This is a genomic window from Micromonospora sp. NPDC049240, from assembly GCF_040647835.1.
Taxonomy (GTDB): domain Bacteria; phylum Actinomycetota; class Actinomycetes; order Mycobacteriales; family Micromonosporaceae; genus Micromonospora.
This window is the reverse complement of record NZ_JBEZCX010000004.1, coordinates 1-54,244: the sequence shown is the minus strand read 5'-3', so window position 1 is coordinate 54,244 and position 54,244 is coordinate 1. Positions and strand designations below refer to the sequence as shown.

Annotated in this window: 58 protein-coding genes and 2 pseudogenes (1 of these 60 cut by a window edge); 27 read left to right on the top strand and 33 right to left on the bottom strand. The window is 71.8% G+C overall.

What is annotated here, in order from left to right:
- Window positions 1-81, top strand: partial view of a hypothetical protein gene (locus tag AB0B02_RS07370; RefSeq protein ID WP_357297826.1) — the final stretch only. It extends 351 nt beyond the left edge of the window; 81 of the gene's 432 nt are visible here — the last part of the coding sequence; the start codon falls outside the window, past its left edge; the stop codon is at window positions 79-81.
- A 131-nt stretch (window positions 82-212) separates the two neighbouring features.
- Here AB0B02_RS07370 and AB0B02_RS07365 read toward each other — a convergent pair whose 3' ends face one another.
- From AB0B02_RS07365 to AB0B02_RS07345, 5 genes are all read right to left on the bottom strand, one after another.
- Window positions 213-1,241 carry a dipeptide ABC transporter ATP-binding protein gene (locus tag AB0B02_RS07365; protein ID WP_281937953.1) on the bottom strand — a complete coding sequence of 343 codons (1,029 nt, stop codon included), beginning with the start codon at window positions 1,239-1,241 and terminating at the stop codon, window positions 213-215.
- Complete coding sequence (locus AB0B02_RS07360) at window positions 1,225-2,262, bottom strand: ABC transporter ATP-binding protein (RefSeq protein WP_281937952.1); 1,038 nt, start codon at window positions 2,260-2,262, stop codon at window positions 1,225-1,227. Before AB0B02_RS07360 ends, AB0B02_RS07365 begins: the two co-directional genes overlap by 17 nt.
- Window positions 2,263-2,269: 7 nt before the next feature.
- Complete coding sequence (locus AB0B02_RS07355) at window positions 2,270-3,226, bottom strand: ABC transporter permease (RefSeq protein ID WP_107158965.1); 957 nt, start codon at window positions 3,224-3,226, stop codon at window positions 2,270-2,272.
- A complete protein-coding gene (locus AB0B02_RS07350) occupies window positions 3,219-4,157 on the bottom strand; it encodes an ABC transporter permease (protein WP_281937951.1) in 939 nt (312 codons plus the stop codon). The genes AB0B02_RS07355 and AB0B02_RS07350 overlap by 8 nt, the downstream gene beginning before the upstream one ends.
- Window positions 4,158-4,247: 90 nt before the next feature.
- Window positions 4,248-5,846 (bottom strand): ABC transporter substrate-binding protein, encoded by a 1,599-nt coding sequence (locus AB0B02_RS07345; RefSeq protein WP_357297819.1) that lies wholly within the window; start codon window positions 5,844-5,846, stop codon window positions 4,248-4,250.
- A 246-nt stretch (window positions 5,847-6,092) separates the two neighbouring features.
- Between AB0B02_RS07345 and AB0B02_RS07340 the strand changes: the two genes are divergently transcribed.
- The gene (locus AB0B02_RS07340) at window positions 6,093-6,956 is read left to right on the top strand and encodes a bifunctional methylenetetrahydrofolate dehydrogenase/methenyltetrahydrofolate cyclohydrolase (RefSeq protein WP_281937948.1); all 864 of its coding nucleotides are present in this window, start codon (window positions 6,093-6,095) and stop codon (window positions 6,954-6,956) included.
- Window positions 6,957-7,055: 99 nt separating this feature from the next.
- On the top strand, window positions 7,056-8,006 hold the full coding sequence (gene mdh, locus AB0B02_RS07335; protein WP_107158973.1) for a malate dehydrogenase: 951 nt from the start codon (window positions 7,056-7,058) through the stop codon (window positions 8,004-8,006).
- Window positions 8,007-8,074: 68 nt separating this feature from the next.
- On the opposite strand, the gene AB0B02_RS07330 is transcribed toward mdh, so the two are convergent.
- Complete coding sequence (locus AB0B02_RS07330) at window positions 8,075-8,866, bottom strand: MBL fold metallo-hydrolase (RefSeq protein ID WP_281937945.1); 792 nt, start codon at window positions 8,864-8,866, stop codon at window positions 8,075-8,077.
- Between the two features lie 100 nt (window positions 8,867-8,966).
- Between AB0B02_RS07330 and AB0B02_RS07325 the strand changes: the two genes are divergently transcribed.
- Entirely contained in the window at window positions 8,967-10,184 is a 1,218-nt protein-coding gene (locus AB0B02_RS07325) for an NADP-dependent isocitrate dehydrogenase (protein WP_107158977.1), read from the top strand.
- A 282-nt stretch (window positions 10,185-10,466) separates the two neighbouring features.
- Here AB0B02_RS07325 and galT read toward each other — a convergent pair whose 3' ends face one another.
- From galT to AB0B02_RS07305, 4 genes are all read right to left on the bottom strand, one after another.
- Window positions 10,467-11,540 (bottom strand): galactose-1-phosphate uridylyltransferase, encoded by a 1,074-nt coding sequence (gene galT / locus AB0B02_RS07320; RefSeq protein ID WP_281937942.1) that lies wholly within the window; start codon window positions 11,538-11,540, stop codon window positions 10,467-10,469.
- Window positions 11,537-12,325 carry a DeoR/GlpR family DNA-binding transcription regulator gene (locus AB0B02_RS07315; protein WP_281937940.1) on the bottom strand — a complete coding sequence of 263 codons (789 nt, stop codon included), beginning with the start codon at window positions 12,323-12,325 and terminating at the stop codon, window positions 11,537-11,539. Before AB0B02_RS07315 ends, galT begins: the two co-directional genes overlap by 4 nt.
- A gap of 142 nt (window positions 12,326-12,467) precedes the next feature.
- A complete protein-coding gene (gene cysC / locus AB0B02_RS07310; RefSeq protein WP_281937939.1) occupies window positions 12,468-13,997 on the bottom strand; it encodes an adenylyl-sulfate kinase in 1,530 nt (509 codons plus the stop codon).
- Window positions 13,998-14,110: 113 nt separating this feature from the next.
- Window positions 14,111-14,692: a DM13 domain-containing protein gene (locus tag AB0B02_RS07305; RefSeq protein WP_357297806.1), complete on the bottom strand. Its 582-nt coding sequence runs from the start codon at window positions 14,690-14,692 to the stop codon at window positions 14,111-14,113.
- 143 nt (window positions 14,693-14,835) lie between these two features.
- Between AB0B02_RS07305 and AB0B02_RS07300 the strand changes: the two genes are divergently transcribed.
- Genes AB0B02_RS07300 through AB0B02_RS07285 form a run of 4 tightly spaced genes read left to right on the top strand, consistent with a single transcriptional unit; the run spans window position 14,836 to window position 18,290 of the window.
- On the top strand, window positions 14,836-15,750 hold the full coding sequence (locus AB0B02_RS07300) for an ABC transporter ATP-binding protein (RefSeq protein WP_281937937.1): 915 nt from the start codon (window positions 14,836-14,838) through the stop codon (window positions 15,748-15,750).
- Entirely contained in the window at window positions 15,743-16,624 is an 882-nt protein-coding gene (locus tag AB0B02_RS07295; protein ID WP_281937936.1) for an ABC transporter permease, read from the top strand. Before AB0B02_RS07300 ends, AB0B02_RS07295 begins: the two co-directional genes overlap by 8 nt.
- Window positions 16,621-17,580: an ABC transporter ATP-binding protein gene (locus AB0B02_RS07290; protein WP_107158991.1), complete on the top strand. Its 960-nt coding sequence runs from the start codon at window positions 16,621-16,623 to the stop codon at window positions 17,578-17,580. The genes AB0B02_RS07295 and AB0B02_RS07290 overlap by 4 nt, the downstream gene beginning before the upstream one ends.
- On the top strand, window positions 17,580-18,290 hold the full coding sequence (locus AB0B02_RS07285; protein WP_357297797.1) for an ABC transporter permease subunit: 711 nt from the start codon (window positions 17,580-17,582) through the stop codon (window positions 18,288-18,290). The genes AB0B02_RS07290 and AB0B02_RS07285 overlap by 1 nt, the downstream gene beginning before the upstream one ends.
- Window positions 18,291-18,384: 94 nt before the next feature.
- On the opposite strand, the gene valS is transcribed toward AB0B02_RS07285, so the two are convergent.
- From valS to AB0B02_RS07270, 3 genes are read right to left on the bottom strand one after another with little or no spacing between them, the layout of a single operon-like run.
- Window positions 18,385-20,949, bottom strand: a complete 2,565-nt coding sequence (gene valS / locus AB0B02_RS07280) for a valine--tRNA ligase (RefSeq protein ID WP_357297794.1) — start codon at window positions 20,947-20,949, stop codon at window positions 18,385-18,387.
- Window positions 20,942-21,238 carry a hypothetical protein gene (locus AB0B02_RS07275; protein WP_357297791.1) on the bottom strand — a complete coding sequence of 99 codons (297 nt, stop codon included), beginning with the start codon at window positions 21,236-21,238 and terminating at the stop codon, window positions 20,942-20,944. Before AB0B02_RS07275 ends, valS begins: the two co-directional genes overlap by 8 nt.
- Window positions 21,235-21,528 (bottom strand): hypothetical protein, encoded by a 294-nt coding sequence (locus AB0B02_RS07270; protein WP_357297788.1) that lies wholly within the window; start codon window positions 21,526-21,528, stop codon window positions 21,235-21,237. Before AB0B02_RS07270 ends, AB0B02_RS07275 begins: the two co-directional genes overlap by 4 nt.
- Window positions 21,529-21,722: 194 nt before the next feature.
- Between AB0B02_RS07270 and AB0B02_RS07265 the strand changes: the two genes are divergently transcribed.
- The 3 genes from AB0B02_RS07265 (at window position 21,723) to AB0B02_RS07255 (ending at window position 23,577) form a co-directional block, all read left to right on the top strand.
- Window positions 21,723-22,490, top strand: a complete 768-nt coding sequence (locus AB0B02_RS07265; RefSeq protein WP_357297785.1) for a DUF5753 domain-containing protein — start codon at window positions 21,723-21,725, stop codon at window positions 22,488-22,490.
- A complete protein-coding gene (locus AB0B02_RS07260) occupies window positions 22,487-22,681 on the top strand; it encodes a DUF397 domain-containing protein (RefSeq protein ID WP_357297779.1) in 195 nt (64 codons plus the stop codon). Before AB0B02_RS07265 ends, AB0B02_RS07260 begins: the two co-directional genes overlap by 4 nt.
- Before the next feature lie 221 nt (window positions 22,682-22,902).
- Complete coding sequence (locus tag AB0B02_RS07255) at window positions 22,903-23,577, top strand: HAD family hydrolase (RefSeq protein ID WP_357297776.1); 675 nt, start codon at window positions 22,903-22,905, stop codon at window positions 23,575-23,577.
- A gap of 241 nt (window positions 23,578-23,818) precedes the next feature.
- Here AB0B02_RS07255 and AB0B02_RS07250 read toward each other — a convergent pair whose 3' ends face one another.
- The 4 genes from AB0B02_RS07250 to AB0B02_RS07235 are packed head-to-tail and all read right to left on the bottom strand — an operon-like array spanning window position 23,819 to window position 29,480.
- On the bottom strand, window positions 23,819-25,672 hold the full coding sequence (locus tag AB0B02_RS07250) for an ABC transporter ATP-binding protein (protein WP_357297773.1): 1,854 nt from the start codon (window positions 25,670-25,672) through the stop codon (window positions 23,819-23,821).
- Window positions 25,669-27,483 (bottom strand): ABC transporter ATP-binding protein, encoded by a 1,815-nt coding sequence (locus AB0B02_RS07245; protein ID WP_357297771.1) that lies wholly within the window; start codon window positions 27,481-27,483, stop codon window positions 25,669-25,671. The genes AB0B02_RS07250 and AB0B02_RS07245 overlap by 4 nt, the downstream gene beginning before the upstream one ends.
- A 36-nt stretch (window positions 27,484-27,519) precedes the next feature.
- Window positions 27,520-28,032 (bottom strand): methylated-DNA--[protein]-cysteine S-methyltransferase, encoded by a 513-nt coding sequence (locus tag AB0B02_RS07240; RefSeq protein WP_281937927.1) that lies wholly within the window; start codon window positions 28,030-28,032, stop codon window positions 27,520-27,522.
- A complete protein-coding gene (locus AB0B02_RS07235; protein ID WP_357297767.1) occupies window positions 28,029-29,480 on the bottom strand; it encodes an AlkA N-terminal domain-containing protein in 1,452 nt (483 codons plus the stop codon). Before AB0B02_RS07235 ends, AB0B02_RS07240 begins: the two co-directional genes overlap by 4 nt.
- Window positions 29,481-29,689: 209 nt before the next feature.
- Here AB0B02_RS07235 and AB0B02_RS07230 point away from each other — a divergent pair, with 209 nt between their 5' ends.
- Window positions 29,690-30,166, top strand: a complete 477-nt coding sequence (locus AB0B02_RS07230; protein WP_281937924.1) for a hypothetical protein — start codon at window positions 29,690-29,692, stop codon at window positions 30,164-30,166.
- 53 nt (window positions 30,167-30,219) lie between these two features.
- On the opposite strand, the pseudogene AB0B02_RS07225 reads toward AB0B02_RS07230, so the two are convergent.
- Window positions 30,220-31,038, bottom strand: a pseudogene (locus AB0B02_RS07225) (EamA family transporter); the annotation flags it as partial.
- Between the two features lie 93 nt (window positions 31,039-31,131).
- On the opposite strand from AB0B02_RS07225, the gene AB0B02_RS07220 reads away from it, so the two are divergent.
- From AB0B02_RS07220 to AB0B02_RS07200, 5 genes are all read left to right on the top strand, one after another.
- Entirely contained in the window at window positions 31,132-31,662 is a 531-nt protein-coding gene (locus tag AB0B02_RS07220) for a MarR family transcriptional regulator (RefSeq protein WP_357297764.1), read from the top strand.
- Window positions 31,663-31,692: 30 nt separating this feature from the next.
- Window positions 31,693-32,454, top strand: coding sequence for a peptidase E (locus AB0B02_RS07215; RefSeq protein WP_281937921.1), 762 nt, complete (start codon window positions 31,693-31,695; stop codon window positions 32,452-32,454).
- An 11-nt stretch (window positions 32,455-32,465) separates the two neighbouring features.
- Entirely contained in the window at window positions 32,466-33,551 is a 1,086-nt protein-coding gene (gene ychF, locus AB0B02_RS07210; RefSeq protein ID WP_281937919.1) for a redox-regulated ATPase YchF, read from the top strand.
- A 68-nt stretch (window positions 33,552-33,619) separates the two neighbouring features.
- Window positions 33,620-33,859, top strand: coding sequence for a hypothetical protein (locus tag AB0B02_RS07205; RefSeq protein ID WP_357297760.1), 240 nt, complete (start codon window positions 33,620-33,622; stop codon window positions 33,857-33,859).
- Window positions 33,856-34,251 carry a PIN domain-containing protein gene (locus tag AB0B02_RS07200; RefSeq protein ID WP_281937915.1) on the top strand — a complete coding sequence of 132 codons (396 nt, stop codon included), beginning with the start codon at window positions 33,856-33,858 and terminating at the stop codon, window positions 34,249-34,251. The genes AB0B02_RS07205 and AB0B02_RS07200 overlap by 4 nt, the downstream gene beginning before the upstream one ends.
- 83 nt (window positions 34,252-34,334) lie before the next feature.
- Here AB0B02_RS07200 and AB0B02_RS07195 read toward each other — a convergent pair.
- From AB0B02_RS07195 to AB0B02_RS07185, 3 genes and pseudogenes are all read right to left on the bottom strand, one after another.
- Window positions 34,335-34,433: pseudogene (locus tag AB0B02_RS07195) on the bottom strand (GntR family transcriptional regulator); the annotation flags it as partial.
- Window positions 34,434-34,558: 125 nt separating this feature from the next.
- Window positions 34,559-34,825, bottom strand: coding sequence for a superoxide dismutase (locus tag AB0B02_RS07190; RefSeq protein WP_357297755.1), 267 nt, complete (start codon window positions 34,823-34,825; stop codon window positions 34,559-34,561).
- Window positions 34,822-35,448, bottom strand: a complete 627-nt coding sequence (locus tag AB0B02_RS07185) for a superoxide dismutase (RefSeq protein ID WP_281937911.1) — start codon at window positions 35,446-35,448, stop codon at window positions 34,822-34,824. The genes AB0B02_RS07190 and AB0B02_RS07185 overlap by 4 nt, the downstream gene beginning before the upstream one ends.
- 330 nt (window positions 35,449-35,778) lie before the next feature.
- Here AB0B02_RS07185 and AB0B02_RS07180 point away from each other — a divergent pair, with 330 nt between their 5' ends.
- The 3 genes from AB0B02_RS07180 (at window position 35,779) to AB0B02_RS07170 (ending at window position 37,428) form a co-directional block, all read left to right on the top strand.
- Entirely contained in the window at window positions 35,779-36,108 is a 330-nt protein-coding gene (locus tag AB0B02_RS07180) for a metalloregulator ArsR/SmtB family transcription factor (RefSeq protein ID WP_281937909.1), read from the top strand.
- Window positions 36,108-36,842, top strand: a complete 735-nt coding sequence (locus AB0B02_RS07175) for a cation transporter (protein ID WP_357297748.1) — start codon at window positions 36,108-36,110, stop codon at window positions 36,840-36,842. Before AB0B02_RS07180 ends, AB0B02_RS07175 begins: the two co-directional genes overlap by 1 nt.
- Before the next feature lie 100 nt (window positions 36,843-36,942).
- Window positions 36,943-37,428, top strand: a complete 486-nt coding sequence (locus AB0B02_RS07170) for an SRPBCC family protein (RefSeq protein ID WP_357297742.1) — start codon at window positions 36,943-36,945, stop codon at window positions 37,426-37,428.
- 21 nt (window positions 37,429-37,449) lie between these two features.
- On the opposite strand, the gene AB0B02_RS07165 is transcribed toward AB0B02_RS07170, so the two are convergent.
- The gene (locus tag AB0B02_RS07165; protein ID WP_357297740.1) at window positions 37,450-38,031 is read right to left on the bottom strand and encodes a Uma2 family endonuclease; all 582 of its coding nucleotides are present in this window, start codon (window positions 38,029-38,031) and stop codon (window positions 37,450-37,452) included.
- Between the two features lie 270 nt (window positions 38,032-38,301).
- On the opposite strand from AB0B02_RS07165, the gene AB0B02_RS07160 reads away from it, so the two are divergent.
- From AB0B02_RS07160 to AB0B02_RS07145, 4 genes are all read left to right on the top strand, one after another.
- A complete protein-coding gene (locus AB0B02_RS07160; RefSeq protein ID WP_281937902.1) occupies window positions 38,302-38,820 on the top strand; it encodes a ribbon-helix-helix protein, CopG family in 519 nt (172 codons plus the stop codon).
- Between the two features lie 82 nt (window positions 38,821-38,902).
- A complete protein-coding gene (locus tag AB0B02_RS07155; RefSeq protein ID WP_281937900.1) occupies window positions 38,903-39,742 on the top strand; it encodes a DUF4097 family beta strand repeat-containing protein in 840 nt (279 codons plus the stop codon).
- Between the two features lie 12 nt (window positions 39,743-39,754).
- Complete coding sequence (locus tag AB0B02_RS07150; RefSeq protein WP_281937898.1) at window positions 39,755-40,726, top strand: ATP-binding cassette domain-containing protein; 972 nt, start codon at window positions 39,755-39,757, stop codon at window positions 40,724-40,726.
- Window positions 40,723-41,565 (top strand): ABC transporter permease, encoded by an 843-nt coding sequence (locus AB0B02_RS07145; protein ID WP_281937896.1) that lies wholly within the window; start codon window positions 40,723-40,725, stop codon window positions 41,563-41,565. The genes AB0B02_RS07150 and AB0B02_RS07145 overlap by 4 nt, the downstream gene beginning before the upstream one ends.
- 27 nt (window positions 41,566-41,592) lie before the next feature.
- Here the strand turns inward: AB0B02_RS07145 and AB0B02_RS07140 are convergent, their stop codons facing one another.
- The 5 genes from AB0B02_RS07140 to AB0B02_RS07120 form a co-directional block, all read right to left on the bottom strand.
- A complete protein-coding gene (locus AB0B02_RS07140) occupies window positions 41,593-42,087 on the bottom strand; it encodes an N-acetyltransferase family protein (protein ID WP_357297730.1) in 495 nt (164 codons plus the stop codon).
- A gap of 74 nt (window positions 42,088-42,161) precedes the next feature.
- Entirely contained in the window at window positions 42,162-42,893 is a 732-nt protein-coding gene (locus AB0B02_RS07135) for a class I SAM-dependent methyltransferase (RefSeq protein ID WP_281937893.1), read from the bottom strand.
- Window positions 42,894-42,943: 50 nt separating this feature from the next.
- A complete protein-coding gene (locus AB0B02_RS07130) occupies window positions 42,944-43,660 on the bottom strand; it encodes an ElyC/SanA/YdcF family protein (protein ID WP_281937892.1) in 717 nt (238 codons plus the stop codon).
- Window positions 43,661-43,682: 22 nt separating this feature from the next.
- Window positions 43,683-44,045, bottom strand: a complete 363-nt coding sequence (locus tag AB0B02_RS07125) for a PH domain-containing protein (protein ID WP_089155136.1) — start codon at window positions 44,043-44,045, stop codon at window positions 43,683-43,685.
- Between the two features lie 31 nt (window positions 44,046-44,076).
- A complete protein-coding gene (locus AB0B02_RS07120) occupies window positions 44,077-44,385 on the bottom strand; it encodes a 4a-hydroxytetrahydrobiopterin dehydratase (RefSeq protein ID WP_281937889.1) in 309 nt (102 codons plus the stop codon).
- A 238-nt stretch (window positions 44,386-44,623) separates the two neighbouring features.
- Between AB0B02_RS07120 and AB0B02_RS07115 the strand changes: the two genes are divergently transcribed.
- Window positions 44,624-45,010 (top strand): (deoxy)nucleoside triphosphate pyrophosphohydrolase, encoded by a 387-nt coding sequence (locus AB0B02_RS07115; protein WP_281937887.1) that lies wholly within the window; start codon window positions 44,624-44,626, stop codon window positions 45,008-45,010.
- A 110-nt stretch (window positions 45,011-45,120) separates the two neighbouring features.
- Here the strand turns inward: AB0B02_RS07115 and AB0B02_RS07110 are convergent, their stop codons facing one another.
- From AB0B02_RS07110 to AB0B02_RS07085, 6 genes are all read right to left on the bottom strand, one after another.
- Complete coding sequence (locus tag AB0B02_RS07110; protein ID WP_281937886.1) at window positions 45,121-46,191, bottom strand: succinate dehydrogenase/fumarate reductase iron-sulfur subunit; 1,071 nt, start codon at window positions 46,189-46,191, stop codon at window positions 45,121-45,123.
- On the bottom strand, window positions 46,191-48,101 hold the full coding sequence (locus AB0B02_RS07105) for a fumarate reductase/succinate dehydrogenase flavoprotein subunit (protein ID WP_281937885.1): 1,911 nt from the start codon (window positions 48,099-48,101) through the stop codon (window positions 46,191-46,193). Before AB0B02_RS07105 ends, AB0B02_RS07110 begins: the two co-directional genes overlap by 1 nt.
- A gap of 11 nt (window positions 48,102-48,112) precedes the next feature.
- Window positions 48,113-48,934 (bottom strand): hypothetical protein, encoded by an 822-nt coding sequence (locus tag AB0B02_RS07100; protein ID WP_281937884.1) that lies wholly within the window; start codon window positions 48,932-48,934, stop codon window positions 48,113-48,115.
- Window positions 48,935-49,114: 180 nt separating this feature from the next.
- The gene (locus tag AB0B02_RS07095; RefSeq protein ID WP_357298361.1) at window positions 49,115-50,524 is read right to left on the bottom strand and encodes a metallopeptidase TldD-related protein; all 1,410 of its coding nucleotides are present in this window, start codon (window positions 50,522-50,524) and stop codon (window positions 49,115-49,117) included.
- A 110-nt stretch (window positions 50,525-50,634) separates the two neighbouring features.
- On the bottom strand, window positions 50,635-52,068 hold the full coding sequence (locus AB0B02_RS07090) for a TldD/PmbA family protein (protein ID WP_281937883.1): 1,434 nt from the start codon (window positions 52,066-52,068) through the stop codon (window positions 50,635-50,637).
- A gap of 33 nt (window positions 52,069-52,101) precedes the next feature.
- Window positions 52,102-52,650 (bottom strand): Uma2 family endonuclease, encoded by a 549-nt coding sequence (locus AB0B02_RS07085; RefSeq protein WP_281937882.1) that lies wholly within the window; start codon window positions 52,648-52,650, stop codon window positions 52,102-52,104.
- Between the two features lie 241 nt (window positions 52,651-52,891).
- Between AB0B02_RS07085 and AB0B02_RS07080 the strand changes: the two genes are divergently transcribed.
- Window positions 52,892-53,998 carry an ABC transporter ATP-binding protein gene (locus AB0B02_RS07080; RefSeq protein WP_281937881.1) on the top strand — a complete coding sequence of 369 codons (1,107 nt, stop codon included), beginning with the start codon at window positions 52,892-52,894 and terminating at the stop codon, window positions 53,996-53,998.
- Window positions 53,995-54,244: ABC transporter ATP-binding protein (locus tag AB0B02_RS07075; protein WP_357297716.1), on the top strand; the 250-nt coding region annotated here is incomplete at its 3' end. The genes AB0B02_RS07080 and AB0B02_RS07075, both read left to right, overlap by 4 nt.

Sequence of the window (54,244 nt, the reverse complement as noted above, 5' to 3'; positions counted from 1 at the left end):
CTCACGCCGGGCCGCCGGCCGCCGGCCCTGTCGCTGCCGCCGCGTGGCGCGCTGGCCGCGCGGGCGCCGCCCACCGCCTGAGTCGCGCCGGAGCCTGCCGCGTCGACCCGGCGGTTCCACCGCGCGCTGCCGTCGCCCACGGGGGCGCCCCTCACGCACCCCGTCCACGTCCCGCTGCGGCCCCGCCCCTCCTTCCTCCGGGGGACGGGGCCTCAGACGTCCGGGCGCACCTCGGCGAAGTGGCAGGCGCTGGGGTGCGGGTCCGCGGCGCGGGGCACGGTCTGCGGGTCCTGGACGGCGCAGACCTCCTCCGCCTTCCAGCACCGGGTGCGGAACCGGCAGCCCGACGGCGGGTCGGCCGGGCTGGGCACGTCGCCGCTGAGCCGGATGATCGTCCGGCGGTCGCGGGCCTCCGGGTCGGGCACCGGCACCGCCGAGAGCAACGCCTGGGTGTACGGGTGGGTGGCGCGCTGGTAGATCTGCTCCTCGGTGCCGATCTCCACGATCCGGCCCAGGTACATCACCGCCACCCGGTCGCAGATGTGCCGGACCACGGACAGGTCGTGCGCGATGAAGATGTACGACAACCCGAACTCGTCCTGGAGCTGCGCCAACAGGTTGATCACCTGGGCCTGGATGGAGACGTCAAGCGCCGACACCGGCTCGTCGCAGACGATGATCTCCGGGCGCAGCGCGAGCGCGCGGGCGATGCCGATGCGCTGCCGCTGGCCGCCGGAGAACTGGTGCGGGTAGCGGTTCACGTGCTCCGGGTTGAGCCCGACCACGTCCAGCAGCTCCTGCACCCGCTGCCGCCGGCTGCCCTTCGGCGCGGCGTCCGGGTGGATCGCGAACGGCTCGCCGACGATGTCGCCGACCGTCATCCGCGGGTTCAACGAGGTGTACGGGTCCTGCATCACCATCTGCATGTTCCGCCGCAGCCGCCGCAGCTCCCCGCCGGACGCCCGGAACAGGTCCCGCCCCTCCAGCGTGGCCCGGCCGGCGGTCGGCGTCTCCAGCCGCATCAGCAGCCGGGCCAGCGTGGACTTGCCGCAGCCGGACTCGCCGACCACGCCGAGCGTCTCGCCCCGGCGCAGCTCGAAGCTCACCCCGTCGACCGCCCGCACCGCGCCGATCTGCCGTTTGAACAGCACGCCCTGGGTGATCGGGAAGTGCTTGACCAGCTCGTCGACGGCGAGGACGGTCTCGCCGCGGACCTTGGCCGGGCTAGCGGGCGCGGTCATCGTGGACCTCCTGCGCGAAGTGGCACGCGCTGGTCCGGCCGTCGCCGAGCACCAGGTCGTGCGGCACCTCGTCGACACAGACCTGCTGCGCGTACGGGCAGCGGGGGTGGAACGGGCAGCCGGGCGGGATCCGCATCAGGTTCGGCGGCAGCCCCGGAATGGTCGACAGCGCCTGCCCGCGCACGTCGAGCCGGGGGATCGACTCCAGCAACCCCTTGGTGTACGGGTGGGCCGGCGCCCGGTACAGCGAACGCACGTCGGCGTGCTCGATGATCCGGCCGGCGTACATGACCGCGATCCGGTCCGCCACGCCGGCGACCACGCCGAGGTCGTGGGTGATCAGGATGAGCGCCATGCCGAGGTCCCGGCGCAGGTCGGCCAGGAGGTCCATGATCTGCGCCTGCACGGTGACGTCGAGCGCGGTGGTGGGCTCGTCGGCGATCAGCACCTTCGGGTCCAGCGCCAGCGCCATGGCGATCATGACGCGTTGCCGCATCCCGCCGGAGAACTGGTGCGGGTAGTCGCCGAGCCGGCTCGCCGCGGCCGGGATGCGGACCAGGTCCATCAGCTCGACCGTGCGCCGGCGCGCGTCGGCGCGGGACAGTCCGGCCCGCTGCCGCAGCGACTCGCCGATCTGCCAGCCGACCGGGAAGACCGGGTTCAGCGCGGACAGCGCGTCCTGGAAGATCATCGCGATCTCCGTGCCCCGGACCTGCCGGCGTTCCTCCTCCGACCGGGTGAGCAGGTCCCGCCCCCGGTAGCGGATCTGACCGCCCCGCACGTACGCGGGCGGGGTGTCCAGGATGCCCATGATCGCCTGGGCGGTGACCGACTTGCCGGAGCCCGACTCGCCGAGCACGGCAAGCGTCTCGCCGGCGTCCAGGTGGTACGTCACCCCGTTGATCACCCGGGCCACGCCCTCCCGGGTGCGGAACTCGACGTGCAGGTCCCGCACCTCCAGCAGGTGCCCCTCGGGCGGGGTGGGGGAGGCCGGCGTGGGCCGGATCGCGGACTCGGTCATGGGGAACTCACCGCAGCTTCGGGTCGAAGGCGTCGCGGACCGCGTCGCCGAGCATGATGAACGCGAGCACGGTCAACGCGAGGAAGACCGACGGCACGATCAGCGGCGTGGCCGACTCGCGCATGTGCACCCGGCCGGCGTCGATGTCGATGCCCCAGGAGATGGTCGGCGCCTTCAGCCCGATGCCGAGGAAGCTCAGCGTCGCCTCGGCCGCGATGAACGACCCGAGCGCGATGGTGAGCACCACGATGGCCGGCGCGAGCGCGTTCGGCAGGATGTGCCGCCACATGATCCGGCCGTCGCCGGCGCCGAGCATCCGGGCCGCGGCCACGTAGTCCTGCTCGCGGGCGGTGATCACCGAGGAGCGCACCACGCGGGCCGCGGTGGTCCAGCCGAGCAGCGCCAGCACCAGGATGACCGCGAACAGGCGTACCGTCTCGCCGCTGGTGCTCACGCGCTTGAGCAGCACGATCGCGGCCAGCAGCAGCGGGATGCCGAGCACGATGTCGATCACCCGGGAGAGCACCGCGTCGACCCACCCGCCGAAGAAGCCGGCGAGCATGCCGACGACCAGCGCGATCACCCCGGTGATCACCGCGGAGAACGCGCCCACCAGCAGCGAGGCCCGGGCGCCGTAGACCGCTCGGGCGAACGTGTCGCAGCCCTGGAAGTCGTACCCGAAGATGGCCCCGCCGGACGGTCCGGCGTGCTGCCGGGAGAGCACGCAGTCGCGCGGGTCGTTGGCGGTGAACAGCCCGGGGGCGACGGCCATCGCGGCGACCAGCAGGACCAGCAGCAGGCTGAGCCAGAACACCGGGTTGCGGCGCAGGTCCCGCCAGGCGTCGCCGGCCAGGCTGCGGGACCTGCCGGGCCGGCCGGCCCGGTCCGGGGTGCCGGGCTCGCCGGAGACGCCGCGCCGCGCCGACTGGTCCTCCGTCGCCGCCACCGTCTCGAAGTCACTCATATCTGATCCTCGGGTCGAGTACGGCGTAGAGCACGTCCACCACCAGGTTGGACAGTAGGTAGACCACGACGAGGACGCTGACGATGCCCACCACCAGCGGGCCGTCCTCGGTGCGGATGCCGCGGAACAGGTTGAAGCCGACGCCGGGAATGTTGAACACGCCCTCGGTGATGATCGCGCCGCTCATCAGGTTGCCCAGCTCGACGCCGAGGAACGTGACCACCGGGATGAGCGAGTTGCGCAGCACGTGCACGCCGACGATCCGGCGACGCACCAGGCCCTTCGACCGGGCGGTGCGCACGTAGTCGGCGCGCAGGTTCTCGGTCACCGAGGTGCGGGTCAGCCGCAGCGCGGTGGCCAGCGACAGCGAGCCGAGCACGATGCCGGGCAGCAGCAGCGCCCGGAACGAGGGCTGGGCGCCGGCGGTGGGCGGGAAGATCGGCCAGCGTACGCCGAGGAAGTACTGCGCCAGCGGGGCCAGCACGATGGTGGGGATGCCGAGCACCAGCAGCGTGAGCACCAGCGTGGCGTGGTCGAAGACGCCGGAGCGGCGGATGGCCGCGATGACGCCGGCGGTGACCCCGAAGATTACGGTCACGGCCAGCGCGATCAGCGCCAGTTTCACGGTGACCGGCCAGGCTGCGGCCAGGATGTCGCCGATCTGCCGGCCGGTGAGCGACTGGCCGAGGTCACCGCGGAGCAGGCCGCCGAGATAGTTCAGGTAGCGGTAGAAGAAGCCGCCGACCCCGGTCGCGTCCAGGTGGTACTTCTCGGTCAGGTAGGCGCGTTGGGCGGCGGTGACCGGCCGTTCCCCGGCGAGCGCCTGGATCGGGTCGCCCTGGCCGGCGAACATCAACGCGTAGACGATCAGCGTGGTCCCGAAGAACGCGAGGACCATCTGGAGCAGTCGCCGCAGGATGAACCGGAACATGCCTGCGAGTCTGCCGAAGATGGGGCAAATGCGGGCCAATGCCAAGGCCGGGCCACCCGGTGGGGGTGGCCCGGCCTTGTCGGGGGTGGGTCAGGCGCGTTCGATCTTCAGCAGGTCCACCCGGTCGAAGAGGTCCACGTGGACGTTCTTGACCTTGGTGGAGTGGCCGAAGTTGTTCTGCCCGTACCGCAGCGGGATCACCGGCAGGTCCTGCGCGAGCAGGTCCTCCGCCGCCTGGTACTTCTTGACCGCCTCGTCCGCGCTCGCCGCGCGGGCACCCTCGGCGAGCAGCTTGTCGAACTCCGGGTTCGAGTAGCCGTAGTAGTTCGACGAGCCGTTGGTGCTGTACAGCGGGCCCAGGTAGTTCTCCATGGACGGGTAGTCCATCACCCAGCCCATCCGGAACAGGCCCACCGACTGCTTCTGCTTGAGCTTGGTCAGCAGGTCGGCGAACTTCGGCTCGGCGTTGCCCACGCACTCCACGCCCAGGTTGGCCTTGAGCTGGTTGCAGGTGGCGTCGATCCAGTCCTTGTGGCCGCCGTCGCCGTTGTAGGACAGCTCGATCTTCTTCGGGCCGCCCGCGGCCTCGTACATCGCCTTGGCCTTGGCCGGGTCGAACGCGCCGGCGGTGCCGATGGTGTTCTCCCGGTAGCCGGCGACCACCGGCGAGACGAACGAGCGGGCCGGCTGCTGCGAGTCCTTGAAGATCGACTTGGTGATCTCGTCCCGGTCGATCGCCATCGAGATGGCCTTGCGCACCTCGGGCTTGCTGAACTCCTTCTGGAACGTCGGGAACGCCAGCACCTGGAGCGACGAGGCCGGGCTCTGCTGGAACCGGTCGCCGAGGTCGGTGGCGGCGGTCGACAGGTTCTCGGTCGGGATCGTCTTGATCACGTCGAGGTTGTCCGACAGCACGTCCGCGTACGCGGCGGTCGGCTGCTGGTAGATCCGGAACTCGACGCCGCCGACCTTGGGCTGCTGGCCCGGGAACGCGTCGTAGCGCTCCACCTCGACCTTGGCGTCGTGCTGCCAGGAGCCCTTCATCTTGAACGGGCCCTGACCGATCGGCGCCTGCTCGTACCCCTCGGCCAGCACGCCCGGCGCGGAGAACGCCGCCTTGGGCAGCGGGTAGAACGCGGTGTAGCCGAGCATGGTCCTGAAGTCCACGTACGGCTCGGTGAGCGTCACGGTGAACGTCAGGTCGTCGACCTTCGACAGGCCGCTGAGCGTCTCCGCCTTCGGCTTCTCGCCCTGGAGGTCCTGGTAGCCGGCGATCTTCTCGAAGAAGTAGCTGGAGTTCTGGCCGTTCGGCGCGTACGCGCCGTAGTTCCAGGCGTCGAGGTAGTTGTCGGCGGTGACCTTCTCGCCGTTGTGGAACGTGTAGCCGGGCTTCAGCTTGATCGTCCAGACCTTGTTGTCCGACGACGTCACCGACTCGGCCGCCACCTCGTGCGGCTTGTTCGCCTCGTCGTAGTCGACGAGCGGGCTGAACAGTGCCGACAGCACCTGCGAGCCACTCGTCTCGTTGGTGTTGGTCGGCACCAGGTGCTGCGGCTCGGCGATCTCGATCCGCACGGCCGCGTCGGGGTCGCTTGCGCCGCCGCTCCCGCCGCCGGAGCCGCAGGCCGTCAGGCCCAGGGTCACCGCGAGCGGCAGAGCGGCCCAGGCCGCGAGCCTACGAACACGCATGGAGTCTCCTCATCTCCTCACGCTGCGCGGTCGGCCCGACGCTGGGTGACGCTGCGCAACGAGTCGTAACGGTAGGTCGCGCTGCGGCGGATCAACAACGGATGCGTTGCGAGCTGGTAACGGAACGTGCCGTCGAGTCCCGTTTCGTGGCCCGGACGACCACTCTCAGTGACGGAAACCACGTTGCGGAGCGTGATCGGTGCCCGTCGTCGTCCGGCTCGCCGGGGAACGTGAGACGATCACGACGTGACGGCGACGATCCTGGACGGCAAGGCCACCGCGGCGGAGATCAAGGACGAGCTGCGAGCGCGGGTGAAGGCGCTCGCCGAGCGCGGCATCACCCCCGGGCTCGGCACGGTCCTGGTCGGGGAGGACCCCGGCTCCCAGGCGTACGTCAACGGCAAGCACCGCGACTGCGCCGAGGTCGGCATCGCCTCGCTGCGCGTCACGCTCCCGGCCGACGCCACCCAGGAACAGCTCGACGCGGCACTGGCCGAGCTGAACGCGGACCCGGCCTGTCACGGCTACATCGTCCAGCTCCCGCTCCCGGCCCACCTGGACACCCAGCGGGCGCTGGAGTCGATCGACCCGGACAAGGACGCCGACGGCCTGCACCCGGTCAACCTGGGCCGACTCGTGCTCGGCTACGACGCCCCGCTGCCCTGCACCCCGCGCGGCATCGTCGAGCTGCTGCGCCGGCACGACGTGCCGCTGCGCGGCGCGAACGTCGCGGTGGTCGGTCGGGGCAACACGGTCGGCCGCCCGCTCGGCCTGCTGCTCACCCGGCGCAGCGAGAACGCCACCGTCACGCTCTGCCACACCGGCACCCTGGACCTCGCCGGCCACACCCGCGCCGCCGACATCGTCATCGTCGCCGCCGGCGTGCCGGGGCTGCTCACCGCCGACATGATCACCCCCGGCGCGACGGTGGTGGACGTCGGCATCACCCGGGTGATCGGCGACGACGGCAAGGGGCGCTACACCGGCGACATCGACCCCGAGGTGGCCGAGGTGGCCGGCAAGATGGTGCCGATGCCCGGCGGCGTCGGCCCGATGACCCGGGCGATGCTGCTCACCAACGTGGTCGAACGCGCCGAGCGGGACCGCTGACCACCCAGACAGGTCATAACCGTCCGCCCCTCGCCCGATCGGTGCCAGGATGGCTGATACGGTCCGGAAAACCGACTGGTATCAGGGAGTGGGACGACCATGGGTAAGAAGGTCACTGTCGTCGGGGCCGGCTTCTACGGCTCCACCACCGCACAGCGCCTGGCCGAGTACGACATCTTCGAGACCGTCGTGATCACCGACATCGTGGAGGGCAAGCCGGCGGGCCTCGCCCTCGACCTCAACCAGTCGCGGCCGGTCGAGGGCTTCGAGACCAAGCTCGTCGGCGTCACCACCGGCCCGAACGGCGAGGGCTACGAGGCCATCGAGGGCTCGGACGTCGTCGTCATCACCGCCGGCCTGGCCCGCAAGCCGGGCATGAGCCGGATGGACCTGCTGGAGACGAACGCCAAGATCGTCCGGCAGGTCTCCGAGAACGTCGCCAAGTACGCCCCGAACGCCGTCGTCATCGTGGTGTCGAACCCGCTCGACGAGATGACCGCGCTGGCCCAGATCGCCACCCAGTTCCCCAAGAACCGGGTGCTCGGCCAGGCCGGCATGCTCGACACCGCCCGGTTCACCAACTTCGTCGCCGAGGCGCTGAGCGTGCCGGTGAAGTCGGTCCGGACCCTGACGCTCGGCTCGCACGGCGACACCATGGTCCCGGTGCCGTCGAAGAGCACCGTGAACGGCAAGCCGCTGCGCGACGTCATGCCGGCCGAGCAGATCGAGGAACTGGTCGTCAAGACCCGCAACGGCGGCGCCGAGGTGGTCGCGCTGCTCAAGACCGGATCGGCCTACTACGCGCCGTCCGCCGCCGCGGCCCGGATGGCGAAGGCCGTGGCCGAGGACTCCGGCGACGTGATGCCGGTCTGCGCCTGGGTCGACGGCGAGTACGGCATCTCCGGCGTCTACCTGGGCGTCGAGGCCGAGATCGGCGCCGAGGGCGTCAAGCGGGTCGTGGAGACCGAGCTGGACGCCGACGAGCTGGCCGCGCTGAAGGAGGCCGCCGAGGCCGTCCGTGCCAAGCAGGGCGACGTCGCCTCCATGTGACCTGAGCACCACCCGCCGCGAGGGGCGGCCGGCTTCCGCCGGCCGCCCCTCGCGCGTCCCACCCCCGGTCAGCCCACGCGAGGGTGGGGGGTGAAGGGGGCGCCCAGGTGGGGGGTGGCCAGGAGCAGCGGGGAGAGGTTCGACAGGACGCGCTCGCGGGTCCGGCCGGCCCCGGCCCGGTCCTCCTCGTGGACGTAGCACAGTGCCGGGTCGATCAACTGGATCGCGTGCACCAGCAGGTCGCCGGTGACCAGGAGGCGGTCGTCGCCGGACTCCACCAGCACGGACTGGTGCCCGGGGGTGTGGCCGGGCGTGCTCAGCACGCGTACCCCCGGGGTGAGGTCGGTGTCGCCGTCGAGCACCCGCAGCCGGCCGTCGGCGCGCAACGGCCCGAGCAGCCGGGCCGGCAGTTCCGGGTGGAACAGCTCCAGCGCGTCCAGCTCGGCGCGCTGCACCAGGTGGTCCGCGTTCGGGAAGAGCGGCCCGGCCCAGCCCACGTGGTCGCTGTGCAGGTGGGTGAGGACGACCGTGCGGACGTCCGCCGGGTCGATGCCGGCGTCGGCCAGCTCGGCCGGCAGCCGGCCGGGCACCGGCGCCCAGCTCGCCGCCGGCGCGTCCGCCGGGCCGATGCCGGCGTCGACCAGGGTGACCGGCCCGTCACCGGTACGCAGCGCGAACGCGCGGAACGGCAGCCACCAGCCGCCGTCCGGCCCGACCGCGTCCGGGTCCCGCCGGTCCGCCTCGCGCCAGTTCGCTTCGGTGGCGTCGGGGAACGCCTCCTCGCGCGGCATGAAGAAGGGGCCCGCTCCGTCGAGCAGCGAGGTGATCGTGATGGACCCGAGCGTGTGCGTCAGCGGCATGCGGGAAGGATGTCACCGCGAGGCCGGCTGGGTCACCTCCGACGGTTTCCAGTACGCTCGTACTGCTTGAGCACGTGTCCCCCGAGAGGAGCGCCGGCCGATGGCGAAGATCAAGGTAAACAACCCGGTCGTGGAGATCGACGGCGACGAGATGACCCGGATCATCTGGAAGCAGATCCGGGAGCAGCTGATCCTGCCGTACCTCGACGTCGACCTGCACTACTACGACCTGTCGATCCAGTACCGCGACGAGACCGACGACCAGGTCACCGTCGACGCCGCCAACGCCATCAAGGAGCACGGCGTCGGCGTCAAGTGCGCCACCATCACCCCGGACGAGGCCCGGGTGGAGGAGTTCGGCCTGAAGAAGATGTGGCGGTCGCCGAACGGCACCATCCGCAACATCCTCGGCGGCGTGGTGTTCCGCGAGCCGATCATCATGTCGAACGTGCCGCGGCTCGTCCCGGGCTGGACCAAGCCGATCATCATCGGCCGGCACGCGCACGGCGACCAGTACAAGGCCACCGACTTCGTCGTCCCCGGCCCCGGCAAGGTCACCATCACGTACGCCCCGGCCGACGGCGGCGCGCCGATGGAGATGGAGGTCGCCAACTTCCCCGGCGGCGGCATCGCCATGGGCATGTACAACTTCGACGAGTCGATCCGGGACTTCGCCCGCGCCTCGTTCCGGTACGGCCTGGACCGCAACTACCCGGTCTACATGTCGACCAAGAACACCATCCTCAAGGCGTACGACGGCCGGTTCAAGGACATCTTCGCCGAGGTGTTCGAGGCCGAGTTCAAGGCCGAGTTCGACGCCGCCGGTCTGACCTACGAGCACCGGCTGATCGACGACATGGTCGCCGCCGCGCTCAAGTGGGAGGGCGGGTACGTCTGGGCCTGCAAGAACTACGACGGTGACGTGCAGTCCGACACCGTGGCGCAGGGCTTCGGCTCGCTCGGCCTGATGACCTCGGTGCTGCTCTCCCCGGACGGCCGTACCGTCGAGGCCGAGGCCGCCCACGGCACGGTCACCCGGCACTACCGGCAGTACCAGAAGGGCGAGAAGACCTCGACCAACCCGATCGCCTCGATCTACGCCTGGACCCGGGGCCTGGCCCACCGGGGCAAGCTGGACGGCACCCCGGCGGTCACCGAGTTCGCCAACACGCTGGAGCAGGTCATCGTGGAGACCGTCGAGGGCGGCCAGATGACCAAGGACCTCGCGCTGCTCATCTCGCGGGACGCCCCGTGGCTGACCACCGACGAGTTCATGAACGCGCTCGACGAGAACCTGGCCCGCAAGCTCGCGGCCTGAGCCCTCTCGCCGATCACGACGGAGCCCGCCGGTACGCACCGGCGGGCTCCGTCATGTCCGTGCGTCGTCGTTGCCGTGCGGTGCGCACGCGGTGGGGGCGTCACCCGGGCCCGGCCGGACTCGTTGCACCGGGTGGACGCGATGCCAGTCCCGTCCACCCGTCCCTTCCCAGCGGGGGCCCGGTCACCGGGCCCCCGCGCCCTGTTCCGGGGCGCGGACGCCCGGAGGGTGCCAACAGGGGAGCCGACCTCTACCGGAGGCGTTAAGAAGGGGCCCCGCCTTTCACGCGGCGCGCAGGAGTTCGGCGGCCCGCTCGGGGGCGATGTCGTTGATGAAGACGCCCATGCCGGACTCCGAACCGGCCAGGTACTTCAGCTTGTCCTTCGCCCGGCGGACGGTGAACAGCTGTAGGTGCAGATGCCCCAGCTCCCGGTCGACGCGCACCGGCGCCTGGTGCCACGCCGCGATGTACGGCATCGGCAGGTCGAACAGCCCGTCGAAGCGGCGCAGCAGGTCCAGATAGAGCGGGCCGAAGGCGTCCCGCTCGGCGTCGTCGAGCGCCGGGATGTCCGGCACCGGCCGGTGCGGGGCCACGTGCACCTCGAACGGCCAGCGGGCCGCCGCCGGCACGTACGCGGTCCAGTGCTCGTTGCTGGTCACCACCCGGTCGCCGGCGGCGCGCTCGGCGGCCAGCACGTCGGCGTAGAGGTTGCCGCCGGTGCGCTCGGCGTGCCGGCGGGCGGCGGCCAGCATGCTCCGGGTCCGCGGCGTGACGAACGGGTACGCGTAGATCTGGCCGTGCGGGTGGTGCAGCGTCACCCCGATCTCCACGCCCCGGTTCTCGAACGGGAACACCTGCTCGACGCCGGGCAGCGCGCTCAGCGCGGTGGTGCGGTCGGCGAGCGCGTCCAGCACGGTCCGCACCCGGCCGGGGGAGAGGCGGGCGAACGAGGCGTTGTGGTCGTCGGTGAAGCAGACCACCTCGCACCGGCCGAGCCCGGGGCGCACCGGCGTGAACGGCGTGATCTCGGCCGGCTCCTCGGCCACCCGCTGGCTCAGCGACGGGAACCGGTTCTCGAAGACCACCACGTCGTAGTCCGGCGCCGGGATCTCGCTGTGCCGGTCGCCGCGCGACGGGCACAGCGGGCACTGGTCGGCCGGGGGTAGGAACGTGCGGGTCTGCCGGTGCACCGCCACCGCCACCCACTCGTCGGTCAGCGGGTCGTACCGCAGTTGCGAGGCGGGCGGCGGCGGGGGCAGGTCCCGCCGGTCCGGCTGGTCCCGCACCGCGTCGTCCCGCTCGTCGAAGTAGATCAGCTCCCGGCCGTCGGCCAGCTCGATCTGCGTACGCTTCACTCCGCTCCCTCCGTCGCGGGCACGGTCACCAGCTCACCCACCCGGTCCTCGAGTACCCCTCGCGCGTCGGGTGTCAACCGGTCGTCGGTGACCAGCACGTCCGCCGCGTCGAGGCCGACGATCGACGAGATGCCGACCGTGCCCCACTTGGTGTGGTCGGCGAGCACCACCAGCCCGTCGGCGGCGGCCACCAGCGCGCGGTTCGTGTCCGCCTCCATCAGGTTGGGCGTGGTGAACCCGGCCCGCTCGCTGATCCCGTGCACACCGAGGAAGAGCAGGTCCAGGTGGAGCGCGGCGATCGCGGCCACGGCCAGCGGGCCGACCAACGCGTCCGACGGGGTGCGGACCCCGCCGGTGAGCACCACGGTCTGGTCCGGCCGGCCACCGACGTGCAGGATCTCGGCCACCGGCAGTGAGTTGGTGACCACCGTCAGGCCGGGCACGTCCACCAGCCGGCGGGCCAGCGCGGCGGTGGTGGTGCCGGCGGAGAGCGCGATCGCGGCGCCGGGGCGGACCAGCCGCGCGGCGTGGTCGGCGATGGCCGCCTTCTCCGCGGCCTGGCGGACCGACTTGGCCCGGAAGCCGGGCTCGTCGGTCGAGCCGGACCCGGCCAGCGTCGCCCCGCCGTGCACCTTGGCGAGCAGACCCTGGTCGTGCAGCGTTTCCAGGTCCCGCCGGATGGTCATGTCCGACACGCCGAACTCGGCGGCCAGCTCGGTGACCCGGACGCCGCCGGCGGCGCGGACCCGCTCCAGGATGGCGGTCTGCCGCTGTCGCGCGAGCATCGCCGGTCACCTCCCGAGCTTCCCCACCGCGAACGCGGTCGAACGTGTTCCAACAAAGACGAACACTACCGGTCGGCGGGGGCGCACGCGACACCGCCGCCGTCCCGGGACGGAACGGCGGCGGTCGGCGGATCCGTGCCGGTCAGGCCGGCTGCATGCGTGGCTCCACCCAGCCGGTCTCGGTGAGGTGCTCCAGCACCCGCTGGACCGCCTCCTCGACGGTCAGGTCCGAGGTGTCCACCACCAGATCGGCGTCGGTGGGCTCCTCGTACGGGTCGTCGATGCCGGTCATGCCGGTGAGCAGGCCGGCCCGGGCCCGGGCGTAGAGACCCTTGCGGTCGCGCTGCTCACAGACCGCCAGCGGCGTCGCCACGTGCACCAGCAGGAAACCCGCGCCGGCCGCCTGGGCCATCTCCCGGGCGGTCGACCGGGCCGCCGCGTACGGCGCGATCGGGCAGCAGATGCCGACCCCCCGGTGCCGGGCGATCTCGGCGGCCACCCAGCCGATCCGGCGCACGTTCAGGTCCCGGTCGGCCTTGCTGAAGCCCAGCCCGGCGGAGAGTTCCCGCCGCACCACGTCGCCGTCGAGCAGCGTGATCGTCCGATCACCCTGCTCCCGGAGCACGTCGGCGAGACTCCGGGCGATCGTCGACTTGCCCGAGCCGGAGAGGCCGGTCAGGAAGATCACCAGACCGCGGTGCCGCCGGGGTGGGCGGGCCCGGGCCAGCTCCCGCGCCACCGCGGGCGGGGTGTGCCACTCGGGCAGCGGGAAACCCCGGTCCAGCAGGTCGTCGATCTCGTGCTGGCCGAGCGCCAACCGGCGGTTGCGCGGTGGGATGTCCTCCCGCCAGCGCCACTGCCCGTCCCGGTTGTCGTACGCCAACTCGCGCGGCACCAGCACCCGCAGGCCGGCGCCGGAGAGCATGCCCTCGGTGGAGAGCAGATGGGTCACGCCGTACGCGGCGGCGACCCGCGCCCGCAGCAACGCGTCGCTGATCTCGTCGCTGCGCCGCGCCAGCGGCACCGCCACCAGCGTCGCCGGCGGCATCCGGTCGCGGGCCGCGAACACGCTGCGCACCAGCGCCTCGGCCGGCAGGCCACCGCTGGACTCCTCGCCCACCGGGATGAGCACCAGCAGGTGCGCGCCGAGCGTCCGGGCCGCGTGCGCGATCTGGGCCAGCTGCGGGCGGTGCAGCGCCCGGTCGGCGAAGACGCCGAGCACCCGGCCCGGCGGCAGCAGCCCGCGCACCTCGTCCGGGCCGCGTCGCAACCGCTGGAACGGCCCGTGGCCGCCGTCGCCGAGCCGGCGTACCGCGCCGCCCACGCCGACCGTGCCCTCGCGGGCCGGCCAGACGTCGCTCACGTCCATGGCCGCCACCGGGGCGCCCTCGCCGTCGGTGAGCACCAGCGCCCGACGCGCCGGGTCGGCCAGCTCCAGCCCGTCGGCGAGCGCCGCCGGCACCTGGAGCGTCACCGGCACCGGCCACGGGGTGCCGTCGGCGAGCCGGCCACGCCGGCCCAGCGAGGCCAGGTCCGCCCGGGTCATGAAACCGCTCAGCGGCGCGTACGCCCCGGTCAGCAACAACTCCAGATCGGCCAGCTCAGCGGGCCTTGGCGCGTACGACGGCGCATCCCGCAGCACATCCTCGGGCAGGATCCACCCGTTGCTCATCGAACCCCCAACTCGCCGGCCGGCACACAGTTTCGCAGCCCACCGGCGATCGGTCGAGAGCGCCACTCCACCTCCCGGCCACCCGGAGGTCGACCGGGTGTCGCCGGGCGGGTTCAGCCGGCGGTCGTCAGCGCCGCCGCGCCGAACGAGACGGCGAACCGCTCGCACCAGATGGAGACGCTGGTCAGCCCGGTGAGATCGGTTCCGGCGGGGATCTCGTACGCCTGGTCGCCCCGGTTTCCCTTGAGCGGACCGAGCGCCACGTGCCGCCCGTCGTCGAAGACACGCCACCCGGACGGCCCGGTCCGAACCGGCTGGTCGGTCAGCCAGACCTGAAGATCCGGACCGTTCGAGGTGTCCAGCCCGACCAGTTCCAGCCGGTACCGCCCGTCGGCGGTGCGGACGATCCGGGCGGCACCCCGGGTGTCGTGCTCGTGGCTGACGAACTCGCCGCCGCCGAGCAGCACCGGGCCGGCGGGCGTCGGCGACGGCGTGGCCGGACGCGACGGCACGGCCGACCCCGTGGACGGCACCGCGGAGGGCACTGCGGACGGCACCGCCACCAGTTCCTCGTGCACCTCCGTGTCGGTGACCAGCTTCCAGGGCTGGAACCAGTACAGCGCGGTCGCCGCCCCGACCACGAGGACGGCGACGGCGATCCAGGTCAGCGGCGCACGCAGCAGACGCATCGGCATGCGTCGAGTGTCCCGGTGCCGGGCGCGGCGGGCACCGGTCCGGCCGCTTACGGAAGCCTTACCGGCGGTGTCCGGGCCGAATCAGGGACAACCCCGAGCGTTTCCCGGTGCAAAGGCGGGCCCGCGCTTCCTAGGCTGGCAGCGTGACACTGCTCGCGACCGAGTCGCTGACCAAGACGTACGGAGGCCGGGTCACCGCGTTGGCCGACCTCACCGTGTCGGTCGAGCCGGGGATCATCGGGCTGGTCGGCGCCAACGGTGCCGGCAAGTCCACCCTGATCAAGATCCTGCTGGGTCTGCTCCCGCCGACCAGCGGCCGGGTGCAGGTGCTCGGCCTCGACCCCACCACCGATCCGGCGCAGGTCCGCGCCCGGGTCGGCTACATGCCCGAGCACGACGCCCTCCCGCCGGACCTCTCCGCCGCCGAGCTGGTCACCCACCTGGGCCGGATGAGCGGGCTGCCGCGCACGGTGGCCCGGGAACGCGCCTCCGAGGCGCTGCGGCACGTCGGCCTGCACGAGGAGCGGCACCGGGCGGTCGGTGGCTACTCCACCGGCATGAAGCAGCGGGTCAAGCTCGCCCAGGCCCTGGTGCACGACCCCGACCTGCTGCTGCTCGACGAGCCCACCAACGGCCTCGACCCGGCCGGCCGGGACGCCATGCTGGCGCTCATCCACCGGATCGGCACCGAGTTCGGCATCTCGGTGGTGGTCTGCTCCCACCTGCTCGGCGAGGTGGAGCGGATCTGCGACACGCTCGTCGCCATCGACGGCGGCCGGCTGCTGCGCGCCGACCGGGTCGCCGCCATGACCACCGCCACCGACGTGCTCGCCGTCGAGGTGAGCGAGGGCACGGAGGAACTGGCCGCCCGGCTCGCCGCGCTCGACCTGCCGGTGACCCGGGACGGGCGGCTGCTGCTCGTCCCGCTCGCCGACGACCACACCTACGACCTGATCCTCGGCGCGGTCGCCGAGCTGGACCTGCCGCTGCACCGGCTGGACCAGCGACGGCACCGGGTGGCCGAGCTCTTCGCCCCGAGGGAGCCCAGCCATGTCTGACGCGACAGGCGTCATCCACGACATCGGATACCAGCGCTACACCGGCCCTCGGCTGGGCCGGCGGCAGGTCTTCGGCGCGCTCTACGGGCACGGCGTGCGTACCGTCTTCGGGTTGGGGCGTAGCGCCAAGGCGAAGATCTTCCCCTGGCTGGTGGTGGCCGTGGTCACCGTGGTGGCCGCCGGCCTGACCGCGGTCCGCAGCCAGCTCGGCCAGGTGGTGCTGACGTACGCCCAGTTCGCCGACGCGATGAGCTGGCTGGTCATCTTCTTCGTCGCGGTGGCCGCGCCCGAGCTGGTCTCCCGCGACCTGCGCAGCGGCGTGCTCCCGCTCTACTTCTCCCGTCCGCTGCCCCGCGGCGACTACGCGCTGGCCAAACTGGCGGCCCTGATGACCGCGCTCTGGCTGCTGCTCGGCGGTCCGCAGCTGGTGATGTTCCTCGGCGCCGCGTTCACCACCTCACGGGGCATGCGCGGGGTGTGGGACGAGCTGCTCGACCTGCTGCCCGGCCTGCTCTACGCCGGGCTGTGGGCGGTGGTCTTCGCCTCGATCGGCCTGCTGGTCGCCTCGCTGACCGGCAAGCGCGCCTTCGCCGCCGGCGGCATCGTCGCGGTGTTCCTGATGACCACGCCGGTGGTCGGCGTGCTGTCCATCATGCCCTCCCGGACGGTAAACGAGCTGGCGTTCCTCGCCTCCCCGTCGTCGCTAGTCAGTGGCGTGGGCACCTGGGCGCTGGGCGACCTGCTGACCCAGGGACAGGAGGGGGGCATCCCGATCGGCGGCTTCGGGCCGGTCTACGCGGTGGTCGCCGTCCTGCTGGTCGCCGCCTGCGTCAGCCTGCTGCTCCTGCGATACCGGAAGGTGGCCGCCCGATGACGGCGCTGCACACGCAACCGGCGGCCGACGCGCCCGCCGCCACGACCAGCACCCTCGACCTGGCCGGCGTCTCCCGCTGGTACGGCAACGTGGTGGCGGTCAACGACGTCACCATGCGGCTCGGCCCCGGGGTGACCGGCCTGCTCGGCCCGAACGGCGCCGGGAAGACCACGCTGCTGCACATGATGGCCGGGTTCCTCGCCCCGTCCCGGGGCGCGGTGACGCTGGACGGGGAGCCGACCTGGCGTAACCCGGGCGTCTACCGGCGACTCGGCCTGGTCAGCGAGCGGGAGGCGGTGCACACGTTCCTCAGCGCGTACGAGTTCGTGCTGGCCAGCGCGAAGCTGCACCGGCTGCCGGACCCGGAGGCGGCGGCCCGGCGGGCGATCGAGCTGGTCGAGCTGGAGGGCGCGCAGGGCCGCCGGATCGGCACCTACTCCAAGGGCATGCGGCAGCGCACCCGGGTGGCCGCCGCGCTGGTGCACGACCCGCAGGTGCTGCTGCTCGACGAGCCGTTCAACGGGATGGACCCGCGACAGCGGCTGCACATGATGGCGCTGCTGCACCGGCTCGGCGACGCCGGCCGGACCATCCTGTTCAGCTCGCACATCCTGGAGGAGGTCGAGCAGGTCTCCGGCACGGTCCAGGTGATGGTGGCCGGTCGGCTGGCCGCCTCCGGCGACTACCGCACCATCCGCCGCCTGATGACCAACCGGCCGCACGTCTTCGCGGTGCGCTCCACCGACGACCGGGCGCTGGCGGTGGCGCTGATGGCCGAGTCCTCGGTCTCCGGTGTCGAGCTGGGCCGCACCGGCCTGACCGTCAAGGCCGGCGACTACGGCGCGTTCACCCGGGCCCTGCCCCGGATCGCCCTCCGCCACGGCATCCGGGTCCGGCAGCTCCTGCCGGAGGACGAGTCGCTGGAGAGCGTCTTCTCGTATCTGGTGGAGGCCTGATGTCGACCGTTACCTGGATCACCGCCCGCGGCCTGTTCGGCCGGAGCCGGTTCCTCATGCTGTTGCCGTTGCCGCTGGTCCTGATCGGCCTGGCGGTGCTCTGCCGGTCGCTCGGGGTGGACCCGGGCCAGTGGGGGCCGCCGGTGCTGGTCGGCCTCGGCCTGGCCGTGGTGCTGCCGGTGGTCGCGTTGATCGTCGGCACCGGCGTGCTCGGCGCCGAGATCGACGACGGCACCGTGGTGCACATCCTCACCAAGCCGCTGCCCCGCTGGCAGATCGTGCTGCCGAAGCTCGCGGTGGCGGCCGGCGTCAGCGCGGTCACGGTCGCCGTCCCGCTCTACGTGGCCGGCGTGCTGGCCGACTCGGTACGCCTCGGCCTGGCCCTGGTCGCCGCGTCGGTGGCCGGCGCGTTGGCCTACTCGGCGCTGTTCCTGGCGCTCAGCCTGGTGAGCCGGCGGCCGGTGCTGCTCGGCCTGGTCTACGTGCTGATCTGGGAAGGGCTGCTCGGCCGGTTCGTCGACGGCACCAAGGTGCTCTCGGTCCAGCAGTGGGTGATCGCGCTGGCCGACCGCATCGCGCCGACCGCGCTGCTCGGCACCACCGTCTCGGTGCCGGTGGCGGGCGTACTGATCGCCCTGGTGACGGTCGGCTTCACCGCGCTGGCCGTCGACCGCCTCCGCTCGTTCAGCGTCGCTGGCGAGACGAGCTAGAAGGAAGGGCCCCTTCTTAACACCCTTGGGTGAGAAGGGGCCCCTTCTCTACCGGAGGCGTTAAGAAGGGGCCCTTCCTTACCCGAGGGCGGGGTTAGAACGCGCAGGCGATGACCAGTTCGGGGGTGCGGTCGGGAAGCAGGTCGAGCTTGGCGATCCGCCCCGCCGCGCGCACGTCGTCGGCCACGGTGGTGAGCTGGTCGAGCAGGGCCGCCGGCCCGAGCGCCTCGGCCAGCGGCACGTCCGCCTTCATCGACAGCTTCCGCTCCGACTTGGCGCGGCGCACCTGCCCCAGCGCGTCGGCGGCCAGCCGCAGCAGCTCCGGGTCGCCGGGCGCGGCCAGCGCGCGGTCCACCTCGTACGTGGTCGGCCACGTCGCGCGGTGCACCGAGCCGTACCGCCACCAGGACCAGACCTCCTCGGTGACGAACGGCAGCACCGGCGCGAAGAGCCGCAACTGCACCGACAGCGCGGTGGCGAGCGCCGCCCGCGCCGAGTCGGCCGCCGGCCCCTCACCGTAGGCGCGTTCCTTCACCAACTCGATGTAGTCGTCGCAGAACCGCCAGAAGAACCCCTCGGTGGCCATCAGGGCGGCGGTGTGGTCGTACCCGTCGAGGGCCGACGTCGCGGCCCCGACCAGGCCGGACAGTTCGGCGAGCATGGCGGTGTCCAACGGCTCGCTCACCGGGGCCCGCAGCGCGTCGGCGGCGCCCAGTCCCAGCGCGAAGCGGGACGCGTTGAGCAGCTTGGTGGCCAGCCGGCGGCCCACCTTGACCTGGGCCGGGTCGAACGCGAGGTCCATGCCCGGCTTGCCGTTGGCGGCCCAGTAGCGGACCGCGTCGGAGCCGTGCTCGGCCAGCAACCCCATCGGGGTGACCACGTTCCCCTTGGACTTGGACATCTTCTTCCGGTCCGGGTCGAGGATCCAGCCGGAGAGCACCGTCGTGCGCCAGGGCAGCACACCGTGTTCCAGGTGCGAGCGGGCCACGGTGGCGAACAGCCAGGTGCGGATGATGTCGTGTCCCTGCGGGCGCAGGTCCATCGGGAAGACCCGGGCGAACAGGTCCGGATCGGTCTCCCACCCGCCGACGAGCTGCGGGGTCAGCGACGAGGTGGCCCAGGTGTCCAGCACGTCCGGATCGCCGGTGAAGCCACCGGGCCGACCGCGCTGCGACTCGTCGAAACCGGGCGGCGGCTCGCTTGTCGGATCGATCGGCAACGTCGCCTCGTCCGGTGTGAGAGGGTGGGTCCAGTCCGGCTCGCCAGTGTCGTCGAGCCGGTACCACACCGGCACCGGCACGCCGAAGAACCGCTGCCGGCTGACCAGCCAGTCACCGGTGAGACCGCCCACCCAGTGCTCGTAGCGGTGCCGCATGTGCTCCGGCACCCAGCGCAGCTCGCGCCCGCGGGCCAGCAGCTCGTCGCGCAGGTCGGCGTCCCGGCCGCCGTTGCGCAGGTACCACTGCCGGGTCGAGACGATCTCCAACGGCCGGTCGCCGCGCTCGTAGAACTTCACCGGGTGGGTGATCGGGCGCGGCTCGCCGACCAGGTCGCCGGCCTCGCCCAGCAGCTCCACCACCGCGCGCCGGGCGCCGTTGACGCTCTGCCCGGCCAGCGCCGCGTAGGGCCCCGCCGGCACGTCCGCCGGCGGCTCCGGCAGCAGCCGCCCGTCCCGGCCGATCACCACCCGGGTGTCCAGCCGCAGGTCGCGCCACCAGGTCACGTCCGTCAGGTCACCGAACGTGCAGACCATCGCGATGCCCGTGCCCTTGGCCGGGTCCGCCAGCGCGTGCGCGCGCACCGGCACCGCCACCCCGAAGACGGGGGTACGCACAGCGGTGCCGACGAGGTCGGCGTACCGCTCGTCGTCGGGGTGGCAGACCAGCGCCACGCAGGCCGGCAGCAGCTCCGGCCGGGTGGTGTCGATCAGCACCTCGCGTCCGTCCGGCCCGGTGAACCGCAGCCGGTGGTACGCGCCGGGCCGGACCCGGTCCTCCAGCTCCGCCTGCGCGACCGCGGTGCCGAACCCGACGTCCCAGAGCGTCGGCGCCTCGGCCTGGTACGCCTCACCACGGGCCAGGTTGCGCAGGAACGCGCGCTGGCTGGCCGCGCGGGCCGCCGGCCCGATCGTGGTGTACGTCAACGACCAGTCCACGGAGAGGCCGAGCCGCCGCCACAGCGCCTCGAACGCCTGCTCGTCGGTCACGGTCAACGTCTCGCACAGCTCGATGAAGTTGCGTCGGGAGATCGCCGTCGGGTTCTTCCGGGCGTCAGCGCTCACCGGCGTGGCCGGCGGTCGCCAGTCCCGGTCGTACGGCAGCGCCGGGTCGGGGCGCACGCCGTAGACGTTCTGCACCCGGCGCTCGGTGGGCAGCCCGTTGTCGTCCCAGCCCATCGGGTAGAAGACGGTCCGCCCGCGCATCCGCTGGAATCGGGCCACGACGTCGGTGTGCGTGTACGAGAAGACGTGCCCCATGTGCAGCTCGCCCGACACGGTCGGCGGCGGGGTGTCGATGGAGTACACGTCCGCGCGTTCCTTCGTGCGGTCGAACGCGTACGTGCCGTCGGACTGCCAGCGGTGGGCCCAGGTCTCCTCGAGGCCGTCCAGGCTCGGACGCTCGGGAGGCCCGCCGCGCCCCGTCCTCGTCGTGTCACTCATCCGCCCATGGTAGGCGGGCGCGTCGGGGCCGCTCCACGGCTTCGCGGGTCCAGCCGACGAACCGAGCGAACAGTGCCTGCGGTGACGGTGCCTCGCCCGGATTCAGACGGTGCAGGTCGGTCGCCGCTTCGTAGAGCTGCCCACACAGGTAGACCGACATGCCCACCCGATCACCTGCGTACTCGGTGATCAGGGCCAGGCGGGCGACCGCGCATGGCCATGGTTGGGCGCAGCGCTTGCAGAGCCAAATCGGGCGTAGCGGTAGGTGCGGGCGACCGGCGTTACTCATGCCGGCACCGAAGCCGTTACACGGGACCGGCGACGGTTGACCGGCGCTGCCGGTGTGGGGGCAGTGAGCCAGCGCAGTCCGGCCGGCTGCACGAACAACTCACGCTTGGCGACTGCGTCGCCCCTGGCGTCCAGTTCGTAAGCCTCGATCCAGGTCCAGCCGTCGTAGGAGTGCCGGTCCGTGATCTCTCGGATGACGCGGACGATGATCGGGCGGACGAATTGAACGCTCGCGGAGCGGGTCAGGTGCAGGACATCTCCGCCCTTGATCGACGCAGTGGTCTTCGGCACGTTTTCCCCCTCTGCGGCTGGGACGGGGCCGCTCATGGTTGCTCGCCCACGAGCGGCCCCGGCAGCGCTCCCGCCGGGCATCGGGCCTCCACCGGGCAGTGCCGCACACCACCACCTTCCTCAGAGCTACGGGATCAGTACACAGCGTTAAGGTATGGTGCCGAGATATCCGGGACGTCCACAGGGGAGACGGGATGAACCACGTACTCCAAGCGGCGATGGTTGAGGCTGGCGAGACGGCCGAGAGCCTTGCAGATCAGACCGGTGTAGATCCGAAGACAGCAGCGCGTTGGGTCTCCCCGGGACGGGTGCCGCAACCACGGCGGCGCGCAATGGTGGCCGCGCTCCTTGGCCGGGACGTCGGGGACCTATGGCCCGATGTCCTGAAACGACGTGAGCCGCAGTGGCTACGCGAGTGGGTCGACTGGGAACGGGAGGCCGTAGCACTCCGCTGGTTTGAGCACTGTTGGATACCTGGCCTGCTCCAGACCGAGGCGTATGCACGGGCGACGCTTGCCGGTGAGGCGCTTACCCCGGTGGAGGTGGACGATTTGGTTGCCTCACGCATTGAGCGGCAAGCAGTCCTGCGTCGTGAGCGCCCGCCTCTGTTCGTCGCCGTCATCTTCGAAGCCGTGCTCTACCAGTCGGCGTATGGCGACCGTGAGTTGATGCGGGAGCAGGTCGAATACCTTGCCCGCTGCGCGGCCCTCCCGCCGGTGCAGGTGCATATCGTGCCGGCGGGCGTTGGCATGTATCCAGGGCTTGGCGGAGGCTTCATCCTCGCCGAACTGCCCAGCGGTGAGCACGTCGCCCATGTTGACAGTCAGGGGCCAGCGCAGATCGTCAATGAGGCTGCGCCCGTTGCTACGCTCAGCCGTAGGTGGGAGCGCATCAGAGGTGAGGCCCTCTCCCGCAACCAGTCCCTAGACCTGATCAGAGAAGCGGCAGGATCATGGACATGACCGGTGCGCAGTGGCGCAAGAGCACGAAGAGCGGCAACAACGGTGGTTCGTGTGTCGAGGTCGCGGACAACCTCCCGGGCGTGGTCCTGGTCCGGGACACCAAGGACCGTGACGGCGGCACGCTGACCTTCGGGCCGGCCTCCTGGCAGAGCTTCGTCAAACTGGCCAAGCAGATCGGCCCCGTGGGCTGACCCGACATGACCCAGAGCCCCGGCTGCCCGAAGTGATCGCGGTGCAGGTGCCCAGCCTGGCTGGTGCACTCCTGGCGGCCAAGATGGCCGCCACCCGCACGTGATTATCGGCGGCACGCTGATCGACCATATGATTACGAACCGTCACCGAGGGCTTTTGCGCGGAGTAGCTCACTGCGTCGCGGTCCACAGAACTCGTCGTGTTGATCTAGGGTGATGCGATGACCGCCAAGTCCGTGACGACAGTGCTGTTCGACTTCGCCTGGACTCTGTTCGCCAGGGACTCGGAGCGCTGGGCGGGCAACGCGGCGGCATCGATCGACCGGACATTGGCTGCCGGCGAGGCGCACCGTATTGCTGGCGACTTCGCGGAACTGTTGCGGAAGACGGCCACGGATCCGGCACACATCGCCCGAGATCTGGATCCGCGAGTCTGGGATAGGGCGATCCTCGCCGTGCTCGAACAGATTCCTGGGGTGGACCAGGCGCTTGCATCGGTCTTGCACGAAACACACGCCGAAGCGATCGAGCCGTACGCCGACACCGTCGCCACCCTGTCCGCACTGCGTGATAGCGGTGTTCGCATCGGCGTCGTCAGCAACGTCGGCTGGGATATCCGAAAATACTTCGCGCGGCACGGACTCGACGGCTATGTCGATGCGTTCGTACTGTCCTATGAGGTCGGCTTCGTCAAGCCGGACCCTCGGATCTGGGGTGCCGCCCTCGAAGCCCTCCATGCCGCACCGGGCCAGACCCTGATGGTCGGTGATCATCCAGCCAGCGACGGCGGCTCGGTTTCCGCGGGCATACCAGCGCTGATCCTGCCAATGGTGGATTCGCCCGCGCAGAAACGCGGCTTCGAATACGTGCTCAGGCTTGCCCAAGTTGCGTCTTGACAGGTCAGTCGCCAGAATATCCAAGACCGTCGCAGATCGTGATATCCATGTTGCGCGGAAGGCTCATTGACTTGGCCGGAGACGGATGTGGGCCGAACTGGCGACCGTCAGCGAGGCCCACATCGAGCGGGAAGGTCCTACGAATAGATCGGCTCTCCGCACCGTTTCTTCAGTCATCAACGGACGGTCGACCGGCTCCGGCGTGAGCGGTGCGACGAGGCTGCCCCTATCACCCGCCGACTCAGATCAACGAGTCGCGCCACTGGCGGTGCAGGGCGGCGTAACGGCCGCCGGCGGCGGCCAGCTCGGCCGGCGGGCCGTCCTCGACTACTCCGCCGGCGTCGAGGACCAGCACCCGGTCGGCGATCTCCACGGTGGAGAGTCGGTGGGCGATCACCAGCGCGGTGCGGTCGCACAACACGCTGCGCAACGCGCGCTGCACCAGCCGCTCGGTCGGCACGTCCAGCGACGAGGTGGCCTCGTCGAGGATCAGCACCCGGGGGTCGGCCAGGAACGCCCGGGCGAACGCGACAAGTTGCCGCTGCCCGGCGGAGAGCCGGCCGCCACGCCGGTGCACGTCCGTGGCGTACCCGTCGGGCAGCGCGGCGATGAACTCGTGCGCGCCGATGGCCCGGGCGGCGGCCACCACGGCGGCGTCGTCGGCGTCCGGGCGGCCGAACCTGATGTTCTCCGCGACGGAACCGCTGAACAGGTGGGTCTCCTGGGTGACCAGCACCACCGCCCGGCGCAGCTCGGCGTCGGCCAGGTCGCGCAGGTCCACCCCGTCCAGGTGGACCGAGCCGGCGTCCGGGTCGTGGAAGCGGGCCAGCAGCTTCGCCAGCGTGGACTTGCCGGCCCCGGTCGGGCCGATCAACGCCACGGTCTGCCCGGCCGGGACGGTCAGCTCCAGCCCGGACAGGATCGGCGTCTCCGGCCGGTAGCCGAAGGAGACCGAGCGGAAGACCACGGCGCCGCGCGCCGGCCCGGTGGGCAGCGGCACCGGCCGCGCCGGCTCGGCCACCGCCGGGCGCTCGTCCAGCACCCCGGCCAGCTTCTCCAACGCCGCGGTCGCCGACTGGAGCGAGTTGTAGAACTGGCTCAGCTCCTCCATCGGCTCGAAGAACCGCCGCAGGTAGAGCAGGAACGCGGCGAGCACGCCGACCTCGGTGTCGCCGCCGAGCACCCGCCAGCCGCCGTACGCGAGCACCGTGGCGGCGGTCAGGTTGCCGATCAGCCGGATGCCCGGCGAGTAGATCGCGATCAGCCGGAACGCGCGCAGGCTGGCCCGCCGGTAGTCGTCGTTGACCGCGGCGAAGATGCGCTGGTTGCGGGGCTCGCGGCGGAACGCCTGCACGGCCCGGATTCCGCGCAGCGACTCGACGAAGTGCACGATGACCAGCGCCACCGCTTCCCGGGTGCGCCGGTACGCCCCGGCGGAGGCCCGCGCGAACCAGCGGGACAGCCCGAACAGGAACGGGAACGCGAACAGCGTGACCGCGGCCAGCGGCAGGTCCAGCCAGAGCAGGATGCCCGCCACCGACAGCACCGACAGCACGGCCATGACCAGCCGGTCGATCCCGCCGTCGACCAGCTCACCGATGGATTCCAGGTCGCTGGTCAGCCGGGACACCATCCGGCCGGAGGTGTACCGCTCGTGGAAACCGACGTCGAGGCGGAGAAAGTGCGCGTACACCCGCTGGCGGAGGTCGAGCAGGACGGCCTGGCCGATCCGGGCGGCGAGGGCGAGGAACGCGCGCCGGGCCGCGTACTCGACGGCGGTCGCCACGACGAACGCGGCGGCGACCGCGACCAGTGGGCCGGCGTCACCGGCCCGCAGCGGCCCGATACCGCGGTCGATGCCGAGCATGACGAGGTACGGACCGGTCATCGCCGCCGCGTTCTGGGCCAGCAGCAGCGCCACGGCCAGCCCGAGCGGTGCCCGGTGCGGGTGGAGCAGTGTCCGCAGCAGGAGCCGGCTGCGGACGCGGAGCCGGGTCACCGCCGCCGGTGACGAGCCCTCCGCGCGGCTGCGGTCGGCGTCCGGGTCGGTGGCCCGGCCCCGCCACCGGGTCAGGTCGGCGTCCGGCGCGGTCACGACCGCACCAGGCCGACGCCGCCCGGCCGACCCTCCGGCTCGGCGGAGAGCACCGCCCGGTACGCCGGCACCCCGGCCAGCATCTCGGAGTGGGTGCCGACGGCCACCACCCGACCGGCCTCCAGCAGCGCCACCCGGTCGGCCAGCGCCACGGTCGAGGGCCGGTGCACCACCAGCAGCGCCGTGGTGTCTCGCAGCACCCGGCGCAGCGCGGCCTCGACAAGCGCCTCGGTGTGCACGTCCAGCGCGGAGAGCGGATCGTCGAGGACCAGCAGGGCGGGGCGGCCGAGCACCGCCCGGGCCAGCGCGAGCCGCTGCCGCTGCCCGCCGGAGAGCGACAGCCCCTGCTCACCGATTCGGGTGGCCAACCCCCACGGCAGCTCGTACGCGAACTCCGCCTGCGCCAGCGCCAGCGCGGCCCGGACCTCCTCCTCGCCGGCCTCCGGCCGGCCCAGGGTGAGGTTCTCCCGGACCGACATGGAGAACAGCGTGGCCTCCTCGAAGGCCACCCCGACCAGCCGGCGCAGCGAGCCGAGTCGCAGGTCACGCACGTCGTGCCCGTCGAGGGTGATCCGGCCGTCGGTGACGTCGTGCAGCCGGGGGACCAGTGAGAGCAACGTGCTCTTGCCGCACCCGGTGGCACCGACCAGGGCGAGCGTCTCGCCCGGCTCGACGGTCAGGTCCAGGTCGTGCAGCACCGGGGCGGGCGCGCCCGGGTAACGGAAGCTCACCCGCTCGAAGCGGAGCCGGCCGTGGACCTCGCCCCGGCCCAGCGACCGGGCGTGCGGGGCGTCCGCGATGGTGGGCGGGGTGTCGAGCACCTCCTGGATCCGGTCGGCGGCGGTGGCGGCCTCCTGCCCGTTCGCGATGATCCAGCCGAGCGACTGCACCGGCCAGATCAGCATGAGCTGGAGGCTGACGAACGCGACCAGTTGCCCGATGGTGAGCGCGCCCCCGGCCACGGCGGCGGCGCCGGCGACCAGGACCGCGCCGAGCGTCAGGTTGGGCACCAGGTCGAACAGCGCGGAGGTGCGGGCCAGCAGGCGGGCCTTGCCGATTGCGGTGTCGTGCAGCCGGCGGGTGTCGGCGGCGAACCGGGCGGCCAGCTCCGGGCCCCGCCCGTACGCCCGCATGGTGCGCAGCCCCTGCGCGGTCTCCTCGACCAGCGTGGCCACGTCGCCCTGCTGGTCCTGCATGCGACGGGAGGCCGCGTGGTAGTGCCGGGCGAACCGCCGGCTGATCAGGAACAGCGGGACGGCGCTGGCCGCGACCAGCAGCCCCAGCCAGGGGTGCAGCCGGATCAGCAGCACCACCACGGCGGCGTAGGTGATCAGGTTGAGCACCAGGAAGAGCAGGCCGAAGGAGAGGAACCGGCGGATCACCGAGAGGTCGCTGGTGATCCGGGAGAGCAGTTGACCGGACTGCCAGCGGTCGTGGAAGCCGACCGGGAGCCGTTGCAGGTGCGCGTAGATGTCGGCCCGGATGGCCGCCTCCATGCCCACCGAGGAGGACGACTGCGTCCACCGCCGGATGAAGATCAGCACGGCTTCGGCGAGCCCGAGCAGCAGCGCGAGCGCGCCGAGCCGGAGCAACCCGGCCCCGTCGTGCCTGGCCACCGGCCCGTCCACCACCCGCTGCACCACCAGCGGGACGGCCAGGCTCGCCGCGGTCGCGGCCAGCGCGGCGACCAGCAGCCAGGCGAACTCCGTCGCGTACGGGCGCAGGTAGGGCCGCAGCCGCCAGAGGTTGTGCAGCGGCTGGGACCGGGCGTCGGTATGCGCCGCGGGATTGCCGTCGCTGGGCGCGGGCACCAACCGACGGTAGCGGCCAGGTGTGTCGGCGCGGGGTCAGCTAGCCGTCACCCGTCCCTCATGCCCGAGAAGCCACTTTTTCACGTCCAGCCCCCAGCGGTAGCCACCGAGCGCCCCGTCGGTACGCAACACCCGGTGGCAGGGTACGAAGAGCGCCGCGGCGTTGCGGGCACAGGCCGCCGCCGCGGCGCGGACCGCGGCCGGCCGGCCGGCCAGCGCGGCGAACCCGGTGTAGGTCACCGGATCACCCGGCTTCACGTCGCGCAGCACCCGCCAGGCGTGCGCCAGGAAGACGCCGTCGGTGTGCTGCTCCACCTCGACCGCGTCGATCGCGGTCAGGTCGCCGTCGAGGTAGGCCCGGACGGCCGCGGTCACCGGCCCGAGGTCGGCCCGATCCCGAAGCTCACCGCGGAGGCTCGGGTGCGTCAACGGCACCAGGGCCGTCGGGTCGGCGGTGAAGCCGGCCGCACGCACCGCCCCGCCGGGCCCGGCGAGCACGCTCAGCGGCCCGGCGGGAGTGTCGATGACGGTGCTGTCCAGAGTGGTCATGCTGCTCTCCAGAGTCGGATCGTCGCGTACGACCGCCAGGGGCGCCAGCGGTCCGCGTACGCGGTCAGGGTCTTCGGGGTGTCGGGCAGGCCGAGCGCGGCTGCGCCGCGGCGGACGCCCAGGTCGGTGGCGAGGATGACGTCGGGGTCGCCGAGCGCGCGCATGGCCAGGTAACCGGCGGTCCACGGCCCGACGCCGGGCAGCGCGACCAGCCGCCGGGCGGCCTCCTCCCGGTCGCCGCCCGCGTCGAGGTCCAGCTCCCCGTCGACGACGGCGCGGGCCAACGCCCGGATCGTCTCCCGCCGGGCCCCGGGCATGCGGAACGCCGGGTCCGGCGTGGCGAGCACCTCCGCCGCGCTCGGGAACGCCCGCAGGCCACCCGGTGCCCCGTCGGCGGCCCCGTCGTCGTCTGACCGGGTGGCGGCGATCAGGTGGGTGAGGGTGGTCCGGGCCGAGCGGAGCGAGACCTGCTGGGTGGTGACGGCGCGGACCGCGGTCTCGAAGCCGTCCACCGCGTGCGGGAGCCGGACGCCGGGCTCCGCCGCGACCGCCGGGGCCAGCGCGGGATCGTCGGCCAGGACGGCGTCCACCGCGACCGGGTCCGCGTCCAGGTCGAGCAGGCGGCGGCAGCGGGCCACCGCGGGTGCCATGTCGCGCATGTCGGCCAGCCGCAGCGTGGCGGCCACGTGCCCGCCGGCCGGGGTCAGCGCCGCCGTGCCGGGGCCGTGCGGCAGGCGCAGCCCGCGATGGTACGTCCGGTCGCGGACCTCCTCGATGCCGGGCAGCGCGCGCAGGGCGAGGAAGTCCAGCAGCGCGCCCGCGTGCAGGGGTGGCCGGTAGGCCAGTCGCAGCGTGATGGTGCCCGCGCCGCCGGCCGTCGGCCAGCCGCTCCGGCCGCCCCGCAGCTCGGACGGGGTGACGCCGAACACCTCGCGGACCGTGTCGTTGAACTGCCGCACGCTGCCGAACCCGGCGGCGAAGGCCACCTCGGCCAGGCCCAGCCCGGTGGTCTCGACCAGGATCCGGGCGGTCTGCGCACGCTGAGCCCGGGCCAGCGCCAGCGGGCCGGCGCCCAGCTCGGCCTGGAGCATGCGGTGCAGGTGTCGCTCGGTGTAGCCCAGCCGGGTGGCCAGCCCGGGGACGCCGTCCCGGTCGACCACGCCGTCGGCGATCAGTCGCATCGCGCGGCCGACCAGATCGGCCCGGACGTCCCACTGCGGGGAGCCCGGCGCGGCGTCGGGCCGGCACCGGCGGCAGGCCCGCAGCCCGGCGCCCTGCGCGGCGGCGGCGGACGGGAAGAACCGGACATTCTGCCGCTTCGGCGTCGTCGCCGGGCAGGACGGCCGGCAGTAGATCCCGGTCGACGTGACGCCGGTGTAGAACCAGCCGTCGAACCGCGGGTCGCGGCTGTCGACGGCCCGGTAGCACCGCTCGAAGTCCAGCTCCATGCCCCGATCCTGCCTCCCGGACCGGCCGCTCGGCTGGCGGGATTCGGACCTGACGTGCGGCAGTCGCACCAGCTCGGCGAGGTGGCGGTATCCCCGGCCCTCGGATACCGCCACCTCGGCGTAGTGGCGTGGATCTTGCGGGTGCGGCGGGGAAAGTGTCGTAAGTGGTCGGTACCGTCCCGCCACCAACTCCAGAAAAGGTGCGGGGCATGGCGAGCGTGGCCGGGCGGGGGCGAGCACCACTCGACACCGCGGTGGTGCAGGGCTTCTACGACCGGATGCGGGCGGTGGCGCCGGCCGCCTACGGCGCGATCGAGCGGGATCGCGCCGACGACCCGACGCGGCCCTTCGCCGAGACCGCCTGCGGCCGGCTGGTCGGCTCGCTCGACGCGGCCGGCCTGCGCGCGCTCGGCATGTGGGCGCACCACTGGTGCATGCGCTTCTACGACGACGACACCCGGGTCGGCGTGCGGCTGGTCGAGGAGATCGCCGGCCGGCGCGGCCTCGGCTGGACCGCCGACGAGGTGCGCTGGCTGCTCGACCGGTCACACGAGGCCGGGCCCGCCGCCGGCCACCGGTTCACCCTGCCGCTCGCCGCCGCGGCGGAGCTGCCGTCCGGCGCGCTGCCCGAGGACGTTCCGGTCGACACGGTGCCGGCCGACTGGCGCCGGTTGCGTGCCGGCTGAGCGGCGGTCGCGCCCCGGGCGTTTCGGTCCGGAAGCTGCCCGAGCACCATGGCGGCGACCGCCACCGCGAAGCCGGCGAGCTGGATCGGGCCGAGCGCCTGGCCGAGCACCAGCCAGCCGAGCGCCGCGGCGGTCAGCGGGCTGAGCGCGCCGAGCATCGACACCCGGGCCACCGGCAGCCGGGCCGCGCCCCGGAACCAGAGCGCGTACGCCAGCGCGGTGCCGACCAGCCCGAGCCACGCGTACCCCAGCAGGGCCGGCCCGTCCGGCGCGGGCGGCGCCCCCTCGACGACGACGGCGACCGGGGTGATCAGCAGGCCGCCGGCGACGAGTTGCCAGCTCGTGGCCGCGAGCGTGCCGACCCCGGGCGGGCGCCCCCAGCGGCGGGTGAGCACCAGGCCGGCGGCCATCGCGGCGGTGCCGGCCAGGCCGGCGGCCACGCCGAGCGGGTCGAGGCCGGCGCCCGGCCGCAGCACCACCAGGGCGACGCCGGCCGGGGCGGCGACGGCGGCGAGCAGCGCGGTGCGGCCGGGTCGGTCCCGGAGCAGGGCGACCGTGAGCACCGCGACCAGCAGGGGCTGGGCCGCGCCGAGCACGGCCGCGGTGCCCCCGGGCAACCGGTAGGCGGCGACGAAGAGCAGCGGGAAGAACGCCCCGATGTTGAGCGTGCCGAGCAGGGCGGCCCGGCCCCACCAGTTGCCGTGCGGTCGGCGGCGGGTCAGGGCGAGCAGCAGCAGGCCGGCCGGGAGGGCACGGATCGCCCCGGCCCAGAGCGGCCGGTCGGCGGGCAGCAGCTCGGCGGTCACCAGGTAGGTGCTGCCCCAGGTGACGGGCGCGATCGCGGTGAGCGCGACATCGGTCCGGCGGGTCATGCCTGCCTCTTCTCACGGTGGTAAGTATCTTAGAGCTAAACTACTTTGCGTCGAGTGAAAGCGGAAGAGCGACGTGCGGCACAATCGACAGCCGTGGCAGCGGACGAGGTGGACCTGATCGTCGAGCAGTGGCGTCGGGAACGGCCCGGCATGCGGCCCGAGCCGATGGCCGTCTTCGGCCGCATCTACCGGCTGTCCCGGCTGGTCGGCGACCGGCAGGAGCAGGTGTACGCCCGCTGGGGCATCGGTCGTGGCGAGTTCGACGTGCTCGCCGCGCTGCGCCGGTCCGGCCCGCCGTACACGCTGGCGCCGAAGGCGCTCACCGCCGCGCTGATGCTCACCTCCGGCGGGATGACCGGCCGGCTCGACCGGCTGGAACGCGCCGGGCTGGTCCGCCGCGCGCCGGACCCGGGCGACCGGCGGGCGCTGCGGGTCAGCCTCACCGACGCCGGCCGTCAGATCGTCGAGGAGTCGGCGGAGGCCGGGCTGGAGGTGCAGCGGCGGATCCTCGACGCGCTGCCGCCCGCCGACCGCTACCGACTGGCCGACCTGCTGCGCGCGCTGCTCGCCGCCGCCGAGTCGCCGGACGGGCCGCCGGACGGGGCGGCGGACGAGGCACAATGATCTCCACCGTCGCCGGCCGGAAGGACACCCATGCCCGCCACCGAACCGACCATCGTCGCCACCAGCATGGGCTACTTCAGTCGCCGGCGCGGCCCCTGGGACGCCCGGCCCAGCCAGCTCTTCGACCACATGGCCGAGCTGGCCGGCGCCGGTGACGCGCCCCGGGTCTGCTATCTCGGCCAGGCCGTCGGCGACCAGCCGACCGGCCTCACCGTGTTCTACGGCGCGTTCGCCGACACCCGGTTCCGCGCGTCCCACCTGGCGCTGTACCCCATGCCCAACGTCGACGACATCCGCGCCCACCTGCTGGCGCAGGACGTCATCTGGGTCGGCGGCGGCAGCGTCGCCAACCTGTGCGCGGTGTGGCGGGTGCACGGCCTGCCGGAGATCCTGCACGAGTGCTGGCAGGCCGGCGTGGTGCTCGGCGGCGTCTCCGCCGGCTCGATCTGCTGGCACACCGGTGGCGCCACCGACAGCTACGGCCCGGAGCTGCGTCCGTTCACCGACGGGCTGGGCTGGCTCCCGTACGGCAACGGCGTGCACTACGACAGCGAGGAGCAGCGCCGGCCGCTGATGCACCGGCTGGTCGCCGACGGGACGCTGCCGACCAGCCACTGCACCGACGACGGCGTCGGGCTGATCTACCGGGGGACCCGGCTGGTCGAGGCGGTGGCGGACCGGCCGGACGTGGCCGCGTACGAGCTGGTGCGGGCCGACGACGGCACGGTGCGGGAGACCCGGATCGAGCCCCGCCTGCTGCCCGCCCGGCCGGACGGCCGGCAGACCGCGTAAGCTGGCTCGTCGTGAGTCTCACCATCGGCATCGTCGGCCTGCCCAACGTGGGCAAGAGCACCCTGTTCAACGCGCTGACCAAGAACGACGTGCTCGCCGCGAACTACCCGTTCGCCACCATCGAGCCGAACGTCGGCGTGGTCGGGCTTCCCGACGAGCGCCTGGGCAGGCTGGCCGAGATCTTCTCCTCGCAGAAGGTGCTGCCCGCGCCGGTCTCGTTCGTCGACATCGCCGGCCTGGTCCGGGGCGCCTCGAAGGGGCAGGGCCGGGGCAACGCGTTCCTGGCCAACATCCGCGACGCCTCGGCGATCTGCCAGGTGGTGCGCGCCTTCTCCGACCCGAACGTGGTGCACGTCGACGGCAAGGTCTCGCCCGCCGACGACATCGAGACGATCAACACCGAGCTGATCCTGGCCGACATCCAGACGCTGGAGAAGGCGCTGCCGCGGCTGGAGAAGGAGGCCAAGCTCCGCAAGGACCGGGCCGCCGCCGTCGAGGCCGCCAAGAAGGCAGTCGAGGTGCTCGACAACGGCGTCACGCTGTACGCGGGCGCCGCCGCCGCGAAGGTCGAGCTGGAGCACCTGCGTGAGCTGCACCTGCTCACCACCAAGCCGTTCATCTACGTCTTCAACGTCGACGAGGCCGAGCTGGGCAACGCCGCGTTCCTCGACGAGTTGCGCGCCCTGGTCGCGCCCGCCGAGGCGGTCTTCATGGACGCGAAGATCGAGTCCGAGCTGGTGGACCTGCCCGAGGACGAGGCCCGCGAGCTGCTGGAGTCGATCGGTCAGTCCGAGCCGGGCCTGGACCAGTTGGTCCGGGTGGGCTTCCGGACGCTGGGGCTCCAGACGTACCTCACGGCCGGCCCCAAGGAGGCGCGGGCCTGGACCGTCCCGATCGGGGCGACCGCGCCGGAGGCCGCCGGGGTGATCCACAGCGACTTCCAGCGCGGCTTCATCAAGGCCGAGGTGGTCTCCTACGCCGACCTGGTCGCGGCCGGATCGATGGCGGCGGCGAAGGCCGCCGGCAAGGTCCGGATCGAGGGCAAGGAGTACGTCATGCAGGACGGCGACGTGGTGGAGTTCCGCTTCAACGTCTGACGTCGGCCTGCCCGGGGCAGGCCCGCCGGGCTCGCTCAGTTGCGGTAACACCATGGTATGGTCGCAAGATGGCGAAGACGAAGAAGGTCACGATCACGCTCCCGGCGGAGTTGCTGGAGAGCATGAAGTCGCACACCGACAACGTCTCCGGCTACCTCACCGAGCTGGCCGAGCGGGCCGAGCGGCGCCGACTTCTCCGCGAGGAGTTGGATCACTACCAGGGCGAATTCGGGGCGTTCACTGACGAGGAGATGGCCGAGGCTCGGGCGCTCCTGCACGGGGGCGAGGAGATCGGACGTGCGGCGTGAGCCTTGAGTCGCTGGTGCTCGACTCGCAAGGCTTCGCAATGTGGATCGAACGGGACCGCAAGGTGATGCGACTGCTGGAGCAGGCGGAGCGTGACGGGGCCGATCTTGCCATGTCGGCCGCCACGATCATCGAGGTCTCCCACTCCGGCGTGGACGTCGCGCGGCTGACCTGGCTGCTGTCCCGAATCCGGGTGGAGGCGGTGACGGTGGAAAGCGCCCGCCGCAGTGCGGGGCTGTTGGAGGCGGCGGGGCTCCATGGGCACAGGTACGCCATCGATGCCATGGTCGCCGAGGTGGCGCTCCGCCTACCCGCGCCGGTGGCGATCCTGACATCCGATGTCGATGACATCGTCAAGCTTTGCGGGCAGCGGGTTCGGGCCATCGGGCTGTAGGTGGGCTTTCGCCCGCTTGTATCGCAGTTCACGGGTGGGTGCGCCTCGCCCTGGGGCATCATCGGGCGCGAATCTGCCTCGGCCTGTTCGGCGACGAAGACGCCCACGCCCGGCCGGGTCTCGGTCATTCCTCTGATCCGTAAGACCTGCATGGCGCGGTCGATCACGGGCTCGGTCGCTCCCTTCCACACCTCGGATTCGGTGGCCGTGACATGTCACCGAAGCGGGTTACGTACGACGACTACGTCCTGGCGGTAGCGCTCACCCTCGCCCGTCGCCACCGACCGGCGGCCTGTCGGGTGGGCGTCTAGGTGCTGACCGGGGGCTCGCTGGCGGCGGCAATGTGCAGGGTGAGTTCCTGGACGAGGTCGTCCATGGTCTGGCCGGTTTGGGTGCGGACGAGGGTGAGGGCGAGTTCGGCCAGGAGCATGAAGCCGCGTGTGCGGGCAGCCTCGTCGGGGAAGGCTGCGAGCAGTTGCTCGGCGCCGCCGAGGTCGCCGCGGTGCCTGGCGGCGATGACCCCGGCGGCGCGTTGCGCAGCGGTGAAGGCCGACGCGGGGTCGGCTGTGGTCACGGTGCGACGAGGATCGGGTTGCCGGCGGCGCGGGCGGCGTCGAAGCGCCGGGTGACGTCGCCCCAGTTGACGAGGTTCCACAGCCGGTCGACGTAGTCGGGTCGGACGTTCTTGTATTGCAGGTAGTAGGCGTGTTCCCAGGCGTCGAAGACCAGGATCGGGGTGGAGCCCTGACCGACGTTGCCGTGATGGTCGTAGACCTGTTCCACGATGAGGCGCTGGGACAGCGGCTCCCAGGCCAGGATGCCCCAGCCGGAGCCCTGCACGCTCTTGGTGGCGTTGGAGAGCTGAGCGGCGAAGGCGTCGAAGGAGCCGAAGTGCTCGTCGATGGCGGCGGACAGTTCGCCGTCGGGGCGGTCGCCGCCCTCAGGCGAGAGGTTGTTCCAGAAGATCGAGTGCAGGACGTGGCCGGAGAGGTTGAACGCGAGGGTCTTCTCCAGGCCGACCAGCGTGGTGTAGTCGCCCTTGTCGCGGGCCTCGGCGAGCTGGTCGAGGGTGTCGTTGCTGCCCTTGACGTAGGCGGCGTGGTGCTTGCTGTGGTGCAGCTCCAGGATCTGACCGCTCATGGCGGGTTCGAGTGCCCCGTAGTCGTAGGGCATGTCAGGAAGTGTGTAGACGGCCAACGGAACCCTCCCGCGTGATCGAGATCGTCCCGCCAGTATGCCTTATTGCCAAACTCTGGCAACTACGGAATTGTGGCAACTAGGCGGTGATCGTGATGGCTCCCTTGCCAGTCGGCCCGTCAGTGGGCGTGCCTCCCCGCTGCGATGATCCTGGTGGAGGCACGCCCACAGCTCACTTGGTCAAACCGACCGACATGCCGTACCTGGAACCGTCCCTGCCGGCCAGCCGATCGCGCCTCCTGGTTCCGCTTCAATGTCTGACCCGGCCCGCCGGGATGGCGGGTTCGGTACGACTGGCGCTGAATTCAGCAATCGCTGTACTGTCGTCGGGTGGAGATCCTGACGCACGGGCATGTGCTGGCCCGGTTCGGCCACGCGTTGTCCGATCCCATCCGAGCGCGGCTGCTCCTGGCGCTGCGGGACGCCCCGGGCTATCCGGCGGAGCTGGCCGACCTGCTCGGGACCACTCGCCAGAACCTGTCCAACCACCTTGCCTGCCTGCGCGGCTGTGGTCTGGTCGTGGCGGTGCCCGAGGGGCGGCGGACCCGCTATGAGCTGACCGACGCACGGCTGGCGCATGCTCTCGGCGACCTGCTGAACCTGGTGCTGACGGTCGACCCGACGATGTGCGCGGACGCCGACGAGAAGGGTTGCTGTTGATGTCCGCCCCTCTGCTGCAGGTTCAGTCCGGTAACGGCGCGGTTCGTCGGGCGGTGCTCGCGCGACGGGTGCGGTTCCTGGTGGCGGCAACGATCACCTACAACGTGATCGAGGCGGTGGTGGCGATCACGGCCGGTGCTGCTGCCTCCTCCACCGCCCTGATCGGCTTCGGTCTGGATTCGGTGATCGAGGTTTCCTCGGCGGCGGCGGTGGCGTGGCAGTTCGCCGGCCGCGACCCCGAGGCGCGGGAGAAGGCCGCACTGCGGATCATCGCGGTGTCGTTCTTCGCGCTGGCCGCGTACGTCACCGTGGAGTCGGTGCGAGCGCTGGCCGGCGGCGGAGAGGCCGAACACTCCACCGTCGGCCTGGTCCTGGCTGCCCTGTCCCTGCTGATCATGCCGGTGCTGTCCTACGCGCAACGACGGGCCGGGCGCGAGTTGGGCTCCCGATCAGCGGTGGCCGATTCCAAGCAGACCCTGCTCTGCACCTATCTGTCCGCCGTGCTGCTCGTCGGCCTGGGTCTCAACAGCATGTTCGGCTGGTCCTGGGCCGATCCGCTCGCCGCGCTCGTCATCGCCGTGGTGGCGGTCAAGGAGGGGCGAGCGGCGTGGCGCGGGGACGCCTGCTGTGCGATGCCGGTCAACGGCTCGGCTCCACGTGCCAGTCGGCGTGACAGCGCGGACACCTGCGCGTGCGAACCTGGCTGTTCCTGCTGCTCAGGCGAGACGAAGTGATCTTCCGGCGCTGCGGGTGCCGGTTCGACGGCTGACCGTGCGACGGGGCGAGAGGCATCGCACTGTCGCTGCGTCAAACGCTGGGTCTACCGTTGGCGGTGTGCCGCGCATCGAGCTGGCCACGGACGTCCAGGCAGCCCCGGAAGCCGTCTTCGACGCCTGCCTCGACGTCGACACGCACACTGATTCCTTGGGGAACAGCGCCGAACGGGCGGTCGGTGGTGTGACGACCGGCCGGCTGGCGGCCGGAGACACCGTGACATGGGAAGCCCGGCACTTCGGCCTGCCGTGGCGGATGACGGTCCGGATCACCGACTACCGACGACCGTACGGCTTCACCGACGAGCAGGTCAGCGGCCCGTTCCGCCGATGGCGCCACGAGCACACGTTCACTCCGAACCCTGCTGACCGCGCGGCGACCGTCATGCGCGACGTCATCGACTTCTCGGCGCCGATGGGCCCGCTCGGTCGGCTGGTGGCCCGCTTCATCCTGCGGCCGTACCTGCGACGCCTCATCGCCCGCCGCAACGCCTACCTCGCGGTCACCCTGGCCCGGCCTCAACGCGAAGCTGAGGGGGCGGAGTGAAACCGCCTGACGGGGGTCGGGTCAGCTCTTGCGGGCGGGCACCAATCCGGCCAGGTCGATCTTGATCGGGAACGGCAGCGAGGTGCGCAGCTCACGCCGATGGATTCCGGTCGGCGCGTACGACCGGGTGGGGCCGTCGATCTCGTACGCGTAGACCGCTGGGGAGCCGTCCTCGTCCTCGACGCGCCAGTAGTTCGCGATCCCCGCCTCCGCGTACTTGCGCAGCTTGACATTGCGGTCCCGGTGCGCCGACTCGGGCGAGACCACCTCGACCACCAGCAGCGTCTCCTCGGGGGTGTAGAAGGTGCGGGACGGGTCGTAGGGCGCCGTTGTGGCAACGAGATCGGGCTCGGGGCGGTTCCACCGGTCGAGTCGGATCGTGATCTCCCGGTCGACCTCGACGCCTGCCGGTGCCTGCTCGGTCAGGGCGTTCACCAGCGCGGTGACCATCCGGGCGTGCCAGACCCGCTGAGGGGACATCATGAAGACGAGTGCTCCATCGATGAGTTCGGTGTGACGCGGCGCTTCGGCGAGCTTGTCCAGATCCTCGGAATACCAGCCTTCAGGGCGAGGTGGCCGCATCCACTCGGGCACCGCAGTCATGGGCCTCACGGTAGCACTCGGTGACGGGCCGACCTGCGCGCTCACGCGGTCGGCGCGTTCTTCGAGCAACCCTCTCAGCGGTGCTCTGCGTGAGATCAAAGAGCGCGCCTCGGGTGCTGGCGACGACAGAACAGGGTGGCGTGGCATCACGGTGATGCCAAGCTAAGGATGACTGTTGAGCAGGGTAGATGCAGGAATCAGCTCAGGGCGGGCGCCATAGTGGCATCATTTAGGCTTGCGGTGATGCCATTGCTGTGCCACAGTAGTGCCATGGACTTGACCTCGTATGTGAGCAACCTCGGGCGGGAGTTCGCCACGCTCGCCGAAGCCGGCGGTGAAGAGTCGCGTGCGCTGGTCGAGCGCCTGACCGGGCCACTGGAGTCGGCGATCCGGATGACGCTGCTGGACGCGCTGTCGGCCGCCGCCGACGAGATCACCCGGGAACTCGCCCCCGGCTCGGTGGAGGTGCGGCTGCGCGGCCGGGACCCGGACTTCGTGGTGACCCCACCGCCGGCCGAGCCGCTCCCGGCGGCGTCCGACCAGGGCGCGGCACCGGACATCGACCTGCCGATCAACGAGGACGGCCCGGTCGCCCGGATCAACGTACGCATGCCGGAGCAGCTCAAGGCCGCGGTCGAGGAGGCCGCCGCCGCCGAGGGGCGCTCGGTCAACGCCTGGCTGGTCCGGGCCGCCGCCGCCGGCCTACCCAGAAGCGACCGGGAGCCGCGCCCCGAGCCACGCGTCGGCGGGAATCGGTCCCAGCAGCGTTTCACCGGCTGGGTGCACTGACCGCACCGCTCCACCCGGCTTTTCCTCTCACGTCCCCCTGACCTGCGGGGACGACTCACCGACCCAGGATGTGGGGACGACCATGCCTGTTTTCGACACACCCGAATCGATCTCCGTCACGATGGAACTCGGCGTCGCCGCCCTGCGGGTGGCCGCCGGCGACCGCGCCGACACCGTGGTGGAGGTCCGCCCGAGCAACGGCGACGACGAGTCCGACGTCCAGGCCGCCGCCCAGGTACGCGTCGAGTTCACCGACGGCACGCTCCACGTGACCGGCCCGAAGCGCACCTTCGACTTCTCGAAGAAGAGCAGGTCGGTGGACGTCTCCATCGAACTGCCAAGCGACTCCCGGCTCGCCGCGCACCTGCTGCTGGGCGACGTGCACGCCACCGGCCGGCTCGGCGAGACCCGGGTGAAGACCACCGGCAACGTCCGGTTGGAGCGGACCGGGCCGTTGCGCCTGCACACCGGTGTCGGGCACGTCACCGTCGGCGACGTCACCGGCGACGCGGAGATCTCCACCGGCTCCGGCACGGTGCGGGTCGGCAGCGTCCAGGGCGCCGTGGCGGTGAAGAACTCCAACGGCGACACCACGGTCGACGCGGCCACCGGTGACGTGCGGGTGCGTAATGCCAACGGCGCCATCGAGGTGGCGCACGCCGGCGCCGGCGTCGACGCGAAGACCTCCAACGGCGGCATCCGGGTCGCCGAGGTGACGCGCGGCTCGGTGGTGCTGGGCACCGCCATGGGCGACCTGGACATCGGCGTCGCGGCGGGCACCGCCGCGTGGCTGGAGGTCAACACCGGCTTCGGTCAGGTGCACAACCACCTGGAGAGCACCGCGCGGCCCGGCGGCACCGAGGAAACCGTCGAGGTACGCGGCCGGACCTCCTACGGCGACATCACCATCCACCGGTCCTGACGGGAGGACATCGTGACCACACATCAGATCGCCGTGACCGGGCTCCGGAAGTCGTTCGGCGAGCATGTCGTGCTCGACGGCGTCGACCTGCGCGTACCCGAAGGCACGGTCTTCTCGCTGCTCGGCGCGAACGGCGCCGGGAAGACCACCACCGTGCGGATCCTGTCCACGCTGCTCGCCGCCGACGCCGGTGAGGTCCGGGTCGCCGGGCACGACCTCGCCCGCGAGCCGGACGCGGTACGCGCCGCGATCGGTGTCACCGGTCAGTTCTCCGCGGTGGACAAGTTGCTCACCGGCGAGGAGAACCTGCGGTTGATGGCGGACCTGCACCACCTCGCCCGCCACGAGGGCCGGCGGCGGGCCGCCCGGCTGCTCGAACGGTTCGACCTGACCGGGGCGGCCGGGAAGCCGGCGTCGACCTACTCCGGGGGCATGCTGCGACGACTCGACCTGGCGATGACGCTTGTCGGCGACCCCCGGGTGATCTTCTTGGACGAGCCGACCACCGGGCTCGACCCGCGCAGCCGCCGGGACGTGTGGCAGATCGTCCGCGAGCTGGTGGCCGGCGGCGTGACCATCTTCCTGACCACCCAGTACCTGGCGGAGGCGGACGAGTTGGCCGACCGGATCGCGGTGCTCGACCACGGCCGGGTGGTCGCCGAGGGCACGCCCGAGGAGTTGAAGCGCCGCATTCCGGGCGGGCACGTCCGGCTGCGGTTCGCCGATCCGGCGGGCCTCGACGCGGCGGTACGTGTGCTCGACCGGGCCACCCGCGACGCCGACGCGCTCACCCTGCGGGTGCCCGGCGACGGCAGCCTGCGGTCGCTGCGGTCGCTTATCGGCCGGCTCGACGACGGTGGCGTCGAGGTCGACGAGTTGTCCGTGCACACCCCCGACCTCGACGACGTCTTCCTCACCCTGACCGGCGGACCCACCGACACCCGCACCGGCCAACCCACCGACGGGAAGGTGACCACGCGATGAGCGTCTCCACCCACGCCGACCTCCGGTTCCACCCGCTGCGCGACTCGGTGACGATGCTGCGCCGCAACCTCCGGCGCATGCTGCGCTACCCGTCGATGACCGTGATGCTCATCGGGATGCCCGTGGTCTTCCTGCTGCTCTTCGTCTACGTGTTCGGCGGCACGCTGGGCGCCGGGCTCGGGAGCGGCGCCGGGGGGTCGACGGCCGGCGGCGGCGCGGCCGGTGCGGGGACCCGGGCCGCGTACGCCAACTACGTGGCGCCGGCGATCATCCTGATGACGGTGGCGGCCACGGTCCAGGGGACCGCCATCTCGATCGCGATGGACCTGACCGAGGGCATCATCGCCCGGTTTCGCACCATGCACATCGCCCGCGTCTCGGTGCTGACCGGACACGTCCTCGGCAGCATGATCCAGGCGGCGTTCAGCCTGGCTGTGGTGATCGGCGTGGCGCTGCTGGTCGGCTTCCGTCCCACCGCCGGGCCGGTCGGCTGGCTGGGCGCGGTCGGCCTGCTCGCGGCGGTGACGTTCGCGCTGGTCTGGCTGGCGGTCGCGCTCGGCCAGGTCAGCGAGAGCGTGGAGACCGCGAGCAACCTGCCGATGCCGCTGATCCTGCTGCCGTTCCTCGGCAGCGGGTTCGTGCCCACCGACTCGATGCCGGCCGGCCTGCGCTGGTTCGCCGAGTACCAGCCGTTCACCCCGATCATCGAGAGCCTGCGCGGCCTGCTGATGGGCACGCCGATCGGCGCCGACGGCTGGATCGCGCTCGGCTGGTGCGCCGTCGTCGCGCTCGGTGGGTACCTCTGGTCCAGGCGGCTGTTCAACCGCGAGTCCCGCTAGCTGCGGCGCCCGCCCCCGGTCCGCGAGTCAGCGGATCCGGGGGCTGCGGCGTTCGATGAGCGTGACGTCCCGCCAGACGCCGTGGTGTCGGCCGATCCGCTCCCGGGTCCCGACCACCCGGAAGCCGCGGGCCGCGTGCAGCGCCAGGCTGGCGGTGTTCTCCGGGAACACGCCGGACTGGATGGTCCAGACGCCGGCCGCCTCGGTGGAGTCGATCAGCGCGTCCAGCAGCAGCCGGCCGACGCCGCGGCCCCGCGCCTCGGGATGCACGTAGACGGAGTGCTCGACCACCCCGGCGTAGACGCAGCGGTCGGAGACCGCCGAGCAGGCCACCCAGCCGAGCAGCCGTCCGGCCGCGTCGAGCGCCACCCACCGGTGGCCGGGCAGCCGGCCGGCGGTGAACCGGGGCCACTCCGGCGGCTCGGTCTCGAACGTGGCGTCGCCCTCGGCGATACCGAGACGGTAGATCTCCAGCACGGCGTCGGCGTGCGAGTCGTCCATCGCGACGACGGTCACTGTCATCGGCCCTCCCGGCGGGTCAGCCTAACCGGGCCGGCCGAGGGCCGGGACCAGCGTCCCGACCCTCGACGCGTCCGCTACCCGAGCCGGTAGACGGAGATGTGCGTACGGCTGTCCGCGTCGAACGGCGTCCGGTCCCAGTCGGCGTACCGCTCGGCCAGGTGGAGCCCGGCCCGCTCCGCCATCTCGTCGATCTGCTCCGGCCAGGCGTAGCGCATGGCGAACGGGCTCAGGTGCACGCCATCGGCGTCGAACGTGATGGTCTGCCGCACGAACGTCTGCGCCGCGCGGTCGTAACGGTGCATCCGGATGGTGGCCGAGTCCTCGGTCACGTCCCGGACCTGAACCTGCTCGTCCCGGTCGAAGCCGGCCGGGTCGGGCACGAACGTCTCGATGACGAACGCGCCGCCGGGCGCCAGCACCCGCGCGACGTTGCGGAAGCACGCCGCCTGACGCTCCGCGTCGACCAGGTTGAACAGCGTGTTGAAGACCAGGAACACCAGACGGTACGGCCCGGACACCGGGACGTCCGCCATGTCGCCGATGGTGACCGGCAGGTGCTCGCCGCCCGGCTTGGCGCGCAGCTGCGCGACCATCTCCGGGGACGCCTCGACGCCCTCCACGGCGAGGCCGCGCGCGGCCAGCGGCAGGGCCACCCGGCCGGTGCCGATGGCGAGTTCGAGCACCGGGCCGCCCTCGGCGAGCGGAGCGAGGAAGTCGACGGCCGGGGCAGGATCCGGGTTGCCGGGGCCGTCGTAGGTGGCGGCCCAGAGCCGTCCGAAGTGGCCGGGATCATCGAAGACGGACATTGCGTCAGCAGACCAGTGGTCGTCCCGGCACCACAACCGGATTACCGCCCTCAGCCGGCCCGGAGCGCGTCGTCCACTCCGGTCTCGTGCCGGCCGAGGTGCACCGGGTCCCGGCCGGAGAGCACGTCCACCGCGGCCTTCACGCTGGCGCCGTACTCCCGGGCGCTGCTGATCCGCCACTGCTGCGCGTACCGGCGGGCGGTGTCGTCGCCCACGCCGTCGGCCGTCACCCCGACGTGCCGGCAGAGCGCCACCGCGCGGGGCAGGTGGAACGACTGGGTGACCACGATGGCCCGGCGCACGCCGAAGATCCGCCGGGCCCGGACGCACGAGTCGTAGGTGTCGAAGCCGGCGTGGTCGAGCACCACCTTCTCCGCGGGCACACCCCGGTCGACCAGCCAGCGTCGCATCGCGTCCGGCTCGTCGTAGTCCCAGTCCATGTGGTCGCCGGAGACCAGTACCACCTTGACCTTGCTGGCCGCGTACAACTGCCTGGCGATCTCCAGTCGGGCGGCCAGGAACGGCGACGGCGCGCCGTCCGGCTCGACCTTGGCGCCGAGCACCAGCGCCACCGGTGCGTCCGGCACGTCGGCGACGGTGAACACGTGCCCCTCGGCGTCGCCGCGGACCCAGGCCACGCTGGCCGCCGTCGCCACCGCCAGCAGCACCGCACCGGCGGCGGCGACCAGCAGCAGCCGGCGGACCAGGCGTACGGCCCGCCGGTGCCCGTCGTGCCAGGTGCGCCAGCGTGCCGTCAGCCCCCGCATGGCGGCGATTGTGCCAGGCCGCTCAGGAGATGTGGTGCAGGATGACGTTGTGCACGTGGTGGCTCTTCTCCGCGCCCCGGAACTCCACCTCGTAGGTGTGCGTGCCGACGTGCACGGCGATCGCCCCGGTGGAGAAGAACGAGCCACCCCAGGACTTGTTGCTCACCACGCTCACGCTGGTGATCTTCGAGTACGGGATGCTCGTGATGGCGTACCGCTTGCCGACGAACGAGCGGTCCTGGACGATCACCCGCCGGTCGGTCAGTCCGATGAAGCCGGTGCCGGTGCCGATCGCGTCGTAGACGGCGATGATCTGCTCCCCGGGCAGCAGCCCGCTCTGGATCTGCTGGAACTGTTCCTTGCGGTCGTACGTCGGACCAGACATGTCCTCGACGGTAGGGCAGGCGCGCCAGTGTTCAGGGCGCGGTGACCGCTCGAACCGCGTCCTCGATGCGGGCCGCGAGCAGCACCTCACCCTCGGTGAGCGGCTCGCCGTCGTCGTGCCCCAGCCTGATCCGGGTCCGCCCGGCCTGGCGACTGATCTCGGGGCGCAGTCGCAGCGCGTCGGCGACCACCGCCACCCGCTCGGTGAGCGCGGCGTGCTGGGTGTCGTCCAGGGCGAGCATGCGACTGAGCTGCTCGCCCTCGCGCATCCACCCGGGCAGCAGGGCGAGCGCGTCGCTGAGGTAGTCGTGCTTCGCCCGGCTGCTGAACAGCACGCGCATCACCGCACCTCCCAGGCGTCGTTGCCGGCTTGTGGCCAAATCGTCGCCATCCCGTGTCCCAGTCGACGCCCTCTAGTCTGTCGTCGCACAGATGGTGTGTCCACGCCCACACTTCCGTGTTCTGCTGGCCTGATGGCCGACTCAGCTACCCAAACCGCCGATTGATCTGGCACGCTGGTGGTCCGTGCGGACCGAACGGGTTAGCGGAAATGGGCAGGCCGACCGGCGGGAGCCGAGGGTGGTCGTCGGAGCGGCGATCATCGTGGCCGGCCGGGTCCTCGCCTGCGAGCGCGCCGCGCCGCCCGAGGTGGCGGGGCGGTGGGAGTTCCCCGGCGGCAAGGTCGAGCCGGGGGAGACCGAGGTCGACGCGCTGACCCGGGAGTGCGCCGAGGAGTTGGGCGTCCGGGTCGCGGTCGGCACCCGGGTCGGACGGGACGTCCGGATGGCACACGGCCGGTCCGTCCTGCGGGTCTACGCGGCCCGCCTGCTGCACGGCGACCAGCCGACCGCGCTGGAACACGCCGAGCTGCGCTGGCTCTCCGCGACCGAGCTGGACACCGTCGAATGGCTGCCGGCCGACGTGCCGATCGTGCCCGCGCTGCGTCCGCTGCTCGCCAGGTCCTGAGCCGCGTCCGCCGCCGGCAGGATCAGACCCGCCGAACCGGACAGCCGGGCGGAAACGGGACGGGGGCCGGCGGCGTGTGCCGCTGGCCCCCGTCATCGTCGCGCCGCTTGTCAGTGCTTCGGCTCGTCCTGCTGCGGGTGGGCGAAGTTGAGGTGCTCCGCCGGCAGCGGGAACTCCACGTCGTCGCCGAACGGCGACGGCGCGGCGGCCCGGTCGAAGGTCAGCTCGGTCAGCGGCAGCTTGCCGTTGGCGTCCACCGCCGGAGCGGTCGGGTGCGGCACCTCGCGCTGCCAGTTGACGCCCTGCTGGGCCTGGCGTTCGGCACCGCTGTCGTGCGAACCGCCGGCGTGCGAGTGCACCCCACGGTGAGCCGCGCCGGTGGTCACCGCACCGCTGGAATGCCCGCTGGTCGCGCTGGTCTGAGGCACCTGACCCCTCCGGAAGATCTTGTTACCGAGCCACACAAGGGGATCGTACCTGCGGTCGACGACCCGTTCCTTCATGGGGATGATCCCGTTGTCGGTGATCTTGATGTGCTCGGGACAGACCTCGGTGCAGCACTTCGTGATGTTGCAGAACCCGAGCCCCATCTCGGACTGCGCGTACTCCTTGCGGTCGGTACGCGTGTCGAGCGGGTGCATGTCCAGCTCGGAGGCCCGGATGAAGAACCGGGGACCGGAGAACGCCGGCTTGTTCTCGTCATGGTCGCGGATCACGTGGCAGACGTTCTGGCACAGGAAGCACTCGATGCACTTGCGGAACTCCTGCGAGCGCTCGACGTCGACCTGCTGCATCCGGTAGTCACCGGGCGCCACGTCGGCCGGCGGCGCGAACGCCGGGGTCTCCCGCGCCTTCTCGTAGTTGAAGGACACGTCGGTGACCAGGTCCCGGATCACCGGGAAGGTCCGCAGCGGCGTGACCGTGACGGTCTCCGTCTCCTCGAACGTCGACATCCGCGTCATGCAGCCCAGCCGCGGCTTGCCGTTGATCTCCATCGAGCAGGAGCCGCACTTGCCGGCCTTGCAGTTCCACCGGCACGCCAGGTCCGGCGCCTCGGTGGCCTGGAGCCGGTGGATGACGTCGAGGACGACCTCGCCCTCGTTCACCTCGACCGCGTAGTCCTGGAGGTCGCCGCCGGTCTCGTCGCCCCGCCAGATGCGGAACTGTCGCTTACTTCCCATCAGCGCTCCTCCTCGGTGCGGGCGTCGAACTCGGCGAGCTCCTCGTCGGTCAGGTATTTCGACAGCTCGGCGCGGTCGAACAGCCCGATCAGCTCCGGCCGCATCGTCGGCAGCGGCTTGTGGGTCAGCCGGACCGCGTCGCCGTCGAGCGAGCAGACCAGGTTGACCCGCCGCCACTTCGGGTCCATCGCCGGATAGTCCTCCCGGGTGTGCCCGCCGCGCGACTCCTGCCGCTCCAGCGCCGCCTTCGCGGTGCACTCCGAGACCACGAGCATGTTGCGCAGGTCGAGCGCGAGGTGCCAGCCCGGGTTGTAGCGCCGGCCGCCGACCGCGCTCACCTTCGCCACCCGCTCCCGCAGCTCGGCCAGCCGGCCGAGCGCGTCGGCCAGCTCACCCTCCCGCCGGATGATGCCGACCAGGTCGCCCATCACCACCTGGAGATCCTGCTGGAGCTGGTAGGGGCTCTCCCCGGTGTCGCGCTGCAACGGCGCCAGCGCCGTCTCCACCGCGGCCTCCACCGCCGCCACCGACACCGCCGGGCGGGCGGTGAGCTGGTCGGCGTACGTCGCGGCGTGTCCGCCCGCCCGCTTGCCGAAGACCAGCAGGTCGGACAGGGAGTTGCCGCCGAGCCGGTTGGAGCCGTGCATGCCGCCGGAGACCTCACCGGCGGCGAAGAGTCCACGCACCGTGCCGGCCGCCGCGCCGGAATCCGGGTCCACCTCCACGCCACCCATCACGTAGTGACAGGTCGGGCCGACCTCCATCGGCTCCTTCGTGATGTCGACGTCGGCCAGCTCCTTGAACTGGTGGTACATCGACGGCAGTCGGCGCTGGATCTCCTCCGCCGACTTGCGGGAGGCGATGTCCAGGTAGACGCCGCCGGCCGGCGTACCCCGACCGGCCTTGACCTCGCTGTTGATCGCGCGGGCGACCTCGTCGCGGGGCAGCAGCTCCGGCGGACGCCGGTTGTTGTCCGGGTCGGTGTACCAGCGGTCCGCCTCGTCCTCCGTCTCCGCGTACTGCTTGCGGAAGACGTCCGGGACGTAGTCGAACATGAACCGCTTGCCCTCGGAGTTCTTCAGCACGCCGCCGTCGCCCCGCACCGACTCGGTGACCAGGATGCCCTTCACCGAGGGCGGCCAGACCATGCCGGTCGGGTGGAACTGGAGGAACTCCATGTTGATCAGCGTGGCCCCGGCGCGCAGCGCCAGCGCGTGACCGTCCCCGGTGTACTCCCAGGAGTTCGAGGTGACCTTGTAGGACCGGCCGACGCCGCCGGTGGCCAGCACCACGGCGGGCGCCTCGAAGAGGATGAACTCGCCGGACTCCCGGTAGTAGCCGAACGCGCCGGCCACCCGGTCGCCGTCCAGCAGCAGCTCGGTGATCGTGGTCTCGGAGAACACCCGGATCCGCGCGTCGTAGCTGCCGAACTCGCGCTTGTCCTCCTGCTGGAGGGAGACGATCTTCTGCTGGAGCGTGCGGATCAGCTCCAGGCCGGTCCGGTCGCCGACGTGCGCCAGGCGCGGGTACTCGTGACCACCGAAGTTGCGCTGCGAGATCTTGCCGTCCTTGGTGCGGTCGAAGAGCGCACCGTACGTCTCCAGCTCCCAGATCCGCTGCGGCGACTCCTTGGCGTGCAGCTCGGCCATCCGGAAGTTGTTCAGGAACTTGCCGCCGCGCATGGTGTCCCGGAAGTGCACCTGCCAGTTGTCCCGCGAGTTCACGTTGCCCATGGCCGCCGCGGCGCCACCCTCGGCCATCACCGTGTGCGCCTTGCCGAACAGCGACTTCGAGATGATCGCGGTCTTCTTGCCGGCCAACCGGGCCTCGATCGCCGCGCGCAGGCCGGCGCCACCGGCCCCGATCACGACGACGTCGTAGTGGTGTCGTTCGATTCGCGTTTCAGTCATGTCAGGGGCCCTCAGTTGATGAACCGCAGGTCGTTGAACCAGCCGGCGGCGATCGCCATCACGTAGAAGTCGGTGAACGCCAGGGTGCCGAGCGTGATCCAGGCGAGCTGCATGTGCCGGACGTTCAACCAGGACACACCGGTCCACGCCTTGTACCGCACCGGGTGCTTGGAGAAGTGCTTGAGTCGGCCGCCGATGATGTGCCGGCAGGAGTGGCAGGAGATCGTGTACGCCCAGAGCATCACCACGTTGACCAGCAGGATGATGTTGCCCAGACCGAAGCCGAAGCCCTCGGGGGAGTGGAAGGCGAGGACGGCGTCCCAGGTGTTGATCAGCGAGATGATCGCGGCGGCGTAGAAGAAGTAGCGGTGCAGGTTCTGCCCGAGCAGCGGGAACCGCGTCTCGCCGCTGTACGTCTGGTGCCCGTCCGGCACGGCGCAGGCCGGCGGCGACAGCCAGAACGACCGGTAGTACGCCTTGCGGTAGTAGTAGCAGGTCAGCCGGAACAGCAGCAGGAACGGCAGGGTCAGCGCCGCGTCCGGGATGATCCACCAGCCGGGCAGGAAGCTGCCGAAGTGTGAGGAGCCCTCGACGCACCGCTCGGTGACGCAGGGGGAGTAGAACGGGGTCAGGTAGTGGTACTGCTCCACCCAGTACCACTTGTGCATGAAGACCCGGACGGTCGCGTAGATGACCCAGGCGCTGAGCCCGACCACGGTGATCAGTGGGGCGAGCCACCATCGGTCGGTCCGCAACGTCTTCGCCGCGATGGCGGCACGTGCCCGCGCTCCCCGCGGCTGCGACCTCGGCCCCCTGGCCGACGTAGTTGTCATTCGAGTCATCTCCCTGACGTCACTGTCACGTCCTGCGCACGCGTGGGACCACGCCGGTGAACCGGCGCGGCTAAGTGACACACGTTACGCCGATCTTCACGGCCCGGCCGCGCAACGCAGTGTCCCGTGTGTCCCGCTGGTTGGAAAGACCCGGCTCATGATCAATTTGTGTGGCGTCGCTCAGCCGGACGCACCGCCGGTGAAGTGCCACGACGACAGTCGCAGCGCCGGGCCCTCCCACCACGACCCGTCGGACCGGGCCGGCTGCCGGACCGGCCGCCGGCCCAGGCCGAGCACCCGGCCCGGCCCCAAGGCACGCGGATAGGACTCGGTGAACCGGAAGTCGCGCACCGCCCGCACCGGTACGCCGTCCTCGACCAGCCAGACGCCGTTGCGGGTCAGGCCGGTGACCACGAGCTGCTTGGGGTCCAGCACCCGCGTGTACCAGAAGTCGCTGACCAGCAGCCCGCGCCGTACGCCGGCCACCAGGGCCGCCGTGTCCGGGTCGCCCACCGCACCGGTCACGCCCGCGCCCACCGAACCGGCCGGGCCGTCGACGGTCGCCACCGGGGCGGCGTCCGCCGGCAGCAGGCGGAGATTGCTGGGGATCGGGCCGAACGTCGACCCGCCGGCCATGCCGTGCCCGGTGGACCCGGTGCCCGCCCCGGCGCCGCTGCGCCGGTCGTGCGCCACCGCCTCGGTGGTGCCGGCCCGCACCAGGGTGAGCGCCCGCCGGGAGGTGCCCTCCAGGTCGAACGGCAGCGTGGAGGCGTGGAGCGGGTCGTCCACCAGCGTCACCGCCGGGTCGAACTGGGCCGTGCCCGGCTCGGCGAAGGACTGGCGTTCGGCATGCCGCTTGCCGTTGAAGCCGTACCAGGCGAGGTTCTGGAGCAGGTCGGCCACGGCGGCCGGTTCGAGCACCACCTCGTAGTGCCCCGGCGGCAGCTCGACCGGGTCGGCCGCGGCCCGCGCCTTGGCCGCCGCGCGGGCGCCGAGCGCACCGCCGTCCAGGTCGGCCAGGCGGTCCGCGCAGTGGCGGGCCACCCCGTCCGCGCCGCCGGCCCGGGCGATGCCGTCCATCGCCGCCTCGGCGGACCGGCCCACCGCCGAGTGCCCGGCCGAGTTGGCGAACGCGCCGGACAGGTACAGGGTGCGGCAGTAACCGGCCGCCTCCAGCCCGTCGACCGCGTCCACGAACGCGCGGACCCGGGCGGCCCGCTCGTCGGGCGACGCGAACGCGGTGGCCTCGTCGACGGCGGGGCCGCTCGGCGTCGACGTCGGCGCGGTGAGGCCCGGCCAGGCCGGGTCGGGCGGCGCGAGGCGGGCCGCCGCCCGGGTGCGTTCGACGAGCGCGGTCAACCCGTCGGCGTCCACCCGGTTGCCGCTGCCCGCGGTGGTCCGGCCGTCGACGTGCAGCCGCAGCCGCACGGCGGTGCCGGTCTCGGCCACGTTCTGGTGGATGAACGAGTTGGCGAACCGGGTCAGCGCCAGATCGGACCGGGTCACCACCACCTCGGCCTCGGCACCCGGCCCGGCCGCGCGCCGGACCAGCTCCACCACCCGGGCGGCGAGATCCCGCTCGTCACTCATGGCGTGCCGACCGGGCATGCGCTCACGGCCCTCGCTCCGCTCGGTGCGTTCGCTCATGCTGTGCCGACCGGGCATGCGCTCACGGCCCTCGCTCCGCTCGGTGCGTTCGCTCATGCGCGCACCCCCACCCGCACGCCGCGGAAGCGGGCCGGCGCGGCCGGATGGCCGGTGTGCCCGACCTGGCCGGGCTGCCCCTTGCCGCAGTTGGGCGTGCCCCAGGCGACCGTCTCCGAGGAGAGCATGTCCATCGAGCGCCAGAAGACCGGCCCGATGCCGGTGTAGGTCGGGTTGCGCAGCATCCGGCCCCGGCGCCCCTTCTTCACCTCCCAGCCGACCTCGCAGCCGAACTGGAAGTTGAGCCGCTTGTCGTCGATCGACCAGGACCTGTTGATGTCCATCAGCACCCCGTCGTCGGTGGCCGCGATGATCTCGTCGAGCGTGTGCGGGCCCGGTTCCAGGCCCACGTTCGTCATCCGCACCATCGGCAGCCGGGCCCAGCCGTCGGCGCGTACGCTGCCGCCGTGGTCCAGGCCGGCGACGGCGGCCGAGTCCCGGCCGGCGAGCACCCCGACCCACCGCCCCTCGCGCACCGCGTCCCGTCGGACCGCGGGCGACCCCTCGTCGTCGAAGCCGAAGCTGCCGAGCGCGCCCGGGATGGTCGGGTCGATCGTCACGTTCATCAGCTCCGAGCCGTAGCGCAGCGAGCCGAGCCGGGCCAGGTCGAGCCAGGACGTGCCGGCGAACGCCGCCTCCCAGCCGAGGATGCGGTCCAGCTCGATGGCGTGCCCGACCGACTCGTGGATCTGCAACGCGAGCTGCTCCCCGCCGAGGATCAGGTCGGTCTCGCCGGATGGGCACTCCGGCGCGGTGAGCAGCTCCCGGGACTCCTCGGCGACCCGGGCGGCGTGCGCGGCCAGGTCGAGCGCGGTGACCAGCTCCCAGCCGGTGGTGCCGTACTGCCCGCGGTAGCTCGGGTAGGACCGACGCTGCGTCTCGCCGTCGCCGATCGAGGTGGCGGAGATGCCGCCGCCGCACTCGCGGATGTGCTGGTCGATCCGGTGGCCCTCGCTGGAGACGAACCATTTCGTGGTGTCCCAGATCTGGTAGAGCCCCTCGGCCAGGTCGGCCCCGTGCTCGCGCATCGTGGCGGTGGCGCCGACCAGCAGGTCGCCCTTGTCGGACAGCGGCACCCCGAGCGGGTCGACCGCGCACTCCGAGGCCCAGCTCGCCACCGCCGCCTCCACCGGCACCAGGTCGACCGGCGGGCCGGGGACCCGCGCGCTCGCGGCGGCGATCGCCGCGGCGCGCCGGCCGGCGTCGCGGGCCGCGGCGTCGGACAGCTCGGGTACGGCGTGGAAGCCCCAGCCGGAGCCGACCAGCGCGCGCACCCCCAGGCCGATGCTCTCGTGCTGGGCCAGCTCCTCGATGTCGCCGTTGCGCGCCGACATCGACTCGTACCGGCGGTGCATCACCCGGGCGTCGGCATAGCGGGCTCCCGCGTCGAGGGCGGCCTGCACGGCGGCGGTCGCCGCATCGAATCCCATGCGTCCGACCCTAGGCGAACACACCGACATCCGTCAGGCGAGCAGATCCTCCGGGCGGATCGCGGCACGCACGGGTCGGACCAAGTCCAGCGTGTCGCCTCTCTTCGCGACGGCGTGCTCGACATAGTGCGCGTCCTGGCGCCGGTAGAGGTGCATGGTCAACGTGTCCTGCTCGATCAGCAGGTACCACTCGATCTGCGCCGCGGCATAGAAGTGCATCTTGAGCACCTTGTCGGTCGCCGCGTTGCTCGGCGAGATGACCTCGCAGACCAGACGCACATCACTGGCCTCTATCACCGGTACGCGTAGGTCGATGTCATTGGTGATGACCAGGTCGGGAATGGGAATCCGTCCCGGCCGCAGCCGTACGTTCACGGCTTCGAGCACGCGTAACCCGGCTTCCCGCGCCGGCATGCGGAGCATGGCGCGAAGTTCGCCGGAGATGTTCTGATGCAGCGGGGTGGGACCAGGGGTCACGTAGAGGCTCCAGTCGAAGAGTTCGACGCGTTGCTGCGTCTCCCCGAGAGAGAGGTACTCCTCTTCGGTCCACGGGCCGTCGTGGTCGAACACCGCCGCCGTCATGGCAAACCTCCACCTCGTGTCGGCCGGGATCGTCGCTCCTTCACCACGGATATCGTCGCACCTGTCGTGCGATGAGCAGATCACTACGGTGAGTCACGACTGACGAAGGTCCAGGTGAGGGCTGTTCAGGTCGGAAACCCAGTCGTTACGCTCTGACCGCTGACAGGCCGCTCGATGTAGCTTATTTTCGCCTCCAGAGGTTTCCTGTAGGTTCTCTTCATCACCGAAGGGGAGGCGGTCAATGGGCAGGTCGGAGGCGGTGCCGTCCGGGGAGCCGGACCGTCCGGAGGTGCCGGAGCAACGCGCCGGCGACGCGCCCTATCTCCAGGTCAGAGACCTGCGGGTGCGGTTCGACACCGAGGACGGCGTGGTCAAGGCCGTGGACGGTGTGTCGTTCGCCGTGGAGCGGGGTCGCACGCTCGGCATCGTGGGGGAGTCCGGCTCCGGCAAGAGCGTCACGTCGTTGGCGGTCCTGGGCCTGCACAGCACGTCCAAGCGGGCGACCGTCACCGGGGAGATCTCCGTCGGCGGGCGTCAGCTCGTCGGCCTGCCCGATGAGGAGGTGCGGCGACTGCGCGGCCGGGACATGGCGATGATCTTCCAGGATCCGCTGTCGGCGCTGCACCCGTACTACTCGGTGGGCAAGCAGATCGCCGAGGCGTACCGGGTGCACCATCCCCGGGCCGGTCGGCGGGAGGCCCGCACGCGGGCGGTGGACATGCTGGATCGGGTCGGCATCCCGCAGCCGGCAAAGCGGTTCGAGCAGTACCCGCACGAGTTCTCCGGTGGGATGCGGCAGCGCGCGATGATCGCGATGGCGCTGGTCAACGACCCCGACCTGCTGATCGCCGACGAGCCGACCACGGCGTTGGACGTGACCGTGCAGGCGCAGATCCTGGACCTCCTCGCCGATCTGCAGGAGGAGTTCCGGTCGGCCATCATCCTGATCACGCACGATCTGGGCGTGGTCAGCCAGGTGGCCGACGACGTCCTCGTCATGTACGGCGGCCGGGCCGTGGAGCACGGCAGCGTGGCGCAGGTGTTGCGGACGCCGCAGCATCCGTACACCTGGGGGTTGTTGTCGAGCGTGCCGTCGCTGCACGGCGACGCCGACGCGGACCTGGTGCCGATCCCCGGCAACCCGCCGTCGTTGATCAATCTGCCGTCGGGGTGCGCGTTCCATCCCCGCTGCCGCTACGCCGACGTCAACGGCGACCGCTCTCGCACCGAGGTGCCCGCGCTCCGGGCGGCCGGGGAGGCGGGGCATCTGGTGGCCTGCCACCTGCCGGCCGAGGAGCGCACCCGGCTCTATCAGCAGGACATCGCCCAGGTGGGGGTGGCCCGATGAGCACCGAGACCGAGCCGCTGCTGTCGGTGCGCGGGCTGACGAAGCATTTCCCGGTGCGGGACGGGCTGCGCGGCAGGGGGGCGGTGCGGGCGGTCGACGGGCTGGACTTCGACGTGCGGCCGGGTGAGGCGCTCGGTCTGGTGGGGGAGTCGGGGTGTGGGAAGACCACGACGGGGCGGATGTTGGTGCGGTTGTTGGAGCCGACCAGCGGGTCGATCACGTTCGCCGGTCGGGACATCACCCACG

Coding starts and splice junctions, on each gene's coding strand:
- AB0B02_RS07290 (WP_107158991.1), top strand. CDS start 16,621: ATGACGGCGCTGCACACGCAACCGGCGGCCGACGCGCCCGCCGCCACG.
- AB0B02_RS07205 (WP_357297760.1), top strand. CDS start 33,620: ATGGCGAAGACGAAGAAGGTCACGATCACGCTCCCGGCGGAGTTGCTG.
- AB0B02_RS07090 (WP_281937883.1), bottom strand. CDS start 52,068: ATGGGATTCGATGCGGCGACCGCCGCCGTGCAGGCCGCCCTCGACGCG.
- AB0B02_RS07305 (WP_357297806.1), bottom strand. CDS start 14,692: ATGCCGATGCGTCTGCTGCGTGCGCCGCTGACCTGGATCGCCGTCGCC.
- AB0B02_RS07110 (WP_281937886.1), bottom strand. CDS start 46,191: ATGGGAAGTAAGCGACAGTTCCGCATCTGGCGGGGCGACGAGACCGGC.
- AB0B02_RS07120 (WP_281937889.1), bottom strand. CDS start 44,385: ATGCGCGTGCTGTTCAGCAGCCGGGCGAAGCACGACTACCTCAGCGAC.
- AB0B02_RS07105 (WP_281937885.1), bottom strand. CDS start 48,101: ATGACTGAAACGCGAATCGAACGACACCACTACGACGTCGTCGTGATC.
- AB0B02_RS07265 (WP_357297785.1), top strand. CDS start 21,723: ATGAACCACGTACTCCAAGCGGCGATGGTTGAGGCTGGCGAGACGGCC.
- AB0B02_RS07275 (WP_357297791.1), bottom strand. CDS start 21,238: ATGAGTAACGCCGGTCGCCCGCACCTACCGCTACGCCCGATTTGGCTC.
- AB0B02_RS07325 (WP_107158977.1), top strand. CDS start 8,967: ATGGCGAAGATCAAGGTAAACAACCCGGTCGTGGAGATCGACGGCGAC.
- AB0B02_RS07100 (WP_281937884.1), bottom strand. CDS start 48,934: ATGACAACTACGTCGGCCAGGGGGCCGAGGTCGCAGCCGCGGGGAGCG.
- AB0B02_RS07130 (WP_281937892.1), bottom strand. CDS start 43,660: ATGCGGGGGCTGACGGCACGCTGGCGCACCTGGCACGACGGGCACCGG.
- AB0B02_RS07135 (WP_281937893.1), bottom strand. CDS start 42,893: ATGTCCGTCTTCGATGATCCCGGCCACTTCGGACGGCTCTGGGCCGCC.
- AB0B02_RS07355 (WP_107158965.1), bottom strand. CDS start 3,226: ATGAGTGACTTCGAGACGGTGGCGGCGACGGAGGACCAGTCGGCGCGG.
- AB0B02_RS07125 (WP_089155136.1), bottom strand. CDS start 44,045: ATGTCTGGTCCGACGTACGACCGCAAGGAACAGTTCCAGCAGATCCAG.
- valS (WP_357297794.1), bottom strand. CDS start 20,949: ATGAGTGACACGACGAGGACGGGGCGCGGCGGGCCTCCCGAGCGTCCG.
- AB0B02_RS07295 (WP_281937936.1), top strand. CDS start 15,743: ATGTCTGACGCGACAGGCGTCATCCACGACATCGGATACCAGCGCTAC.
- AB0B02_RS07080 (WP_281937881.1), top strand. CDS start 52,892: ATGGGCAGGTCGGAGGCGGTGCCGTCCGGGGAGCCGGACCGTCCGGAG.
- AB0B02_RS07140 (WP_357297730.1), bottom strand. CDS start 42,087: ATGACAGTGACCGTCGTCGCGATGGACGACTCGCACGCCGACGCCGTG.
- AB0B02_RS07235 (WP_357297767.1), bottom strand. CDS start 29,480: ATGGAGCTGGACTTCGAGCGGTGCTACCGGGCCGTCGACAGCCGCGAC.
- AB0B02_RS07215 (WP_281937921.1), top strand. CDS start 31,693: ATGCCCGCCACCGAACCGACCATCGTCGCCACCAGCATGGGCTACTTC.
- mdh (WP_107158973.1), top strand. CDS start 7,056: ATGGGTAAGAAGGTCACTGTCGTCGGGGCCGGCTTCTACGGCTCCACC.
- AB0B02_RS07230 (WP_281937924.1), top strand. CDS start 29,690: ATGGCGAGCGTGGCCGGGCGGGGGCGAGCACCACTCGACACCGCGGTG.
- AB0B02_RS07095 (WP_357298361.1), bottom strand. CDS start 50,524: ATGAGTGACGAGCGGGATCTCGCCGCCCGGGTGGTGGAGCTGGTCCGG.
- AB0B02_RS07345 (WP_357297819.1), bottom strand. CDS start 5,846: ATGCGTGTTCGTAGGCTCGCGGCCTGGGCCGCTCTGCCGCTCGCGGTG.
- cysC (WP_281937939.1), bottom strand. CDS start 13,997: ATGAGCAACGGGTGGATCCTGCCCGAGGATGTGCTGCGGGATGCGCCG.
- AB0B02_RS07255 (WP_357297776.1), top strand. CDS start 22,903: ATGACCGCCAAGTCCGTGACGACAGTGCTGTTCGACTTCGCCTGGACT.
- AB0B02_RS07260 (WP_357297779.1), top strand. CDS start 22,487: ATGACCGGTGCGCAGTGGCGCAAGAGCACGAAGAGCGGCAACAACGGT.
- AB0B02_RS07145 (WP_281937896.1), top strand. CDS start 40,723: ATGAGCGTCTCCACCCACGCCGACCTCCGGTTCCACCCGCTGCGCGAC.
- AB0B02_RS07165 (WP_357297740.1), bottom strand. CDS start 38,031: ATGACTGCGGTGCCCGAGTGGATGCGGCCACCTCGCCCTGAAGGCTGG.
- AB0B02_RS07330 (WP_281937945.1), bottom strand. CDS start 8,866: ATGCCGCTGACGCACACGCTCGGGTCCATCACGATCACCTCGCTGCTC.
- AB0B02_RS07315 (WP_281937940.1), bottom strand. CDS start 12,325: ATGCTCGCGCGACAGCGGCAGACCGCCATCCTGGAGCGGGTCCGCGCC.
- AB0B02_RS07160 (WP_281937902.1), top strand. CDS start 38,302: ATGGACTTGACCTCGTATGTGAGCAACCTCGGGCGGGAGTTCGCCACG.
- AB0B02_RS07240 (WP_281937927.1), bottom strand. CDS start 28,032: ATGACCACTCTGGACAGCACCGTCATCGACACTCCCGCCGGGCCGCTG.
- AB0B02_RS07365 (WP_281937953.1), bottom strand. CDS start 1,241: ATGACCGCGCCCGCTAGCCCGGCCAAGGTCCGCGGCGAGACCGTCCTC.
- AB0B02_RS07155 (WP_281937900.1), top strand. CDS start 38,903: ATGCCTGTTTTCGACACACCCGAATCGATCTCCGTCACGATGGAACTC.
- AB0B02_RS07285 (WP_357297797.1), top strand. CDS start 17,580: ATGTCGACCGTTACCTGGATCACCGCCCGCGGCCTGTTCGGCCGGAGC.
- AB0B02_RS07350 (WP_281937951.1), bottom strand. CDS start 4,157: ATGTTCCGGTTCATCCTGCGGCGACTGCTCCAGATGGTCCTCGCGTTC.
- AB0B02_RS07175 (WP_357297748.1), top strand. CDS start 36,108: ATGTCCGCCCCTCTGCTGCAGGTTCAGTCCGGTAACGGCGCGGTTCGT.
- AB0B02_RS07085 (WP_281937882.1), bottom strand. CDS start 52,650: ATGACGGCGGCGGTGTTCGACCACGACGGCCCGTGGACCGAAGAGGAG.
- AB0B02_RS07360 (WP_281937952.1), bottom strand. CDS start 2,262: ATGACCGAGTCCGCGATCCGGCCCACGCCGGCCTCCCCCACCCCGCCC.